Here is a 57,671-nt window from a genome sequence, read left to right as displayed (position 1 = left end):
GGTCAGCAATTGAACATTCACTCCTGATTTGGTAGCAAATTGCGCCAGGAATGTAGCTCCTCCTTGACGAGGGCCATGTACTCGGTTGCGTAAAGCTACTTTTGCTGTTTCAGAAAGTCCAAAAATTTCAGTGGTTTTCTCAATAGCTTGGGACGGACCGGCATCCATAATATAAATAGCTGTGGCGAAATCAATCATTACCGGATCAAAGTCATCTACAGACTGTGACAATAAAGCAATCTGAACTTTCCACTTACGCCCTTCCCGCATGTCGATAATGACCTGTTCGCGAACAGCGGCTGATTTAGAGGTACGATGGAATTCATCATAAACAATACGCTTATGATCTTCTCTAATCTCCAGAACTCGTTGCTTATGATATTCCTTATATTGTTCCGGTATGTTATTCAAGCTTTCTTCAGTCAAGTAATAATGTCTCGCCAATACGTACCGTGCCAGCATGTACATCACTGCAGTCTGCCTGTCTGCTGCGTCACCGCCACTCTTGGCTACTTCATCAAGGTCAAGAGATACAACTCGAGCATCACCGATATCAAAACTGCTGACTCGTGACAAAATGGGGTATTCACGTACGGCAGAAGAAATCATTCTTGAGAATGCGTTGATGAGTGATTCACCAGTAGGCGCGGTCACTTTTTCATACAAGTCCTCAATCGACGAAGAGCGGCAAATCGATGCCGCGTCGGCTAGCAAAGGCATGGCATATCGTTGTGCTAACATGGCTTCATGCACAAATCCGGCTGAATACAACGAGTCTGTAACTTCCCACCAGGTAGATTTGGAATCACGTACGAACCCAATTTCCTCTAAAATACTGTCAATGAATTCCTCAACACCAGGAGCATAAGGAGTGGGATTAAATTCATCGGCCATGCTCTTATAGAGCTCATCGACGACCATACCTGCCAAATCAGGCATTCCGTCATAAGGTTTTACCGCGCCTAAGGGTGTGGTGAGCAAGGTAATAAAATTCACTAAAAAGGATCGTTCCAATGCGGTTGGATAACGGCAACCTAACTGAGTATCAAATGGGTTAATAGAATATTCAGGCGTCATTCGCAAGCGATGATAAGCGACCAGATGACGTTTTGAGGCTGGAAGCGCTTCTTTTAATAATGAAATCAAACCACTACTTGACGGTCCAATATCAATAATGGCTATTCGAGGTAATCGAGTTAATCCCCCTGAGAGGCAAAGAGCCAAATTGATGGCATTGGATAATACTGATTTACCTGATCCAGGGCGAGCATAAACCAAATCAATCCAGGTTGTCTGCTCTGTAGAACCCGGTTGGAATGGCCACGGTTTACCATCCGGGGATCGGAACAGTAAAGCGCCAGTCTTCCAGGGAGATGCCGGGCGCGTTATAGGCAGCATGGAGATCACACTTGATAAGGGTGCAACAGTAGGTACTGCTGGGCTATTCATTGTTGTTGCGAGCATTGTAGAAACAAACCCGGCAAAAGGATCACCACAAATCTCTGAAACATCCGTCGAGCCCCAACCCTGTATTGCTTTGACTAACTCCGAACTTCTTCGTCTAAGCAAGGGCAAGTTTCCTTCATGTGCCCAGGTAGTTGCAACAACTCTCAAGCGCACAATCGCTTCATCAGTATTGAGCTGTAGGTATTTTAACAAGTTGACCGAATCACTGATCAGCCGGTTTTGGGCGGAGCTGAAACTTAATATGGCGGACAAAAGACCTTTGAGTTTAATCGTACTTAAGCCTTCACTTTCAATTAAGAAAGCAATTTTCCAGGGAACATGAGAGGGTAGTATCCGCGAAAATAGGGTAATAAAAGGTCTTACATCTTTTGGAAACAAATCAATATAGGTAGACGCATAAATTTTATCACCAACCCTAACCGTTCTTAAATCAAGAACTTCTGCATCTCTGGGAATAACCTGTTTCGCCAGCGAGGGCCACAACAGATCTGAAGGGTCTCCTTCAAAACTGTTTACTTCACGTACAGGCAACTTATCACCAGGTAAAGTAGCGCGCCAATTGTCTGCTGTATAATCAGGATCTGCAGTCATCCGAATTGCATGTACGGCCTCATGAACATCGAGCAATTTGGCAAATACACGTAATGCATCCAGATCATTCATGATAGCTCGTACATAGGCGTCATGAGTATCTCGTAATTCAGGTACTGCGGCAAAAATCGTCTGGGTATTTTTAAATGGAGGTATTTTATTGTCTTTAATAAATTTCGCTTTGGCTTTGAAAGATAGTTTCAACTGATCATTGGAGAGATTAAATGGACGGGTAATCAATACAAAATAAACTCTCTCTTCAGCACAGTATTGCGCTAAATAATCGACACGTTCGTCAAACAAATCTCCTAAGGTCAGATCAAGCCGCTTTGCTGTAGCTTCCGCTGGCTCGTAAATGTCCTGGATGACCTTTTTTATATTTTGCTTGTCATGACTGAAATAGACTTGCAGGGCATGGCCAGGTCTTCCCATTGCGGCCTGAAATGCGTTATTTAAACCAGAGACTAACCGATCAAACTCTTCAGCTCCAGCCAGTGCGGTCACTCCTTCAATCTTTATAATTGAAATTAAAGAACCATCATGATTGACCAGGACAGTTGGACTGTCTGCAGTTTCCAAATCAACATACGACTCAGTCGTCTGCTTCAGAGAAGTGCTTAACCAGGCAAAGAAGGTATCTATACCCTCAAAAAACGATTCTGACCATTTCGCCATCCCTTATCCCCAATTTTTATTTATTTCACGACCATTATGGTTTTATGTCACCAATCTCAGTCGTCTAATTCTTTAATATCTATTCAGCAATTTCTTCTAATGCACTGGCAGCCCATTTTTCTATCTGTTTTCTAAATTTCGCTCTTGAAGGTAATAAGCACACATTTTTCAAAAGCTGACTGCTAATTTCTTGACTTGTTACGCCAGAATCAATCATTAATTGCCCAAATATTGCAGGATCACTTGTTCCCTCACCAAATTTTTCTTCAACAATTTGGGAGCGAAATTTAAAACTTCTGTAGATATTTTGTGCGCTCGATTTGTAGCCCGTGTCATTTGTAATAGCGCAAAATAAAACATGACATAAGCTGTTTAATTCAGACTGACTCAATTCAGGAAGATATATGAGTGTCCCACCGCCATAACCACCAACACCTACAGACTCAATAAAAAAACATTGAGCGCAGAAACAGCATGCAGTTACCAGATTGGATAACCTGTTGTTTGTATAATCATTATCAAGGTTTACAATTTCTTGAAATAAGCGCGCTTGAAATCCACAAAACTGGCAGGTATAACGATCTCTGTTAAATATTTTTTGCTCATACGATTTAAATCGCTCATCAATTTTTCTGGCTGAATACAAACGCCAGGAACCTGGTGTAGCAATTAATTTTAATTCGCAGCGTTCTTGATTACCCGCCATATTCTCGGCTCACATTAAGCTGAATTTAAGAACCAGGGTGCCCTTAACCATTCATAGCATGAACAGTTTCAGTTTTATAGCCTTTAGACACCTTTATGTAACTCTACTTCAAAATCATAAAAACCTATTTGGAAAAAAAACCAAATTGGGTAAAGAACGATACTCTACCCAATTTGTTTCTATATCCTAAACAGGCTTCATACTTACTTAAATACTGTACCAGTAGGACCTGCAGTTTCTCCAGCACTTCCAAACATGGTTTGTCCTGTCACACCGAGAATAGAAGGCAGGAATAATAATGCGGCCGCAATAAATACCAGCGCGATAGGTGTTCCAATTGGAATTTGAGTAGGATTATCTTTATGTTGCTTGAACTTCATAATGGCACCAATAGAAAATCCTAAACCAGCCAAGTAGGAACCTGCTGTAATCAATTTAGCTAAACTGGTGAACGAACCAGTTATAGTTGAAGCCATATTTCCTATTGTTATTGATCCTGCTGCGGCCTCTTGACTAACTAAAGCAATTAGCCCCATGCACACCGCACTCATCAACCAGTACTTATATCCTGATTTATTGACGATTTTACTTTTCACTATTCTCTCCCAATTTTAATTTAGTCTAACCTTACCCGTATAAAGTATTATTAATCATATTAATAGTACCTACAATATTGATTGCTAAAATCCCACCAAATACATGCATTAAGCCTTTTCCAGTACCTCCTGGGGGTTGCCCTTGAGATGCAGAGCGAGCAATTAATACCCATCCTCTGACAAATGCAATTATGCCAACTACCTGTATTAACATAGCTAATGGTCTTCCAACGACGCTACCACTACCAAAAAGTGTGTCAAGCGCCTGATTACTACTATTTACAGGAGCATATTGAAGTACATTTTGATATCCGAAGGTTGATTGCATAAATGTTTTAAATGCAGTTGGAAAATAAATTAAAATCGCTCCAACCATAAGATACATTATTGGTTCTTTGACGCTGGCACTATTGGACATCATAGTTCTAGCCTCACCGTAAACCTTCAAACTATAGATTGCCTTAAATAAAAAAGCACAACCAATAAGGTAAGCACCACCTGTAAGTAATCGTTCTACAGGAGCTAATGAATTTGCAAGATTCGTTAAAATATCAGCTTGGCTTGAGATCCAGCATGAAACTGTGCCGCCAGTACAAGTTGCCATATTCGCCTCAACTATCGTCTTGACTAAACTTAATTACTTGCCCGGAGCTGGTTAACACTCGACCCTGTAGTGAGTCAATTAATTTCACCACTCCATATCCTGCAATGTTTGTCCCTTCTCTAACTGTAATTGTAGAACCATTTGAGCCAATTAGCCATGCGCGACCTGGAATTACTGCCTGAATATTATATTTAATACTCTGAGGCACATAACGAGCAACTGGTTTCACTTTTTTAGGCTGTGAACGAGCAATCAACACACCAATAACTTCTGATTGTTTGGCTAGTTGATTTGATAAAGTCCCCATCACCTGGTTGAGATTGGCAATTTGCGAATTCAAATTATTAATATTATTGTTAATCGCTCCAATCTGGTCACTAAGAGCACTCACCTCTGATCTAAGACTTTGTTGAGATGCTTCAAGAGCAGAAACTTTATTGGTCAATTCTCTTTCCGCTTGTGAGTCAATTTGCTGAACCTGTTGAATTTGCTGAACAGGGGCAGGAGTAATCGTTGTCGTTGGTGCGGGTTGTGTTGTCGCCACTTGTGTTATCGGCGGTACAGCGGCTTTGTTTGCCACAGGTTCTGATGCACCTGAGAAGAACATATAACCAATGAACTTGTACAACACCATAGCAAAAATAACCAAACCTACAGCAATCAAAGCGTTCCGTTTTATATTCTTTTGCTCAGAACGTTGCCCCTTCCCGGAAGACAGGTCGCTGCTTTGACCCAGTTCAGATCCACCCATTGATTCATTTTCAAATGAATCCAGCTCCGCAAATCGATATTCATCATTATCTTGATCATGTTCTGCCATTATTCTTCTGCCATCAAGTTAAATAGTTGTTACATCTTGTGTAAATAAAATTCCCAAACCAGTTCCCGAAAATACTTCAACGGTAGTTGGGGTATTAAACAATTGTTGCGCTTGCTGTCCCCAGCTTTTACCTACTGTTGCCAAACCGATAACGGCATTTTCAAGAGAGGATCGACCGATACCATTCGATACGGTGATATTATTTCCACCACCAGTACCACCTATGCTTACAGTAGTATTCGCTGATTGGAATGCATTACCGAATCCTTCAATAAATGAAGAAGCAAATAAAGAACCATAACGCATTAAATAATGATGGTCTGTTCTGCTGGATAAAGCAGTTCTGGCTGTATTGGGATCAATCGCAAATGCAGATATTGATGTTGTTTTTGCTGCACCAGGCACGGACATGGTATTAAAGGTAATCACCATTTTATCCGCATTAGAAGGTAAATTAAAACTGCCTATCAATTTAGCGCCCTTCAATTTGCCGGTAACTATAGTTGCTAAAATTGGGCCTGGTTCATCACTGTTGACTGAAGTATCCATGACAGCAAATACAATGTCACCCGTTTTAATGATAGCTTTTTGGGGTGGAGCATTGTTTTGTGCCTGCGCCTGTTGTCCTTGAGCTGTAGGATTTGCTGAGCCAGCAGGAGCAATTTCACTTGCACCAGCAGGTTTTTCCTCAGTTCCTGCCGTGTATACCTGAGTACTAACAGTTTTCCAGCCTTGTATTGATTGATTTGCAGCAGAAAGCATATCCGAAGTTCGTTGCTGGATTTTTTGTTGGTATTTTTGCTCAGCCATCTGTTGATTTTGTTTATTTAAAATCGCCTGCAGTTGATCACTACTGGATGCAGCCTGTGAAGCAGATGTTTTCTGACCAGGAAAACCAGGAATACCCGTTAACGAAGAAGGATTTTGTTGCAGGTTAGGTTCTTGCAAACCTGCCATGCTTGATTCTGCTGCAGAAAATCCCGCTGCTTGTAGTTGACCTGCAGTAAATCCGGCATCTTTCAGTTCGGCAGCTGTATAGCCCGCATTTCGCAGTTCTGCAGCACTGTAACCAGCATTTTTTAGCTCAGCGGCTGAGAATCCAGCATCCTTCAAATCTTTAGCACTGAACCCCGCATTTTTTAAATCAGACGCTGAAAAACCTGCATCTTTAAGTTCTTTTGCGCTGAATCCTGCATTTTTCAAATCCGCAGCAGAGAAGCCGGCATCCTTCAGATCTTTTGCACTAAATCCCGCTGCTTTAAGTTGTGCAGCAGAAAAGCCTGCAGCTTTTAGTTCTGCAGCACTAAAACCGGCATCCTTGAGCTCCTTTGCACTGAAACCAGCGGCTTTCAGATCTTGTGCTGAAAAACCTGCATCACGTAATTCCTTGGCACTAAATCCTGCATCTTTCAGATCTTTTGCACTAAAACCAGCAGCTTTAAGCTCAGCAGCAGTAAATCCCGCATCCTTCAGTTCTTTTGCTGAATACCCTGCAGCCTTTAATGCCGCTGCAGAACATCCCATCGTTTGTTTGATTGTAAGGGCGCTTACACCTGCAGCCCTGGCTTTTTTTAATGACTCAACACTGCAATCAGCTGTTCTACCGCTGGCAATAATAGACGCCGGGCTTAAGCCGGCATCTTGCAATTGTTTCTGAGAAAAACCCGCAGCGAGTAATTCAGCTGGTGTAAATCCCGCATCCATTAAGGATTTGACATCAAATCCAGCTTTTTTTAATGCTTCTGCGCTGCAACCATTTAAATCTCTGATCCGTTTAGCAGAAACACCTGCATTAAGTAATTTTTTCAACTTATCGGGATCGCAACCTGCTGCTTTCACATCTGCATCAGACAGGGCGCCAGCAGAACTAATCTCTTGCGGGGTGAACCCGGCATCTGCCAATTCTGCATCGCTAAAACCAGCAGCCTTCAATGCCTGCGCGCTGCACCCGGCATATTGTTTGATTAAAGCAGCACTAACTCCAGCGGCTCTTTGTTTTTTTAATACTTCAACATCGCAGCCAGCATTTTTTATATCATTTGGTGTTATTCCTGGAGGTAGTTCCGCACCAGCTGCTCTTATTTCCGCGGCAGTAAAACCAGCTTTGGCAAGCTCATCTGGTGTAAACCCTGCATTTAATAAATCGCGTGCAGTAAACCCGGCAGCTCTCAGTTCATCGGGTGAGAAACCTGCCCTCTTTAGATCCGCCGCACTAAAACCGGCATCCTTCAACTCTTTGGCAGAATAACCTGCAGCTTTTAACTGTTCTGCACTACACCCTGTAATTTTTCGAATTGCAGAAGCAGATACACCTGCTTTACGTAACTTGGTTAGAGCAGCAACACCACATCCTGCTTTTCTTACGTCATCAGCAGAGATTCCATCGGGTAAACCACTGGCCTTGGCAATTTCATTATCAGAAAATCCAGCTCCTTTTAATTCGCCATCAGAATATCCACCATCCTTCATTTCCTGAGCGCTAAATCCAGCATTTCGTAACTCACACGCATCAAAACCACAACTTCTTAATCGCGCTGCGGTGTAACCTGCTTCTTTAAGTTGTCTGGCATTATATCCTGCGGCTCTTAATTCTTTGCACTCACAGACCTGTTCCAGATCCTTAAGAACAAAACCGCTATCCTTCAGTTGCACACAACTGCATGCTTGCTTCAGATCGTTTAATAAAGCGCCCTGATTGATTACTTTATTAATAACTGCCTTACTGCAACCACCATTTTGCAGATCCTGTATCCACAAACTTCGTTGGGCCCCTTCATCATCCTCTCTGGCTAAAGCAGTAAAACCAACACCACTTTGCCCACCCTGTGCACCAATAACTCCTACTCCCTCACCCAGTGCCTGGGTACGAATAATGGTTGGTATGGCGCTACCGCCCGTAGTTTCGGCTTGCTTGGCTTGGGTAATATTCTGCTCTTCTTGCAATTTGGCATATTGTGCTGTTGGATCAAGCACACCAGGAATGGATTGAATTCCAGGTGTCACACTCACTGCAGCTTTTGATAAAGGGCCTTGAATGGTACTTCTTAGCTTCATGTAACCAATAACGACAGCGATAATCAACAGGATTAATGTAAAAATGATAATCACTCGAGTTCGAGTATTGGAAAACAGTGACTTGATATTTTCTTTTCTGCTTGCCATGTTTTTATAACCCTTCTACCTTAAGTTGCATGACTTTGCCATGCCAGGACACTAATAACACCGGAGATTTTTGCATTTCATAAGCATGCGTTCCATCAGCACTGGTCATACTTGCTAACCAGCCCGGTGACAATATCGTAAGATTGGTTCTAACATACATTTTATTATTGGATAACCATGCACGTGCATCACCACCACTAACTACTAAACGAGTACTTCCAGCAGGAGGCACACCATCCAAAACATGAAGTAATATATCACTGGCTGAAGGAGGTATTCCCTCTTCCATAGGCATTGTTTTTGCGTTAGGGCCATAGCCTTGTACACGCAAATCAACGCGATAATCAACAGCTTTCTGTCCTGGAATCAAAGTTAACATGACCGGTGTATTCAAGCCTCTTAACCGCACAGCCAGATTACCGTAGTTGTATAATTTCATTGCTTGAATCATTAGGGTATTACTGGTCTTGTCCCATTGGATGTTAAATGCGGAAGGATCGCCTAAATCATATGCTGAAATCGGCCAGGGAGCGCCAGTAGAATCCAGAAAAACCAAAGAAGAAACAAATCCTTGCGATAACCTGATCACCGGAGGGGTAGATCCTGGCGACAAATTAACAAATTGCGATGTGGCAGTTGGCTTTGGTGGAGTGCCAGGAGTAGATGCCTGAGCGTACTCCGTTGTTTGATACATTTGCTTTAAACGAACAATTTGTTCGGGGCTTAAAGGATATAAATTCCGAGTCATGTCTTTGAATGCTTTATTGTCAATGATTTCAGTTTCTGATTGAGTTATTGCCTGAGTATCACTGTTAGAAGAATTCTGTGACTGATTTGTCGATGGCGAAGGAGTCTGTACCGTACTGGGAGGCGATTGATTACTCGCATTAGCTGCAGATGGGGCAGCACTTCCACTTGAATCACTAGAACCTTGACTGTCCTGGCCAGGATTCTGAGATAATTTTTGCTGCAACATCCGTAATTGCTGTAAAGCCTGTTTTGCATCATCGCCCTGGTTTGCTGCAAAACTACCCAATGGCATCAGACTAACCAATGCAGCAAGAATCTTAAGTTTAAATTTTATTTTTGTTTTAATCATCATTAATTCACCCCACCACTGGCAGGTCCGACTACAAATTGTGATATACCAATACCGCGAGGGGAATTTAAAGTGGATACTCGAGTAATCAACATGGTTACCACATTATTTTGCTGTGTAAATTCGCTGGCACTCTGATATGTAACCAATATAGGCATTTGTACCCGCCAGGAGTAACTACCATTTAATACCCCTTTTTGCAAGATAATGGGTGCACGGGTAGCAACAGCTGAAACAATCAACTTCTTAGCTTTTACCGCATCAAGATTGTTTGAAGACTGAAGTGCATTAAGAAATTGATCCCAGCCATCCGCAGTAAAGAAACCGGAAGATGCCTGCAACTCGTCTCTGTAGTTAACAAAGTTGTAGGTAAAAGCAGCAATTGCCGCCTGGTTTGCCCATTGCAATACCGCAGAATCGGATTGATTTGGTTCATTCAAAGGAAACAGTGGGGTAATGCGCCCATTAATTGTTGTTGCAAAATATCGAGGAGCGGGGGGATGAGTTAAAATATAAACCAACATCGAACCCAATATAAAATTAACCACAATAGCAATCAAAAGCGCTAATATTACTTTACGCTGGCTATCTTTATAAAACTGATTTCTTAATGCTACAACTGCTAAGGCATCTTCAGCCATAATAACCTCTAATTATTGCGGTATAATCCTTGGTACATCATCTGTTGGTGGATCCGGCTCCAGTAAAGGTACAGACGATTCATTTGGTGTCGGTATCGACTTTAGCTTGACCGGGGGAGTAACTCCACTGGTCGCGTAATAATCTCTCTCTGGCTGATGCAGATAAAGGTAAAATATCAATACACCAATAACACCACTTATCAAAAGTGAAAAAATTAAGGCAACCAGACCACTTCGGTAAATATTAACATTAAAGTTTTTATTTCTTTGAATTAATAACCAATTTTCCCGGCTCATAACTTCCTCAATTGACTACAGCACGTCGAAACGTAATTTCTACTCGGGCATTTGGTGATTTATCGCCTCCCTGGTTAAAACTAACTATAGGTTTATCACTACCTAACCCTTGTGTAAAGATAAAACGGCTATCAATACCTTGAGACCATAAATATTCTGCCACTACTCGGGATCGTGCCATAGTTAATGCCCGTTCTCTTTGAACGGATACGTATTTACTGCTGTAGCTCGTTACTGTAATTGCTACTTTTCTAAATTGTTTAAGAAACGTTGATATTTCATTTAATAAACCATAGGAAGACCATTTTATATGAGGAGTTTGATCATCAAACAATGCGCTTGCAGGAATACTGATTAAATAATCCTGGCCTATAGTGACTACCTTTATACCGCTTTTGTTCAATTTGGTAAAATACTTCATGATAGTAGAGTCACAGGCTCCTTGAACTTTACAAGGCAGCTTTGGATCATCTTCATCTGGAACATAATGGGAGCGATGACAAGCACTGAGCAAAAGCAAGACCATCAACCCAATGACGCGGATCATTATAATGATGTAGTTAGTACGCACTGATCTCACCCGTTATCCCCAATTTTGAAAAAAGACTTCATGTGTTATCTATGTCTAACTATCTTAAACTACTAGCCGATAATAAAAACATACAAATCATTACGTTACAATGAATTTAATAAAATTGCTATTTTTTTAAAGAAATTATTTATGCTGCGCAAAAGAGAACTGTTGTTTTTAATTGCTCGTGAATAAAATAAACTCTTGGTGAGTTAAATTAATACGTTCAAAACGGAAGAAAATAGAGCGAAATACCTTTCAGATGGTAGTTGTGCCTAAAAGCACCTGGAGTAAAGAAAACCATCATATGCGGAATGATGTTTTTGAGAGATTTCGACCTTACACCAGGGCAGATTCATTGAATAACTGATTCATCAGGAAAACTCTTCCTCACTTTTTTTAATAGCCTTTTCACGTTCCAATGCAATTCGAGAAGACAAACTCCTAACAACGTCAGTAAGTTCCTGAGGATCAATAACATCCCGATCTTCAGGAGGATAGCTTGTTGCTAATTGAAAGTCTTTGATCAGTTCATTCGCAACTGTACCGGCATACTTATCTTTAGCTCCAGTAAGTCGCTCTATCATCATCATTTGATTTCTTGTTTCATTAATAGGCAACAAAGATTCAGAGAACGTCGCTTTATCACTCACTAAAATAGGTGGAGCATTACTGTTAATCCTGAGAGGGCTAAATATGGTCAATGCACCTTCAACCTCTTCCTCAATAATATCCTCAACGGGCTCTGGCTCGTTATGGCCGTGGAATGCTATTAATGCCGCAACTCCTCGTTCAATAGGCTCTTCAATATTGGATTCCCTTAATACCTTGCTGATTAAGCTAATCTCTTCATTTTCGACCTCTTTATTGATACTTAAATCACCACTATCCAATATTTGCTGGAATGAAGACAATTGCTTTTGTAACTTCATTAAATAATCATCAGGTGGAGGTTCAACCTTCAAAAATTGATTGATTTTCAATTGTTTCACTGGTTTTGGGTTCGCATAGAACATTCGCGCCCGTACAATTTTGGATTTAAAGAATATATGTGCTTCACCTTCTGTTTGTTCTTTTAAGTCCAATAAGTCCACTCGAGATCGTTTTTCAAATGAAGAACTTTTAGTATCCATATAACTATTCGCGATACTGGTATCCTTTGTTTGAAATGAGTCTACTTTGGTAACATAAGCTTCGCCTGCAGTTTTGGTGAAGAAATCCCAGGTTTCAGTAGGATCTTCCAGCTTCATACAAATTTTAATGTTGGTGTTCGCGCCAATTGAAGCCGCCTCTTCTTTTGATGCTTTTTGGAATGCGGGTAAATCCTGCCCCGCAAATATAGCAGAGAAACCTAGAGATCGCGCCTGAGCAGGTACCACCGCGAATCCTTGCACCGCATAATAACCGTACTCATCCAGAATGCACATATAGGGTGTGGGTGCATTGGTTGGTTTTCTTAAAATAACATCGCGGTAATCCCCTTCCACCTCTTCACCAAGTCCTGCGGCCATCATGGCTTTTAATGAAGACACAATAATTTTACCGAGGTTTGATAATTCATCTGGAGATTTTTCCAGGGCAGGTAATAACACGACCAAGATTCGTCGATTCAATACAACGTCTTTAAAATCAACTTCGGCCAAATTGGTTCGAATAATATGACCATAAGTATCAGCCAATGATGAAAAGCTTCGTACCAGCTGCATGGTAATAAAACCATGCTGTTCCAATACCTGAGATACCTGCTTTCCTTTTTTTTCTTTATTATAACCCGGCAGGGTGTTCAAATAGTTTCGCAACGGGTCGGTTACCAGTTTGGGAACCTGCTCAATATTAACGCTCTCCTGATCGTCTCGAGGGAATACCTTGTCAATTACTATTGATTCCAGTCGTTGTAGATCGAAGTAGTTTCGTATGGAGTTTGCATCAAGAAGAATAGCGCCATCATCACGCATATAAACCAATAAACGCATTAAGGCTTCAACGAATGCGATAGCACGACCTTTCCACATATCCCCATCAGAGGACTGACCCGATCCGCCCATCAAACTTACCACCAACTGGGTCAACATACTTGAGGAACCCTGACAAAAAGGGTTTAAGGTATTAGAAAGTCTTTTTTCCTGAGGGCCAACAATATCGCGCGCACCGGTCATAAAGTTAATTAGCAGCAAGTCATCTTCACGCCCCATACTTCGAACCATAGAAAAGACTTTTGCATAAAGAGAGTTATCCCCTTTACCATCCACATAGATAAATCCACTACCTTGAACCAATGCATTGTAAGCAAGAGAGACTAAACATTCTGTTTTACCACTACCAGTAGAACCGAAAATTAAAGCATGGGTTCTCATGTCATCATTGGCAAACCACAGCTCTTCACCCGTTTTTCTATCATTACCGAAAAATGCAATTCCTCGTGCAATATTGGGTTTATTAATACCCGGCTTCATGTCGTTATAATCCTTTACACGCGCAATTTGCGGCAAACGGAAGGGTAATTTTTGTTTTCGGGTAAAACTGTAAAGGAAGCATAAGGAGCCGATTAACATCAATAAGGTTGCCACTTCAGAAAAGTAATATGCTGCGGCAGCCAGCGCAAAAAGCAATATCGATATATTGGTGGGATCGGCAAAGAAATCCCCTAATCTTTGAGTTAAAGTTCGAGTATCCCTTAAGAGAAGGGTTGGATCTAACTCATGTCTACTATCAATACCGCGCATCATGGCTCTAACTCTCCCATTTGACGAGGTGTTAATTTAATCTCTTTAATTGCAATTTCCAAAGCTCGAATCGCTTCATCAATCATAGGGACTAATGAGCGGCGCCCCATTTCCTTTTCAGCACGCCAATGAGCAAATGGACCACCAACTTCAGCATAAGGCGTTTGTCTGCCTACACAATTAAGCATATACCATAATCGCCTGTCCACGGGTTTTAACCAAAGAAATTCAGAACTGGGAACGACTCCATCATCTCGAGCGCCTTCAAGCAAGGAAGCGAGTACAGTCAGCATGTATGCATGCTTTGATATAATTTCCTGAACATTATCAGCATTTTGGTATTTTTTAATCACGGGTTTAGCAACCGAAAAATCCGGTTTCCCGGAAACAAAAGTCGCGTCCAACACTTTAAGAATGTTATTGGCTGCATCCCTGTCCCGATTCATTCGGGCAATAAAAACAGCCGCCAAGGCATAAGCTTGTGGAGTGCAACGCTCAAAACCATCCCAATATGGGCCCAATTGCAGGGTAAAAACCCGCTTTGCGTCCCCGCGTCTGATCCCTGCAGTCATTTCCTGCCCGGGTATAGGATTATCCAATATAGCATCATCTTTTCTTAATAACTTATATTTACGGGCAAATTCCATTGGGGTCAAAGCCATTGCCCAAGGTCCTGTATTCACATCCTGACTGACTAAATCTTCTTTAATCACAGGCATAATTGCTGGCCAATTGAATTGCTCCTGAGCCCTCAAACTTTTCATGTCATGAGCTTTGCGGAACTTTAAGGTTATATTGGATTTATAAAGGACAACGGCTAACACTATCAAAACAAGAACAACCGGATAACGCATAAAATTACCTACGTTCTCCGTCATCTGCATCAATTGCTCCCAATGCACCGTAGCAGGATCAATAGTCTGCATCAGGTATATCTGATTCGTTAAGGCTTGATTATTAATGAACAAATTAACCAGTCTAGCCTGCCAGATATTTATTTCAAAAACAGCACTAACGATGTATGCATGCCCAAATTTCCAAACAAGAAAACCAGTAATAAACAACAGTATGATAATCCATACTGGTGCCATTGCATTGTCTGAACCTGATTGTTGTTGCTGCTGAGCCATTGTTAAAACTTTTAATTAGATTGATTAATTCAAGTATATACTGCTCTGAGATAAATTTGCGATATTTTCACCAGGTTCTTTGAACGAATTTTTAATTTGTTACAAATGAGTCGTCGTCGAGAGCGCTGTGAGGCAATCCAGAACAGTATGTTAGCGAATATTCGATTTGGATTGCCTTGCTAAGGCTATTGAGCATTAGCCTTAACATCGCAAACTCGTTTTATACTTGGTTTCAGAACCGTTATACTGAAATTTTGCTCCTATTATTCAATAGGTTAGAATCTTTTGACTATTGCAGTCTTAGCCTACGTTCTACGCTTTATGCGCGGAATCTAAAAAATAGTTTCATTAAAAAAATGAAGATCGTTCAGGAGTAAAGCCCTGGAAATAGGGGTAAATAGATGAAATGTCAACAGGCTCTGGAGATAATCAAAATGATGAAAATAATCAATAAAATCAATCGGGCTACGATATTTTAATCAATCGGTTTCGTTCAAATTTATAGACACCAGTACTATGTACAAAACGACTGATATTATCCAGATTAAGTGTTTTATCTTTCAGGCTTAATAACATTTTACCAAGTTTATCAACAGGAGCCTTATCAGAAGAAAGAGGCAAAATATCCGATTGATTAATGTATATTGCAACGTAGGCTTCATTCTGTTTGTTTTCTTTCGTTTTTAACAGTGCTTTAACATCAGCTTCGTCAGCATATATAGGTCGAGAGATCATTTGTTTAGGAAGATTTGCAATAATCTTCTCCCAAGATTGTATCGAAGTACCATCGGAAGAATATAAAGAAATATAGATTTCCTGCTGTCCGCTCCTGAGGGCTATACGATTTGCCAGATGGGATTCTGCTTTAAGTTGGGCACGGCTGCTTGCACCTAATTGATTGATGAATCCATCACGAATTTCAATTAAATTTTTACCGACAACTTTTAAAAAATTAGACTTATCCCACGGCCCTTTTTCAATGGCATCATTCAAGGCTTTCAATATTACTTCATTTTGCTCATCTGAGAGTCGATCTTTCATAACATCAATACTTTGGTGAGAGGGCAAAACGCCCTAAGTTAATAAGTTTATGAATAAAGTATAACAGTATTTACGAAAATCGATGAGAGGAATTCCAGTAATGTATCTATTTAAAACCCCAAAGATGTTTGAGATGTTGTTACATGTTCATCGTGTTCATGATGCACTGATGCAGATTGATTGACAATTTTGTTGTCTAATCCGTTCTGGACTCCATTGATGCAATTGTTCAGTAATTCAACCACATTTCGGTAATCAGCGTCATCAGGCCTTAAGCTAAGTGCTCTAGCCGTTTTCTGCAGTAATTCTTTAACCGGGCGTAAGACATTCTGATGGACAAATTCAGGGGGTACTCCCGCCGTTTCACCCGATGTACTGAGATGAAAACTGTACCTGTTATCCCTGTATCTTGAATTTCCATCGCTTGCATTTGACATTCGGTAACTCCTACATATATAGCTTTATAAGGTTAGTCTAGCAAACCAGATTATCAAAAATTGTAACTGCTTTAATAACTTTCGAATTCTTTACAATTATTTGCGAAGAGCATTTAATCATACATTAATTCATCCAGAGGAGTGTAATCCCGGCTTGGCCCACCATGTATTAATTCATTCACCACATCCGTCATACACAGCAAACGTAACACATTTGGGGTGACTTCATCAAATACAACACGTATACCCAATAATGCCCCCTCAGCCTCATCAAAAGTTGCTCCTAATCCATACCCCAGACATAAAGAACACAATTGATCAGCCCGCTTGGCGATTGCGGGTAATAAACCAGTATCTGCAAAGACCTCATCGTAACTGACAAAACGATCATTTAAATAAAATTTGGCATTCAACGCTGCGGCAATTATACCCATACATTTACTGATATCTCGTTCCATTATCTCCACCATGGTTGCGATGATTTAACAGACCCCGCCATGATACTTCTTAGCCATCGCAAAAAAACAGGGATGGTAAAACCATAATGTTCAACGATACCAAAGAATACCGCTGAGATTAAGACCAAAATCCCGGTCCACACTCTAATATGCATTAAAAATAAAAATATAGGAAACGCTGCCCGAGCATCCACAATAAAAAAACGAGCACTTCGTGCTGAATCACGCCAGTGACTTGTTGCAGAAAAACCCCCAGCCATACTCTAACCTCAAGAACTATTCTCTTATTAAAAAGTATATACCTAAAAAAAAGCTTTCGCACCAGACTAATTTGAATAATTTAGACTTAAAGCTATTTATAAAAAGTGGAATTTATTCCATTGGAGAGTATTCTTTTGAGAGATTTGCTCTGAGACTGTTCGTAAGAACTTCTTCCATTTTAGAAGAAGGTGTTAGTTGAGGAGCAGCAGTCAATTGATTTGTGTTTGCATCAACAGGCTCGATACTATCCGTTACATCTAACGTGTCAGTATCTGCGGATTTTCTTTGCCCATGCATTTTTGCCAACATTTTAGAAGTACTATTAAAATCCATAATAACTCCTCACGAAAAATCAATTAGACCAGAATACCATAAACAAATTAAGGAATTATTAAGAATGAGCTGTTTAATTAAAAAAACCATTGATTACCCTTCATTTAAAGTTAGCCTATTCTCTTCCCTGCTTCAAGGATGAGATCCTTGAATACCAACACCAGGGCATCTGCTGCCTCGTTATCATAGGGCACAGGACTGTTTGATGATTGCCAAATCCCCTGGGGCCATAAACTATCGTGTTCATTGCGGGCAACGACATGTACATGCAACTGAGAAACTACATTTCCAAGAGCGCCTATATTCAATTTGTCTGGTTTAAAATAATCAACAACCAAGACAGACAACTGATTCATTTCTTCCATCAGAATCAGCCGTTCCTGTTTGTTCAACTGATACATTTCCTGAATGTTTTCAACTCTGGGAACCAAAATAAACCAGGGAAATTGAGCCTCATTCTTTAAAAAGACTCGAGATAATGGCCAGTCGCCTAAAACAAAACCAGTAGATTGAATTCGCTCATCGATAAGAAACAAAAAAGGCTCACATCACGTATTAATAGCCTATTCTAACAAAGCAAGATTCATAATTTAAATAAGTCATCGATAAATTTTAATAAACCTATTGAGTAATGATCCCATTTTAAGTTATGTTGAAATAACCTATTGTAAAATAGGCCGTAAACAATTGTCATTTATGGACGAATGCAATTGATCAACTGACGCCCAAAGGTCAGTCGACGATTGATAAGCTTTAGCAAAAGGAGGATTTATGGCTAGAGGCGAAGTCAAATGGTTTAATAATGCCAAAGGTTGGGGTTTTATTATTCCGGAAGGTGGTGGTGAAGATATTTTTGTTCATTTCTCATCAATTCATGGTACTGGTTACAAAACTCTGGTTCCAGGTCAGACGGTCACCTACGATGTGGAAAACGGCGAAAGAGGCCTCCATGCTTCAAACGTTATTGCACTGAGTGAGACAGCTGAAGAAGAAATGGCTTGATTTGAGTACTCTTTAAAACTTTAGCGCAGCAGCATTTTAATAATTGTGCTGCTGCGACCATCATATTCATGTATTATCACCCGTATTGAATCAATCGGGCAGAATATACCAATGAAGCAAGGTTTATTACTTATTAATTTAGGCACGCCAAACAGTACTGAAGTTTCTGCAGTTAAAACCTATTTAAGCGAATTTCTAACAGACAAGCGGGTTATTGATTTACCTGTATTGTTACGTTATGTACTTGTATATCTCATAATTCTACCGTTCAGAGCCAAAAAATCAGCGCATGCTTACCAGGCAATCTGGACAGAACAGGGATCACCCTTGTTGATTCACAATCAACAAATAGCCAATCAACTGCAATTAAAACTGGGGGCTGATTTCAAAGTCGTCCTGGGTATGCGTTATGGCTCACCCTCAATTTTAAATGCTCTAAATCAATTAAAAGAGTGTGAATCTATTACTATTCTGCCTTTGTATCCACAATATTCATCAGCGGCAACTGGTTCATCCATTGAGGAAGTCATGCGGCTTCTCGCAAAACAGGAAGTCATCCCTTCTATAACCATCATCAGAGATTTCTTCCAGCATCCCTCCTACATTAATGCTCAAGCCAAAGTAATAAGTCATCATATAGATGAAGATGACTTTCTTCTCTTCAGTTATCATGGAATTCCTGAACGGCAAGTGCAAAAAAGTGGCTGTAAGACTGTTTGTCAGGAGGCTTGCCCAACTGTGTCAAGCAGTAACCAAGGATGTTATAAAGCGCAATGCCATGAAACCAGTCGTTTATTAGCCAGTGCATTAAATTTAACTAAAAACCAATACACCACATCATTCCAATCCAGACTAGGCAAAACTCCGTGGATTAAACCCTACACGGATGAGCTTTTATCTGAATTAGTTGCAAAAGGCATCAAAAATCTTGCTGTAGTCTGCCCTTCTTTTGTTACCGACTGCCTGGAAACGCTGGAGGAAATGGGCATCAGGACCAGAGAGCAATGGCTAAAGCTCGGTGGCAAGAAATTTACATTAATACCGTGTATGAACGATGATCCCGATTGGATTAGCGCGATAATCGAACTCATTAAAAAATAATGAGGAAAAGGATTAATTAGCAAATATTAAAAAACAATAAAATAACCAGGGTCTGTTGACAATTCAAGTTTCGACGCCCCGCGACTTGTTCGCGGGACCCAATTCACTCTTTATAGGCGCAATATATTCTTATTTTGCGCACGATCTATCGATTCCGCGAACAAGTCGCGGAAAGTAGGCTTGAATATAATGAAATGTCAACAGCCCCTAAAATTATAATAAATTATTATTGATAAACGATAATTATTTATTATAATACAGACCAAATAATCCCGTTTGAGGTGTCATCATGCATAAAATAAAAAGAACCAGTCACATTCTGTCTCTTTTTTTTCAAACACTCAGTTGGGCACTCCCACTTGGAGTAACTTATCTTATCCTGTTTCATTTGGAAACCATGCTGCAATGGGGAGCATGGCACTCTATATTTTCCGGAGATCTGGTTGAGAACCCCTCTCAAATATCTTTAACTCATCGCTTCATTATTCTCGCTATAGAACTTGTGCCTATAACCATTACAGTGCTTATCTGCCGCCAACTTGCCAGACTCTTTCGATTATATGAACAAGGCGCTTTATTTGAGGAAGAAAATATTAAACTAATCAAAAATATTAGTATCTTCATGATCTTTGGAGAGTTCATTCAATTAATCTATCAACCGCTGATTACTGCGGCATTAACGTTCAATAATCCAGTAGGCAAACGGCTGATAAGTATCACTCTGGGCTCAACCAATGCAACAACCCTGATTACTGCATTTATTATTTTACTGGCCTCCTGGATTGTCAAAGAAGCAAATCGATTAAAAACAGATGCCCAACTGACCATTTAAGGATAATGCCATGACGATAATCGTTAATTTGGATGTGATGATGGCAAAAAGAAAATGTCGGCTAAAAGATCTGGCTGAAGCGATCGATATTACCGAAGCCAATTTATCCATATTAAAAAATGGCAAAGCCAAAGCAATTCGCTTCACGACCCTTGAAGCAATTTGTCATTATTTACAATGTCAGCCGGGTGATCTCATAGAATTTCAAAATGACGAATAAGACAAATTTATAAATACCACATCCCAGAACCGCACGCCCCCCGCCACAGTACCGCAAATAAAGTCTATACTTTAATCAATCGACACAAAATTAATCCATAAACACATTCCGATATCTTCTGGGGATTGTTCCTATGCTTGAAAAAACTGACAACACTTTAGTTCCCAAAAAGCTTCATGCCATTTGGTTAGGAGGGATTTTAAAAGAAGAGGGAAAACAAAATATCGCGAAATGGAAAGCCACAAACCCTGACTACGAAGCTAATGTCTGGATTGACTCATCAACCTATCTTGTTGGTGATTCACCTGAAGCGATGAAACAAAAAGAAGAATATGAACAATTTAAAGAATGGGCTAAAAGTAACCAGATAAGCATCATTGATATTAACCCTGGTGCAACTGATTCCGACCCTGCCGTTATAAAAAAAACTGAGTTATTTACAGGGATGAACAGCGCCAGGTATTATGCAGATGAGCTAAAAGATCCTGGCTCCAATTATGCTGCTGCATCAGATATTTTAAGGGCTGAAATACTCTATCATGAGGGGGGCATATATTTTGATGCGGAAGATGTCTTTCCCCGAAATCCCCTAGGTCAACTGAATGCCGAGAAAGGTATACTGGTCCATAGTTATGGTCGTGATCTTCTAAATAATGATCTCATTGCAAGTGTTCCAAAGGGTGAGTTCATTAGTTCATTGCGCGATCTAATCAAAAAAAATTATGAAGAGCTATATAGTCAGGATAAACGCTATTTAACTGCTCATCGGTTTGCGAATCTATCAAGTTTTCGTACTCAAGATGGCGATAGAAAAACATCCACAATCAGGACGTCAGGCCCTGGTGCATTAAGAAAAATAATCGGTTACATGACCAGAGAAAATTTAATATTTCCCAAAACGTATTGGAAAACACCTGCCCGACAAGCTTTATCCTGGTTAAACAATGACTTTAATTCCTATGAACAGGTTGCTCCGTATTTCAGACTTAATTTAACGGAGTACTTTAACGTATTAATCACACATTATACCTATAACAGCATTTCAGATGCTCAAACCAGACGGTTATTACACCGATTTCAGGATGCAATCAATTCTCAATCGCCATCGAATACTATGATAGAATTACTCAATCATGTAAAACCTTTATTCACCGAGCAAGAAATTGCACTGATCAACAATTCAACCGATAACTTATTTTCTAAATTTGAACATCACGCGAATCAGGCAGAAGAGTTTCTGCTGTACTGCAAATACGCACATGTCAGTCCAAAGGATTTACATGCGTTTATTAAAGCTAGAGGTGATTATTATGATGATACAGATCCCATGTACGACCATTCATTAAATATTATTAAATTTTTCCATGAAGAATTTTCGCAGGGATTTTTTGGAATACTCAATCTACCTCAAAGCCCCCTGAGAAATAATTATTCAACATGGACCGACTCATTTACAGGGGAAGAACAGAAACAATTAAGGAAACAAGTTGAAAAGGATATGATGCAATTGAGAGGGGAGAAATCATCATTTTCTACGCAACAAAATAAGGACAAAGGTAGCGATACAACAAAAGATGCCACAAACACAGCAGCCCAATCAGCATCGTTAAAACATGAAAATCCACTTAAAAATCAACAAATGGAAACTAACGCACCAACGCCCCAAAATTTAGAAAAAGAGAATGCATCAAACCATAATCAGAAAAAGACGGTGCCAAAACACCACATACACCAATCTGAACCTAAAATCAGTCTTATGAATGCATATCCATATGGTAAAAATGGTTCAGGAAGATCGCACCTGGTACCAGCGCAATATAACGGGGAGTTTAGTAAGTATAATGGCGATGTACTCAAAAGAAAAATACTGGACCATTTCAAAGACAAAATAGAACAGTGCAGCACAATCAAAGAGCTTAATGCTTTAATTAAATCAATAATAGTCACTGAGGAATTTGAAGTACTTAAAACCCCTCAGCGTATGACTTCGGCAATTTTAGGATTAAAAACATCCGCAATTGAAGCTCTTGAAGACATGGTAAATGATGCTGTAACTCAAATTAAAGAAAAAAATAATACCCAGCAGCTCAAGGATGAAGATCTCATCAGTCTTGAAGACGATCTTGAAATAACCGATAAAGAAAATAGAGATATAAATATTCCAAGTCCTTGATTTATGCCTCTCGCCTCAACCTGTTAAGGCCATTGTATCCCCGAGCTCCCAAGGAATTCAAGGAGCAGTAAGCAGAAGTAATGTGTTGCTCTATCAATGCAGCAAGGTATCACGATTTACAATGCCAAGGGGATCAGTTCGTGGAATTTCAAAACGATCAATTACACCCATTATGAGACTATAATTGTCCGATCTGAATCGATACGCTTTAGCAACTAAAAACAGTCTATAATTTAATCAATAAACAATAAATTTATCCCCAAATACTTTGCGTTATATTTTGGAGTTATCCCTATGATTGAAAAAACAGACGATACTATAATTCCCAAAAAGCTTCATGCCATTTGGTTAGGAGGGATTTTAAAAGAAGCAGGTAAAAAAAATATTGTGGAGTGGAAAACCAAAAACCCTGACTACGAAGCCAACGTCTGGATTGACTCATCAACCTATCTCGTTGGTGATTCACCTGAAGCGATGAAACAAAAAGAAGAATATGAACAATTTAAAGAATGGGCTAACGCCAATCAGATAAACATCATTGATATTAACCCAAATGCCACCGATGCCGACCCTGCCGTTATAAAAAGACCTGAGTTATTTACAGGGATGAACAGCGCCAAATATTATTTAGATGAACTAAAAGACCCGGGCTCCAATTATGCTGCTGCATCAGATATCTTAAGAACTGAAATACTCTATCATGAGGGTGGTGTGTATTTTGACGCGGAAGATGTCTTTCCCCGAAAACCCCTTGGTCAACTGAATGCGCAACAGGGCATGCTGTGCCGTATCTGGGGAGGCAACTATACTGTGAATAATGATGCTATGGCAAGTATCCCCCAAGGCAAACTGATTAATCAATTACGTGACGTCATCCAAAAAAATTATGATGAACTTTACAGTAAAGACAAACGTTATTTAACTGCTCATCGGTTCGCTAATCTTTTTAGTTTTCGCACGAATAATGGGGACCGAAAAAACTCTACGATCATGACTTCAGGCCCTGGCGCTCTAAGACAAGTAATAGGTTATGAACCCACATCGCAATTAAAACTTCACTTTTCACTTATTGACGCGGATGAACAGGCTTTATCCTGGCTCGATAACAATTTCAACACGATTGAAAAGCTTACCCCGTATTTTAGGCTTAATCTAATTGAGTACTTTAACCTATTAACTGAACATTACGCCAACAACAGCAATTTAGCTGTTGAAACCAAGCAATTATTAACTCAATTTAAAAATGCAATCAATTCGCAATCACCACCACCGAATATGATTGAATTGCTTCATCATGTAAAATCTTTATTCAATGAAGACCAAATTGCACAGATCAACAGTTCAACCGATAATTTATTTTCCGAATTTGAAAATCACGCAAACCAGGCTGAAGAGTTCCTACTGTACTGTAAACATGGGAATGTCGATCCAAAAGATTTATATCGATTTATAAAAGGAAGAAGCTCCTATTATACTCCCCTAGAAACCCTGCAGGAGGCGTTTGCACACCCATACAATATTCTTCATTTTTTTCATGAAGAATTTTCAAAAGGATTTTTTGAAATTATCAAACTACCCCCAGTAGGTAAGATAGAGTACCGTAGACCATGGAGCTGCTCGTTCTCGGCTGAACAACAAAAGCAATTAACGGAGCTCGTTGAAACGGAAATGAAACAATTGAGAGGTGACACACCAACAGTTTCTACGTTAAGCGAGCCCCACAGCATAAAGAAAACAGATAATGCAGCCGTTTCAACTGTCCAATCAGCAACCTTGGAACAAGAAAATCCACTCAAAAAACAACAAAAAGCCCCCCCTCATGAGCCCCACGGACAGCACAGCTTAACTGCATCACCAAAACCAATAAGCATGGAAAAAGAAAATCAATCAAATAATCAACAGAAAAAAACCACATCAGAATCCAGCATAAAAGACTCTGAATCCAAAATAAGGATTACAAATACTTATCCTTATGGCAAAAATGGCACAGGAAGATCGCACTTGGTGCCCGCGAAATATAAAGGGAAATTTAGTAATTATACTGGCGATGCACTCAAAAGAATAATACTGGACGATTTCAAAAAAAAGATAGAGCACTGCAGCACCATTAAAGAACTTAATGTATTCATCAAATCAATATTAGCCACTGAGGAGTTGGAAGTACTTAAAACCCCGCAGCGTATGGCTTCGGCAATTTTAGGATTAAAAACATCCGCAATTGAGTCTCTTGAAGACATGTTAAGTGATGCAGCAACGCAGATTAAGGAAAAAAATAATACCCAGAAGCTCCAGGATGAAGATCTTATCAGTCTTGAAAGCGATCGTGGAGAAAATGATAAAGAAAATAGTGACACAAATACTCTAAGTCTTTGAGTTTTCCTTGTCGCCTGAACCTGTTGCTGCCTTTGTACTCTCGAAATATAAGGGAATTCAAGGAGTAGTAATAGGTTTCCGGGTTATCCCCACGGCTGTCCCATTAAAAATATGACGTCTTTCCGAGCGTAGCGAGGAATCTCCTGCAAATTGGCACAATCTGAATTAATGCATTAATTATCATTACCTTTTAAACTCTTTTTTTTTTTTACAAGGAATTTAATGATGTCATCAGAAGATCTACCTGGATTTTTATATCATTTCGACACGCTCGAAGATCCAAGAATTGATAGAAAGAAATTGTATCCTTTAACGGAACTATTATTTGTTGTTATCTGCGCTAACCTATGTGGAGCTCAGAGTTGGGGTGATTTAAAAACCGTTATTATGCTTGAATCACGTGTTTCTTCCGGTGGACATACAGCCATAGAACAGCGCTACTTTATCAGCAGCATGGCTGCAAATGCGAAACAAATTGCTCAGACTATTCGTAGTCACTGGGCTGTCGAGAACATTCTACATTGGGTCTTGGACGTTACATTACGTGAAGATGATTCTCGCGAACGCAAAGATCATGCTCCTGAAAATAGGGCGATGGTTCGGCATATTATTTTGAACAGGTTACAAAATACCAAAAAGAAATTTAAGGATATGAGCATTAGGCGCCTGCAGAAAAAGGCTGGCTGGGGAGACTCAACTCTTGATATGATTTTAATGGCCGCATTTTAATGGGATCGTGCAACCTTGCAGGAGATTCCTCGCTACGCTCGGAAAGACGTCATATTTTTAATGGGACAACCGTGGGGTTATCCCCGAAAGAAGATTCATAGTAACCTCCTGAATTATTCATGAGTTAGATTCAATCCTATAGTCGGACGATTTCATTTCCTGTACTATGTCGACCTTGTTTTTTAACATGTCCTTCAGGAGATTATATTGAAACGGATCTTTTTTTTAATGATTTTTGTAGCATCCCAAGCCCTAGGCTCTGTATTCAATCATGAAGAGGTTCAGCATTTAAAGAACCATTTTTTTGCCAATATTCACCCCAATGGCGCTATAGTCGCCTCCCCCTCACAACATGAACCTAATTATTATTATGACTGGGTAAGAGACTCTGCCATCGCAATGAGCCTAATTGAATCCTGGTATGAATCAACGAATGCGGCTGAATATAAAAACAGGATTTTCAATTATGTTTCCTGGACGCAAACCATTCAACATCAGCACAATCCCCACCCTGGATACGATATTTTAGGTGAACCCAAATTTTATATTGATGGTTATCCCTTTGATGGGCCATGGGGTAGGCCACAAAATGATGGTCCCGCATTACGCGCCTCCGTTCTGATTCGTTTTGCTCAAAAATTGCTGGATCAAAATGAAACGGATTACGTACAAACCAATTTGTATAACAAAAGCCTGGATCCCCACACTATGGGCGTAATCAAAATGGATTTGGAATACACTGCTCACCATTGGCAAGATGCCAATTTTGACTTATGGGAAGAAGTACTCGGAGATCACTTTTTTACGGCCATGGCTCAAAAGAAAGCCATGATGGATGGAGCGGAACTGGCTCACAGACTCAATGATGAAGAGGCCGCAGTTTTTTATGAAATTCAAGCCAATTTGATTGATAATCGCTTGAAAAAACATCTGGATCATAAAAATAAATTAATTCAGGCAACACTCGCACCTCATGCTGGCCCGCAAAAAACATTGGAACTCGATACGTCAGTTATTTTAGGGATTCTGATTAATCCCCAAAGCACCGGTGTGTTTTCACCCGATCATCATTTTGTTAAAAATACCGTCAAGGCATTACATCAACAATTTAATTTAATGTTTCCAATTAATAAAAATCAATCTGGAGCAATTTTGTTTGGGCGATATCCAGGGGATACTTACGATGGATACCATACCGACAGCTTGGGAAATCCATGGTTTATTCTTACTGCGACTATGGCAGAGTATTACTTTACATTAGCTGATAACTTAGCCATCACCCCCACAAATAAACCATTAATAATTAAATATGTAAAAACAGGGGACGATTATTTAAAACTCATTAAAAAATATGCTCCAGAAATGAAATTAAGTGAACAAATTAATTTGAATACGGGAAAACAACAAGGGGCTGCTTCGCTTACCTGGAGTTATGTTTCAGTGCTTCGGGCGCTTCACTTAAGAGAACGATTGGATCAGAAAATTGATGCGTCAATCTTAATTTAATGATCGTTCCTATTGTTTAATCAGAGCGTCATCCTCAACAGGATGATGCTCAATTCAATAATTAATGCCTTACTCTTAAACTAAATTGCCTACATCAAAGCATCAACAACACATGCTCTGTTTTATTATAAAAATCAAATACTCATAAAGAACCAAAGCTGTATTCAAAATTGAACTATAATTTGGTAATAGGATTATAAATTTTAAACGCGTTGCGTTTAAGAACCCCATAAGAACATGGAGAATGATACATGAGCGTTTTCCAACCCATAAAAACCGGTCATTCATTCGCGAAAGATCCTCGAATCGCTGCACAAGAATTCCATGCTGCGGTTTTTCAGCCCAATATGGAGCTCATTATATTTTTTTGTTCCAGCCATTATGACCTTGATGAGCTAGCGAATGCTTTAAACTCACTTTTTCCAAACGAGCACATTATAGGCTGTACCACAGCAGGTGAAATAGGCCCTGGTGGTTATTCAGAATATACTCTTTCCGGAGTAAGCTTCTCCAGCAATGGCTTTAAAGCAGCGACTGGATGTACCAATAACTTACAAAATATGAATACAGAGAAAAGCCTGGAGTTTGTTAATACATTACTTCAACAACTTGAGGTTAAAGCACCTCATACGACGCCTCAAAATAGTTTTGCGTTTTTGATGATTGATGGCATGTCTCTTCGAGAAGAGCCCGTTGCACGCATGTTTCAAAATGCACTGGGTGAAGTCACTCTTTTTGGAGGATCCGCAGGAGATGATCTTAAGTTTAAACAGACTTGGGTATTTTCCGATCATGCCTTTCATACTGACAGTGCAATTCTTACCTTAATCCACACAACCTATCCTTTTAAAGTATTCAAAGCACAGCATTTTGTGGGTTGTAATGAAAAATTAGTAGTAACTCAAGCAGACCCTTTGCAGCGCGTTGTTTATGAAATTAATGGCTACCCAGCTGCTGAAGAATACGCCCGAAATGTTGGTGCTAAAGTGGATAATCTTGATCCCATGCAATTTTCAACTACACCCGTAGTAATTCGCATTAACGGAGTTGATTATGTTCGTTCTATTCAAAAAGTTAACCCCGATGGTAGCTTAACTTTTTATTGCGCAATTGATAATGGCCTGGTGTTTATGGCTGCTCATGGAGTTGATCTTGTAAACAACATCAAACAAACACTCAACGAAATTCAGTGCGATATTGGTAAGCCGCAATTAATTTTGGCTTGTGATTGCGTGTTGCGCAATTTGGAAATGCAACAAAAGGGCTTGAAAAAAGAAATAGAACAGCTCTTCAAAAACAATAACGTCGTAGGTTTTAGCACCTATGGAGAACAATTCAGAGGTGTTCATATCAATCAGACACTCACAGGACTCGCTATCGGTGAATTCAGGACCAATAAAAATGACTGATAAGCCCCTTACGACTAAGAATGAACAAGAGCTTCGCGATGAAATTGAACGTCTCAATAAAATTATTAAGGCCTTAATGGATAAAGCGGAGCAAGATATGAATACTCCTAAAACAGAATTTGGTGTATTCCAGGATACAATTATATTAGAAGAAAAAATACGAACACGCACCAAAGAGTTAGAGATGGCACTGCAAACGAATGCCAAGATGACGCGCGCTTTACAAGAGGCCAAAAAACAGGTCGAATCAAGTGAACATTATTTACATGACATTACCTCAGCGCTAGGGGAAGGAATAATCGTCATGAATAACGATGCCTTAATTGAGTTTGTCAATGAAGCAGCGTGTACTATGTTAGGTTATACTGAAGCTGAAATGCTAGGTAAAAATTCCCACGATTTATTTCATCACTCTTATCATAATAAAACACCTCATCCAATAGAACTGTGCAGTAACCTGAAGGTCATAAGAACCCAACAACCTTATTTGAGCGATGATGATTATTATTGGCGTAAAGACGGAACCTGTTTTCCCGTTTCAATTATAACAACCCCTATTCGATTAAAAGGAAACACCACGGGAGCAGTTGTTGCTTTTCATGATATCAGTCAATCGATACAAGAACGCAATCGATTACGTGAAATGCAATCCGCAATTGAACAAAGCCCCGCATCAGTACTGATTTTTGATAAAAACAGAACCATTGTTTATGTTAATCCCCAGGTCACACAAGCCACTGGTTATACCAAAGAAGAACTATATGGTAAAAAAACAAGTATTTTTCATGGCGATCTGACTCCTGAAAACGTCTATACAGAATTGTGGCAAACCATCCAATCTGGAACCCCCTGGAATGGAGAACTTCTTTATTATCGGAAAGATGGCAGTCGTTTCTGGCAATCCTGGAATATTGCCCCCGTATTTGATGAGCATGGAGCCATTCAACATTTTGTGAGTGTAGGGGAAGATATTACTGAGAAAAAGAAATTACACTCATTGCTTCAGGAAATGTCGTATATGGATGGATTAACAGGTATTGCGAATCGCCGTCGACTCGATGACTTCCTTCAAGATGAATGGAATCGCGCATGCCGTTATAAAAAACACTTAACCATTATTATGACCGATATCGATTTCTTTAAACGCTATAATGATAGCCTTGGTCACTTGGCAGGCGACGATGCTCTAAAGCGCGTTGCTCAGGCATTAAAAAACACCATACGCCGTTCTACTGACTTGATAGCACGATATGGTGGTGAAGAATTTGCATGTATTTTACCCGATACAGACATGGAAGGCGCAAAATTAATGGCTGAAGCACTTCAAAACGCTGTTTGTGAATTAAGACTACCGCACCCTGATTCAGACATTTCCGAATATGTCACCATTAGCCTGGGCCTTGTATCCAGCATCCCGGAACAAGGTGCTCCGATGAATCTGTTAGATTTGGCAGATAAAGCCCTTTATCGTGCAAAAATTTTAGGGCGTAATCGAGTTGAAGTGATTGCTCCAACGGAACTCAAGTAATACCTTTGATATGCAATTTTCTGAGCAAAACCAACTAATTCCAAAACAATTCAACCGATCCTGCTCTTTATATTAATTGGTTAAAGGAACAAATGAATTATCCGTTTCAGTAGTGAGATCGACTGATTGCTCGTTCTCTCGTCCTAAAAATCGTAGAGGCTTACCAGCCATCACATGGTTTTCAATGTGTTCCAAGCTGATATTTTTGGTTTCAGGCATATAGAAATAAGTATATATCAGTCCGATGAAACAAATGACCGCATATAAAGCAAAAGTATAATCAATACCCAGCATCTTTTGCAGGATAGGAAAACTGAAAATAACTACCGTATTAAACGTCCAATTGCTCATGGCAGACAATCCCATCCCTGCGCCACGTACATGCAGTGGAAAAATTTCAGCCATTGCAATATGCGGAATGGGGCCTACGCTAATGGCAAACGAAAAGATATACACCGTCAAGCACATAACGGATAAGTAGGGAAGCCAAGCCACCTGGTTGACTGAGCACAGACATAAGGCAATTAAACTGATACACGTACCCGCAAAACCCACTAACAAAAGTTTACGGCGACCTACTTTATCGACACAAAGAATGGCGAGAACAGTCACTAACAGATTCACCAATCCAATACCCATAGTCGCTAATATTTGACCAGTTGTGCTGTCCATGCCTAAATTTTTAAAAATTTCAGGAGCAAAGTAAATCACTACGTTGATGCCGCTAAGTTGCTGCAAACAAAATAAAATCGTTCCTAGCATTAATACCGGTAACAGGGGTTTTTTAAATAACAACAGCCAGTTTCCTTGTTTTGGTTCATTCGCTAAAGTAACTTCAATGTCCATCAGTTCGTGTTCAATATCTCGACTCTGGCGCAATTTTTTTAGTGATTTCGCTGCCGCATTGCGTCGTCCTATACTGTACAACCATCTTGGTGATTCAGGCATAAATAAGATGCCTATACTTAACAACAATGCTGGCAGGGCACTTGAAGCAAACATGGCTCGCCAGGCTTGATGTTCAATTAGCAGATAATTCACAGAATAGGAACATACGATGCCCAGGGTCATCGCTAACTGATAAATCGCTACCACCGCCCCTCGCGCTTCAATCGCGGCGGTTTCAGCCAAATATAAAGGAGTCAGGACTGAAGCCATGCCAATTGCAAGTCCGAGAACTAATCGTGACAAGATCAGAATGGTTATAGAATCGGCAAAGCCGGCTCCTAAGGCACCAAAGAAAAAGAGAAACCCTGCAAAAGACAGTAATGAACGTCGACCATAGCGTTTAATGCCCTTTGATGCCATAAACATACCGATTAACATGGAGCCAAACAAAGCGCCAAAAGGTAGGGCCGAAGCCATTACACCAATGTGTGTGGCGGTCAGATCAAAATGATTTTTTACCAGATCCACTGAACCTGCAATAATGCCTTCGTCATAACCAAACAAAAATCCAGCTAAAGACCCAATAATTGCAACAATCCAAGCCATATCCTACTCCTTTAATATACACAGCTAAAACCCGGTTCTTCTCATTAACGTCCATATACACATGAAACTACTCAGCCAAATTACTAAAAAAGATAATTCAGTCTCATTGAACTTGATGTAAATCATTGCTCATCGAATGACACAGCTCCGTAATTAATGACCATTCATTATTTTTTATTGCCTGCTCAGGAACGATCCACGAACCGCCAACACAAGAAACATTAGGCAAGGCAAGATAATCACGATAATTTTCTTCAGTAATACCCCCGGTGGGACAAAATCGAACATCCGGGAATGGGCCAAATAAGGAACGCAACAACTGAATCCCCCCTACTGCTGCCGCAGGAAACAATTTGAAATGACTGTAACCAAACTCTAAACCGGTCATTAACTCGGAAACACTGGCTATTCCGGGTATCAGAGGAATTCTGGATTTCTGTCCGGCCAATAATAATGAATCGGTTTGTCCAGGGCTTATTGCAAATTGTGCGCCTGCTTGAGCCACCCTATCCAAGTGTTCTGGGTTTATAACTGTCCCTGCACCAATTAAGGCATCTGGAAACGTTTGCGTCAGTAAATGAATAGCATCTAAAGCGACCGGTGTTCTTAAAGTCACCTCCAACACCTTTACCCCTCCGGCAAATAATGCAGAAGCCAAAGGAATAGCCTTATTCAAATCCCTAATTACAATCACCGGAATCACTGGTGACGCAGAAAATACGTGTTCCGCGGTAAGACCATCAGGAAACGACATCACATGCTCCTTTTATTGAGTGCCTCAAAGACGTTGCAGCCCCTAATATTCCCGGCTGTTCTGCCTTAATCATATAAGTAGGTATTAGCGCATTAAAATCAGAGAAACGTCCTTTATCTTCAAAACAGGCTCTAAATTGACTTTGTTTTATCAGAGAGGCCAGTCGAGGTACAATTCCACCAGCAATATAAACACCACCAAACGCACCATAAGTTAACGCCATATCTCCAGAGTAAGCTCCCAAACAGATAAAAAATTGCTCTACTGTCGCCTGAGCGATAGGACACTCCTGAGTCAACGCTAACGAAATAATATCCGCGGCTTTTAAAGACGCTTTATCCAGCCCACGATATGCGGCTATCGCTTTATACAAATTCTCCAAACCATGCCCGGACAAGATTCGTTCAAGCGATACATGCGGATAGTGATTTTTTAAATAAGTGTATATAAACCATTCCTGTTCCGATTTAGCTCCCCAATCCGCATGGCCGCCTTCACCGGCATAAGCGGTATAAGACTGTTCATTGGGAACCAAATAAGCGACACCCAAGCCAGTTCCAGCCCCCAGAACCACTCGTACTTTATTAGGATCCGAGTAACCAGTTCCAATCTGGAGCAAATCATGATCCGACAATACGGGTAAACTCATCGCTATGGCGGTAAAATCATTCATCACCCTTAGCTCGGTTAAATTCAATCGGCTTTTTAACTCCTTGATCGAGAATTGCCAATGACAATTAGTCATACAAATCAAATCATCTATTACAGGGCAGGCAATAGCGATTGCTACTCGCTTAAGCTCCTGCAAGGAATGATGGGTCTGATAAGCAATAAATGCGGAGTCAATACTGCTGAATGTGGCACAAGGATAAACTTCAATTTTATCCATCTGCAAATTCACTAAATTCACGCGGCTGAATCGAGCAAAAGTTCCGCCAATGTCAGCAACTATGGCGTAATTCATTAAATCATAAGCTGTCATAACAATTTTGTTGTCCTTTAAACAAACTGCAGGCACCCTGTTCTGCCCCAGTAAACTGAGCTCTTAAACTTCCGAAAAGCTCACGGCCCATTCCTTGCGTCGGCTCATCAGATGATGCTGCATTCATTCGTGTTGCCAAAACCTCGTCATCGACCAAAAGCTGCAAAATCCCACGTTCACCATCAATTAAAATCATATCTCCTGTTTCTATTTTGGCGATTAATCCTCCATCCATAGCTTCAGGAGTTACATGGATGGCGGCAGGTACTTTACCCGATGCACCGGACATTCGGCCGTCCGTAATCAATGCCACTTGATATCCCCTATCCATAAGAACGCCCATCTTCGGAGTCAATTGATGCAGTTCAGGCATACCGCAGGCTTGGGGACCTTGAAATCGGACCACAACCACACAATCTTTGCTTAATAATCCCTGATTAAAAAGATGTTCAAATTCAGCCTGGCTGGAACATACAACCGCAGGTGCTTTAATGATGCTCTTCCCTTCAGCAAGCCCTGAAGTTTTGAACACGGCTCGTCCTATATTCCCGCTTAAAACCTGTAATCCCCCCTGAGGTTTAAATGGTCTGGAAACTGAAGTCAATACATCCATATTGGTTGAACTCGATGGCCCGTCAACCCACACCAATCGGTCATTATCCAAAACAGGTTGTCTCGTATAGTGTTCCAGACCAAAGCCAACAACTGTATTCACGTCCTGGTGAATCAAGCCAGAATCCAGCAAGGTTCGAATAAAATAGGCCATTCCCCCTGCTCTTTGGAAGTGATTGATGTCCGCCTGACCATTAGGATAAATACGGGTGATTAACGGAGTAACTTGTGATAACTGTGCAAAATCATCCCAATTAACCGTGTAGCCGGCCATAGAGGCAATAGCAATGAGATGCATGGTGTGATTTGTTGATCCCCCGGAGGCCAATAACCCGACAATCCCATTAACGATACTTTTGGCATCAATCATCTGTCCGATTGGCATGTATTGGTTCGTTAAATCAGTTAAACCCAAAACCTGCACTGCCGCAGCCCTGGTTAACTCATTTCTTAATGGAGTATTGGGATTTACAAAAGAAGAACCAGGGAGTTGCAACCCCATCAACTCAATAATGAGTTGATTTGAATTAGCCGTTCCATAAAAGGTACACGTGCCTGGAGAATGATACGATTCAGCTTCAACTTCCAATAATGCGTTCTTGTCCACTTTGCCTTCAGCATATAACTGGCGAACTCTGGCTTTCTCCTGATTTGAAATTCCAGATGGCATGGGACCTGCGGGTACAAATACAAAAGGTAAATGCCCAAAGCTCAAAGCGGCCATAAGTAATCCAGGGACTATTTTATCGCATATTCCCAATAACAACCCACCATCAAACATATTGTGAGATAAGGCAATCGCGGTCGACAGAGCAATGACGTCGCGACTTAATAGACTTAACTCCATACCAGGTTGTCCCTGAGTAATACCATCGCACATCGCAGGAACACCGCCAGCAAATTGAGCAACGCCACCTGACGCGGCAATCGCTTCCTTAATCACTTCAGGATAAGAGGCGTAGGGTTGATGCGCAGATAACATGTCATTGTATGCGGAGATAATAGCAATATTCGCTTTGGCTTCACCTTTTAAGTGAACTTTATCCTGTCTGGAACACGCTGCAAACCCATGTGCCAGATTACCACAATGAAGAACACTTCTTTGTGGACCTTTAACCCGAGCCTTGTAAATCTGCTCCAGATACATGCTTCTGCTTTTTGCGCTGCGCTTACTGATATGTTCAGTTACCTGATCTACAACGGGGTGCATATTCATTCCTTATTGGGGTGCATACATGACCTGAATGTTGGCTTTCTGATTGTTTATAAAAGCACTGATCGGCATCACTTTCGGATTGTCTATCTCTAGTGCCTGACTCAATACAGTACGTTTTTTTTGACCAACCAAATGGATAAAAATCTTTCGACTATTCAGTAATCGTCTTTTAGATAAAGAAATTCGTGGATAAGGGGCACTTCTGGGATACACCAAAAGCAGTGCTTGTGCCTCATCATCCAATCCAGATTCCAGCTCATCACTGCATGGAAATAAGGATGCAGTATGCCCATCCTCACCCATACCGAGAATAACCACATCAAAAGCAGGTAAAGAATCAAGACGTGGTTCAACCGATTCCAGATTCTCTTTAATTGAAATGTGTTCATTATACAAACTGATAAACTGTGCTTGATGCGCTTTATGTTGCAATAAAAAATCATTGACCAAGCGTTCATTTCGGTCGGGGTCATGAATACTGACACAGCGCTCATCAGCCAAAGTAATAGTCACTTTATCCCAGGACACCTCTTTTTGTGCCAACAATTTAAAAAGATCTATAGGAGTTTTTCCACCTGAAACAACAAGATAAGCCCGCCCTCTTAAGGTGATGGCTTCATCCAAAAGAGTGCTAATCTGTTCGGCCAAGTCGCTATTTAACCGATTCGCATCGCTAAAATTATAAAGTTGCATTTCGATCATCCCAAATATGCGCCTGGCCATTAAATAACGTTCTTACTTCGTCAGGTCCCCAGGTTCCTGATGCATAGGTATGAAGTGGTACTCCCCCTGCATCCCAGGAGTTCTTTATCGCATCGATCCATTTCCAGGATTGTTCAATTTCCTCACGGCTTACAAATAAATATTGGTTACCTAACATCACTTCCAGAAGCAATCGCTCATAAGCATCAGCAATTCGTGGTGTAGTGATCAATTGATTAAAATTCAGATCCAGTTTACTTTCAGCGAGCACCAAATGCTCACCAAGACCAGGAACCTTGTTCATAATTCGCAACTCAAGACCTTCATCCGGTTGTAACCGTATAATCAATTGATTGGGAGGTAGTTCCTTATTGAATTTATTGAAAATATTGTGCGGTTGCTGTTTAAAATAAATAACAACTTCACTTTGTTTTTTGGCCAGGCGTTTGCCAGTAAGTAAATAAAAAGGCACTCCAGACCAACGCCAACTGTCAATATACGCTTTAATTGCGACAAAAGTTTCAGTAACTGAATGTTGATCCGCCCCATGCTCCTCTAAATATCCGGGAATGACTTTATTATCAATTTTATTGCCCGCATATTGAGCTCGAACCGTGTGGTCTCGAACATTACTCTCATTTATGAGACGCAGAGATTTTAATACTTTTAATTTTTCACTGCGAATATCTTCTGAGGAAAGACTCAAGGGGGGTTCCATAGCAACCAGGGATAAAATCTGCACGACATGATTTTGCAGCATATCGCGCACTTGCCCTGATTTATCGTAATAGTCCCAGCGCCCTTCAACGCCTATTTCTTCAGCTACCGTGATTTCAACCTTATCGATCACCCGATGATCCCAATTAGACGAAAACATGGAGTTGGCAAAACGAAGCACCAGAAGGTTTAATACGGTTTCCTTACCCAGATAATGATCAATACGATAAATTTGATTTTCTGCGAAAAACTGGGCAACTTCATCGTTAATTTCTTTGGATGATTGAAGATTATGACCGATTGGTTTTTCCAATACGACTCGAGAAGGCTGCTCGGTTAAACCAATGCGAGCCAGTCCATGACAAACCTGAGCATACAGAAAGGGAGGAATGGCAAAATAGGAAATTACCGTTCGTAATGATGGATTGATGTAATCCGTCAATCGCCGATAATCGTCCATTACCGTCAAATCCAGGGAACAATAGCTGAGTTTGGAAATAAAGCGAGTCCACACGGTCTCGTCTATGGTTTCAGTTAACAGCCGTTGTACTCGGGCTCGAATCAACTCCAAAAATTCTACTGAAGTTAGATTGTCACGCCCACATCCAATTATTCGAGAATCAACATGAAGCAAACCAGCACCTTCCAGGTGATATAAAGCCGGCACTAATTTACGACAGGAAAGATCACCCAAAACACCAAATAAGATTAAGTCACAAGGGTAATTTGAAACCGCATTTTCGAGCATGTGTTATCCTAAACATAATAATGGTTCATTGTACGAGCTGTTTGGAATCTGGGCTTCATCTATAAAGCACCTGCTAATTCCTCCACAACAATAAACTCCTCCCTACTGACACAAAAATTCATATGCCACCAGTATCAAATCAAAAACATGATACCAAGAGTCCTTTATAAGCCTGGTGGAATGGTTTTGATTGTACATCACTGTATACACGCGTCAATCAAATTTCAAACATTCCATCTCAAGAACAAGCATTTCACTTTATCCATTAATTAATTGGATACAGATTGACTTATTCGCTCCATTTGGTTAAAATTTAATCATTTAACAAGTGCAGCCAGGCTGTATGGTGAGGTAAGTCACAGAGGATGGAAAGAGGCATTACAAAATATTGCGATCATTATTCTCTCTTGTGGAATACTTGCATTACCCATTATTAGTACACGACTATGCACAGGGAACTGGTTTTTCAAAAGTAAAACCGACAGTATTGAAAAAGTCGATGAACTTCAGGAAACTCTAAACAAGATACCATGATGTGTTTGTTAACCTAGGAAAACATCATCATTAACACCTTGAACTTTCTACAAAATCAGTGAGGTCAAGTTTTCGACTATCGTGTCGCACTGTGAGCAGGAGCCTGCATCTTCTGGCTCACGGACCAAACCATAGATTCGTCTGGCCAACCTCAAAAAATCAGTCTAACTACCTTCACTGAGGCTCGATAAATTCTCCACATAGCTTAGGCAAAGAAGCATTCAGGAGACAAGGCCAAACCAAAGGCTGAATTGCCCAAAAAAGCGCTCACATTGCAAAACGCCAATTTTATGCTATATCAAATAAAGATACTTTATTTATTGAGATCCCGACTAGTTTAAGCCACCACCTATATAAGGTCATAATCAGGAGCAAATAATGCTTAATAAACGATTTTCAGAACGACTTAATAAGGAGCTTGACAGTATAGGAGTCCCCGAATCAACACCTGAACGTATAGAGGTTCTTTCCAAACTGATTAAAATACCCAAATTTAAAGCCGAGGCATTACTCAATGGCATCACAAGCCCTGATGAACCGGTATTACAGACTCTTGCACAAGAGCTTGAAGTCAACTCGGATTGGTTGCTTGGTAAAAGCGATTCAAAATCAGGAGCTCACTAAAATCCTATCCATGGAAACGATGGCTTAAACTAATGGGTTTTGCGTGTTTCTCAATGTATTCAATAATTTTTCCCGCAATGTTGACGGCTGTCGTTTTTTCGATCCCTTCAAGGCCAGGAGATGAATTAATCTCCAACACTAATGGTCCATGATTGGATCGAATCAAATCAACGCCCGCTACTTTCAAACCCATAGTTTTTGCAGCGCTTACTGCAATTGCCCGCTCTTGTGGCGACAATTTCACTTTAACTCCTTTTCCACCCTGGTGTACATTAGCGCGAAATTCGCCTTCCTTTGCCTGACGCTTCATGGCAGCAACTACTTTTTCTCCAATCACAAAGCAGCGTATATCAGTACCTCGAGATTCTTCAATAAATTCCTGAACCAGAATATTGGCATGCATTTCTTTAAACGCATTAATAATGCTTACTGCAGATTGGTGGCTGTCAGCCAGAATTACCCCTTTGCCTTGAGTGCCTTCTAACAATTTGATTACGAGAGGAGCACCACCAACCATATGAATTAAATCTTCCGTATCATCAGGCGATTGAGCAAAACTGGTCAAAGGCATAGGAATACCTTTTCGAGCCAGAAGTTGTAAAGACCGAAATTTATCTCTGGAACGCGAAATAGCTATTGATTCATTAAGGGTGTACATGCCCATAGTTTCCATATGACGTAGCACGGCAGTTCCATAATAAGTCGTTGAAGCACCAATTCGTGGGATCACTGCATCGAATTGAGGCAGAGAAGAACCGCCTCTATAGTGAACTTTGGGATTTGAAGCGGCAACGTTCATATAACAATACAGGGGATTAATGATTTTAACTTCATGACCAGCCGCTTCCCCTTCCGCTTTCAAGCGCTTGTGCGAATACAAATGTGGGTTAGTGGCTAAAATTGCAATTTTCATGAATCAATAGTTCCTCAATTTTTTTTATAATGTGTCTAATAAAGCCTAGTTTAAAATTTATGAATTCTCATCCCGATGTACCGAAATGAGAAGATTAAATTTTATAGGCGATGAATTTAAAATTGGAACTTATCCTGTTCCTGATAGCATCAAGCGATTTTGGTGAATTCAGCTATGAGACTAATAACATATAATCCTTGGCCAACAAGTCTGCATGATGCGGAGTGGTAAAAAATGCGTTTAACTCTCCTTGGGGATTAAATAGCATTACTGCTCCACTGTGCTGAACGTCATAGTTTTTAGGATCGTCACTCTCTTTGTTGATTACTTTTGCATAAGCAATGCCCATTTCTCGAGTCATGAGTTTGATAATGGCCTCATCCCCTCGTGCACCATAAAATGAACTATTAAAGGATTTAACATATCCGTTCAATTTTTCCAGGCTATCACGCTCAGGATCTATAGAGATCATCACGACCCTGGGTAGATTTTTCACCTTTTTTTCCTCAAGAATACGATACATTTTAGCAAGTTCTGCCATAGTAGTCGGGCAGAGGTAACCACAATTAGTAAACCCAAAAAAGACTAATGTCCATTGCCCCTGCAAGCTGCTGTTTTCAAAGGGCAGTTGATCAGTCCCTGTCAGACTGAATTGATTGACCGTTCTTGGATTTTCAAGATAGGTGCCATGAAATTGAGCCGCATCAATTTTTTTCTTAAAATGAATATGTTGTGATACAAAAATTCCAGCGAATAAACTGGCCAGGGCCAATAAAATGGTAACAGTTAAAGTAACACCTTTTATTTTTATACTCATTTTAACCCCTTACAGATAGTGATCTATCAATAAAAAAACAAATAATACCATCAAATACACAATAGAGAATCTAAAGGTTTGCATTGCCACGACAGGTTTTTCAGTACTGTATAATTTGTGAGCCCAGAATAAAAACCGCACGCCCAGAAGCATTGCACCTGTCAAATAGACAATGCCACTCATTCCTACAACAAAAGGCAATAGACTGACCACCAACAATAAAATTGTATACAAATAAATATTCAGTTTGGTGAATTGTATACCATGAGTAACCGGTAGCATAGGAATTTGAGCATGTTGATATTCTTCATATCGATAAATTGCCAAAGCCCAAAAATGAGGAGGGGTCCAGGTAAAAATGATTAATACCAATAATAAAGCGTGAGGGTCCAACTGATTCGTTACAGCCGTCCAACCTAGTAATGGAGGTGCTGCGCCAGCCAATCCACCGATGACGATATTCTGTGAAGTCGCTCTTTTCAAATATCCAGTATAAACGCCAGCATAACCAATCAAAGTAACAAAAGTAAGCAAAGCTGTTAATTGATTTACAAAAGCACAAAGAACAGATAAACCCAGTACACCGATAACAACAGCAAATCCCAGCGCTTGATATACTGAAACCCGACCATGAGCCACAGGCCTTTTTTTTGTCCTGGCCATGATGGAATCAATATGCCTGTCCACCAAATGATTAATCGCGGCCGCACTACCGGCACACAAACCAACGCCAATTAAGGTAAAACCAATTAATGACAAATCTATCCAGCCTGGAGCGGCCAGATACATGCCAACAACAACCGTTAACAGCATAAGCAAAACCACTCGAGGCTTACACAGCTCAATGTAATCACGCCAATCTGCCGTTGGCTGTGTCGCTAGCTCAGCAGTCATAATCCAACCCCTTTCGTGTAAAATGCAACATACTAAACACTGTTGCCAATAATAATGCTGCAACCCCATTATGAGCAACGGCCACAGATATGGGCAGCAAATAAACTACGTTCAAAATACCCAGGCAAAATTGAAGCACCACAAATAACAGAAGTAATAAAGCACCTGTTTTTAAATATCGGGAACTTGACTTACCCAGAATCAACAATGAGAGCAGGACAATGTAACACGCAGTCAAAACAGCCCCAATCCGGTGAATCAATTGAATACTCACCCGAACCTCATTATCGAGTACTCCGCCCTGGTAATTAGCACCGACGGGAGAAAATAAATTAAATCCCTTGGTAAAGTGCAGTTCTGGTAACCACAATCCATTACACTGTGGAAATCCAATGCAGGAAATCCCTGCATAATTTGAACTAACCCAACCGCCAAGAGCAATTTGGCAAAAAACAATAAGCACCCCCAATCGGATCCAAAAACGCCACTGCGGCAAATCCTGCCCGTTTAAAGAACTAATTTGCAGGCGAAACCGACATAAGCAGGAAAAAATGAGCATCCCACCCAAAAGATGTCCCATGACGACTACTGGGAGAAGTTTCAGAGTTACCGTCCACATGCCCAGCGCTGCTTGAAAAACCACCAAAATCATTAAAGCCAAAGGGATATGCCACGGTATCACTTTACTTTGTATTCGCTTACGCAGCACACTGATTCCTATAAAAAGGATCAACAGAGCAAGAGTTCCTGCAGCATAACGATGAGCCATTTCGGTCCAGGCTTTTCTGGTTTCAATAGGAATGTGAGGAAACTGGGTTTGCGCTTCCTGCAAGCCTGTCTGGGCAGAAGGCAACACCATCCGCCCATAACAACCAGGCCAGTCAGGACACCCAAGTCCAGCATCTGTTAACCGTGTATAGGCTCCCAGCATCACTACAAATAAAGCGAAGATAATACTGAAAGTAGCCGCGATTCGTATAGAATTATTCTGCATCAATTTAGGTACTCTTCTGTTCTGTTGTACTAAGGAGAAGTTTCAGATCTTTATAGATATCATCAGGATTAGCCCCTGTGCGGTAACTTAGAATCAAGAAATTATCCGGATTGGCGATAAATACCTTGGCATCAGCAGGCAAAGCGGAGAGTTTAGCCATATCTGCAGATGTTAAGGTAGTCACATGAATATCCTGCTCTTTTAAGAGAGGTTTTATTTCATCGGCCAATGCTGATGATTTATCATCCAGAACCAACCACTCATCCACCTGATATAATTTTCGCCCTAAAGCCAAACGGACTCGAGCGAGCATATTGAGTTGTTCGAGGCATTCCTTTTTACATCCATCAGGACTAATAAGAAGGAGCCGCCATTTTGATTTACTTCCAAAATGACTAAAAGAAATCGGGGGGGTCAATAATGTACCTTTATTTACTGTCGATGAACCTAGCCAGTCTGGGTGTTGAAAAAATAGATAAGCAGTTACCCCTGGTGCAGCAAACATAATGGCTAATAAGAACAAAACATAATATTTAGTGACTTGTTTCTTCATTTCTCTTCTTCAGATTCAATGCTACGAATATAATAAAGATAACCAATGCCATGGCAAACCATTGCAGAGCATACGCTAAATGCCGCTGCGGAGGCATGGATACTATCGCCCATTCACGCACAAATCCATATGCGTCTTGCTTGTCGAGGCGAATAATAAACGGATAGACCTTTTTTTGCAAAAGGTGACTCACTAATTTTGCATCCAAAAGCTCAAGAATAATAATTCCTCGCTCTTTTTTCTCGATTCCAGGCCCTAAAACCCATTGGTTTTTGCCTGGAAAATAAGTACTGCCCTGCAGCTTAACCCTACCCTGTGGAATCAAGGTTTCAGGAAAAGTACGCCTGGTACTGTCCCCCATAACCCATCCCCGGTCCACCAGAACAATCGTTCCGTCCGAAAGCTCTAAAGGAGAAATAACATCATATCCAAACTGGTGTTGGTGATGCTGATTATCCAATAAAAAAATATTGGGTAAATAAGTGCCACTCACCCTGATACGTTGATATTGTTTGGGTAGCGGTTGCTCTCCACTCCAAACTATTGGTTCTTGTTTTGCCAATGATTCTTCTGCCGCAATCATCGTTGCTTTCTCATCCGCCCGTTGTATTTGCCAAAAGCCAAGACGAATAAAAATAAAGATAAAAAACAGAGTCAGAACAATCATTAGCCAATTTGGGGTGAAACGAAAGCGAAAACAGGTTAAACTAGGCATACTTTATTAATTGCTCAAAAAGTTGGCTAACTTCCGACTGAAGATAGCAATTTCGGGAGTATAACAAATGTTCACCAAAATCTTCATCATCTTTGTCATGATTATTATTGCCGGCTCTCTGGCAAGCGGCTTGTTTTTTCTGATAAGAGATACTGGAAACTCAAAACGAACAGTGAAAGCACTAACAATTAGAATAGGTATCTCATTGACCTTATTTATTTTTTTATTTGTTGCATTCAAATTAGGTCTCATTACACCGCATGGGATTTAAGTAATTGAATTAATCCGCCCATTCGAAAAAATTTATAGAACCGACTATACTTTTATCTGAGTTGATCATAAGGGACGATAGCAATCATGATGATACTGCTGTTTGTGTTCTTTTTTCTTATTGGGCTGCAATTACTATTCAAACCCACAAAAACAATACCCCTGCAATTTATTTTATGTCTGTTATTAATCTCCATTTGTTTCAATTTTCACAGCCATCTGGTGCCCTTATGAACATACAAAAAAAATTACACCTTTGGGGTAACAGCTTTGGGCTAATGATGATCTGCGTCATTTTACTCTTCGCTTTTACGGATCAACTGTTCAATCATTCGTTACCCTGCCCCTTATGTTTATTACAAAGAATTTGTTTTGCGGGAATAGGATTGTGCTTGATGATGAATTTGCGTCTGGGCATCAGGATATCTCATTATGGTTTTATGTTATTGCAAGCGTTATTAGGCCTTGCAATAGCGACGCGACAAATCTATCTCCATCTGGCTCCTGGCACACCCGGTTATGGAGAACCGTTTCTTGGTTTATATTTTTACACCTGGTCTGCAATTATTTTTCTGTTGATCATTGGCTTTATTGCGATCGCACTTCTCTTTGAACAAGGGTTTGACGCTCAATTCAAAACATCCAACAAAGGGATGATTGCTTTAATGTATTTATTTCTTATCTTGATTCTTGCGAATGGAATCAGTACATTCATAGAATGTGGTCCGTATGTTTGCCCGGATAACCCAACTGTCTACTATTTTTTCAAGTAATCGTGCACGAGTTAAGGAAGTATTATGCGTTTTTTATTAATCAGTTTCATTATGTGTTGCAGCAATGTCTATGCCGACACCATCAACAATTACATGAATATTGCGAATAACATACCACAAATGGAAATAAAGGCCGATCCACAAGCACAAGCTTGGGCCAGATCAGCGCGTCATGTTCTTAATATTACGTGTGAGAGCATTGCGGAAACCTTAATTCAGGCAAATGAAACAGCAAAAACTCAGGGTAAACCCATTTTTTGTTTACCACCAGGAAAACAACTCAATTCGATCACCATGAATGAGTTAATCCAACAAACCTATAAAGAAATATCAAGCCAGCGCAGTGATAAAGACACGATGACGGTATCTCAAATTGCCTTATTAGGCGTCAGCAAACAATTCCCATGCCAACAAAACCCGGCAGAAAAACAAATGGCTCATGTAGCCACATTATTATCGCACTAAATATAGGACGTATGTTGGGTCTTCACCCAACATGACCCGAAACGATTATTACCCGTTACTGACTAAACTCTTCAAAGGCTTCTAAAGCTTCAGCAGCATACATCAAAGAGGGGCCACCGCCCATATAAACAGCCATACCTAATGTTTCTAATAACTCGGCTCTGGTGGTTTGCAATTTTATTAACGTTTGCGCATGAAAACCAATACACCCTGGGCATTGTTTGGCAACAGCAAGAGCCATGGCAATCAACTCTTTTGTTTTTTTATCCAGTACACCTTCTTGATTAGCCGCTTGCGACAAAGCAGCAAATCCAGCCATAACTTCAGGCATTTCTTTGCGCATTTTTGCTAATTGAGTACCAATATCCTTGGTGATATGAGAAAATTTATCTGACATTTAAGGCGCTCCTTCTTTGTTTGTAATAGTTGTGCGCCAATAATGTACCGCAATACCGCACCAAGCAAAAGACTATTTAAGCAAAGCCCCTCAAATTCACTACAGAACCATCAATCGTTCACGGCAACAAAGTGATGTCGACCTAAGGAATAAAGACAAGATAGGCTAGAGTTTATAAGAGGGCCTGATTTAATGTTTCTTTGGCTAAAGTCAAACGCCGCTCAACTTCACCCAACTCTGCCTGCAAGGTCAGAATTGCATCAGGCTTTCCGCTGTGTGACAGATGTTGAAGCGATTTTGTCATTGCCTTCTGCTGTTGAGTCAGTGTATTAATATCCTGCTCCAGACTTTCTATCCATTGTTGTCGGGTACTTAACATTTTTACACCAAAAGAGACCCGATCATCAGGTTTCTTTTTACGACTGCTTATATGGCATAAAGCAACCAGAACATTAATTTTCTGTTTGATTCGTTCGGCCAAAAACATAGCACTGCGATCATTTTTTTGCTGAGATAAGGCTTGAATATCTGCTTTAATTTCTTTAACACATGCTGAGCCTGAAAACTCTAAACCGGTACGAAACAATCCTTTGGGTAGATTATGACTGGAAATAACCGAACTTAATTCACTGACTTTCCACTCCAACTCAGGAAGACGAGAACTTAATTCGGTTAATAATTCATCAAGAGGATTCATGGCATTATTGTTTGTTACGCTGTAGCTTCCACATCCAAAGTCCTGCTTTGCAACCAGGAACTGACAAATGGTGGCGCACACATCAATATCAAGCCGATGATTAAAGTTAATTCATAACGAGCAGTGCTGCCGACGTCAATACCCTCTGGTGGAATAAAACTCACGCCCAGAGTTGTGAGAACGCCAATAATGCCAATTCCCGAGACAAGCAACATCCCCATCATCCCGCCAGGAATTTTAAACGGACGATGGTGATTAGGCTCACTGATACGCAACTTGATTGCAGCGAGGAACATAATGAAATACATTAACATATACAACTGTGCGGCTAACGCAGTTAATAGCCAATAGGAACCATTGACACTGGGCATGAACAAAAACAAAGCAGACAATACTGTAACAATCACTGCTTGAGTAATTAACATGACCACTGGTGCTCCTTTGGTATTTGTACGCTGAAACAATTCAGGTAAATTACCGTCTTCAGCAGCAACCAATAATCCTTTGGTCGGTGCTATGATCCAGTTACTTACCCCGCCAAGACCACCAAGAACGAGCATGACAGCAACAACGGGCATCATCCAATTCATATTATATCTTGAGAAAAATGCTTCAAATGCCTGCATTATTCCTGCAACAAGATTGATGTCTTTGCCAGGCAACACCACGGCTATCGCAAGCGAGCCAAGGATCAGAGTACTTAAAATGATACCTACTGAATAGATTAACGCTTTAGGAAAAGCATGCTGAGGATTATTTACATCATTGGCATGAACCGTAGCGATCTCGATTCCGCAGAACGACATCATAATCGCTGTTAAAGACACCCACATAGATTTATCTGCAAGATGAGGGACAATACTGGGGACATCAAAGTTAATCTGTAAGGGGTTACCCTGAGTTATCCACGCTACGCCAAGGCCAATGATTAGAGACATGGGCAACAACAATCCGGCAAGAGAGCAAAAGCTGCTGAACATGGCAGAAGACTTCATGCCTCGTAAATTAAGCAAAGTAGCGCCCCAAAAACAACTGACTATAACGGCCCAGAGGAAATAAGGGTTACTGGTTAAAGCGGGATTAATCAAATAGCCTATGGTTCCTGCAACAAAAGATAATATGGTCGGATACCAGATCACATTTTCTATCCATTGCAACCAGATGGCTAAAAAGCCGGATTTTTTACCAAAGGCTTCCTTGACCCATACATAAATTCCACCTTGTTTTGCCCAACCAGAAGCCAGTTCAGCAGAGACCAGCGCTGTGGGAATGAGGAAAAATACAGCACCCAATATAAAGTAAAATATTAACTGGCTTCCAAATAAAGCGGTAGCGGGCAAATTTCGTATACTGTCTACCGAGCCAACGGTAATCATAGTCAAACTAAAAATAGTAAGTGAGTGCTTTTTATTACTCATCGCATTCCTTCATTGCAGCCTATTCAGAATCAAAAAACTTATTATATTAAATTAAGCTTAAGGAAACCTTAATAATCGCGTAAAAAATAAACAAAAATCAATCTAGTATTGAGTGGACTGATGCATTGTTGTGCAATATGAATCAGATATACAGCTCCTGAATAAATCTGTTTCGAATGTTCAGCCATTAAGGAACATTAAACGAATCCATGATCTGACATTTGATTTGAAAATCATCATAGCAGTTTTTCTGGTGAAACAGAATGTACCCAGCTCGCAAATAATGTCTTTTAACCAAGAGATTGAGCGTTTTTCGTAAGTCCTGTAGTAGGCTAAGAGCACATTAGACTACCTCCTTTCCGAGCCATATACACTTCAGATACTTCATCATCAGACGTCTTGTAAAAAAAATTCAAGCCAGATTGAACACCTACTCGTTGTTTCTTATGAGCTGACGGCTTTCTAGACTCATTCCGTTGCATTTTATTGTGAATTAGTTCAATAGCCAATTCATGCTTATTTTTAACTGCATGATCCAAAGCAGTTAATCCATTTTTATCTTTAATAGTCAGGGAGGCCCCTCTATTCAACAATAATTGAAATAGTTTTCTATCCTGAGTAGTCACAGTCAGCTTGCAGGCGTACATCAAAGGTGTCTTACCCTCGATATCCAATGGATTAATTTTAATCCCTTTAATGCACAACAAATCCTCAACGATCCCCGAACCTCCATATTTACACGCAATATGAAGCAAGGTTGCCAAATCTTTTTTTCGCTGGTTAGTAACAAGATGAGGAACTCCTGAAAGCATGGCTCTTACTACGTCTCGCCTGCCAAAATACAGTGCTTTTAAAATAGGGGAATCATCACTCAAATTTTGACGAGAAAAAACAGACCATCTCGCTCTAAGACATTGTTTTACAGTTGGTAAATCACCTTGCAGAGCGGCCATGGAAAAAAAATAGAGTCGTTCAGGATAAGGAGTTTTCCTAGGCACTGGAAATACTGGATAGCGGTTTTTCAATTTAGAAATTATGCCCGCTGAAAGGTTCACTGCGATGAAGTCTGTATTGACTGTTAGCCTGCGGATTAATGGCCCCGAAGTGCTTACTCGATACAGCTCATCAACAAGCCCATGAGAATTAAATTCAAAATAGGGTTTATTCGTATCTTGTATATACAAATCATTGATGTTGATGAATCGCCAAAGATTCCCCGCTCGCTTAAACCCCATGGCATGATCTGCAGTACTGATAATAACCGCTACATTTTCAGCTAAACCTGATTTAGCCAACAAGGTAAAATATTCGAGTGCTTCTTGCCTGGAGCCAAAAGTATGTGTCTTATAAAAAATCTGTTGTACTCCCGAATGGCGATGTTGAATGCGCTTCAGGATGGCAGTAACATCGGATTGCCAAACCAGTTTTCCATAGAGATTTTTGTAAGCAAGCGGTTCCTGAGCTATACACAACTTTTCACACAATTGCGGTAAAGAAAGAGTCTGTAACTCGCTTTCAGAAAGAGGAATTAATCGGTCCTTTTTTTGGTTAATATGCTCAAGAACATCAGGTAAATCAGACTTATGAGCACGAAGAAGATGGAGTTGACGGTAAAATACGTCCTCTTTGCCCTCAGCAACTGCCAACGCCCAGTTGAGACTAAAACCATAGCAAACACCCTCAAATTCCGGATGATAGAGACTGGTTAAAAGAGCGATGATATCATCATGGGTTAACGAGTCAGGATTATATAAACTTCTTAAACGATGTGCCGCATAATCGATGGATTTAACAGCCAGGAGATAGAATACCCATCCCCAAATAAACAAAAGCATACAGAAAAGGACATACATGTCTTATATCTCATACTATCCCGGGTAAAAAAAAGTATACGGTTAATTAATCCGCTACGTCGATAGGTTCGATGTTCTATTACAATTCAAACGCACCCTTGTGACTTGTTGATAAGCCACATGTGCTTGATGACGCGTCAGAACTGCTCTCTTCCGTGTCAATCATGTCAGGTGAAAATAATGAGCATCCGGATGCAGCTAATGAAGTAGCTGATTTTTTCTTTAACTTATTATACAGATACAACATTAATAATGTTTCAGTCTTTCCAAAGCTCCCCACAGAACTGCTGAAGCGAACAGCATTAAGATTGAGCTTATCGGCAACGGTTTGGGGGGTATGATCCGCGGTAATGTATACGTGTTCCGGTCTATCCATCACCAGATCGGTGTGGATGGCCAACGCGGGATTCAATGATTGAATGTTATCCAAAACCTGGTTTGAATTCGATCGTTGTCCCTCAGAGCGTAAATAGGCGACAACATTAGAGGGGTAGGCGTAAACGACATCAATTCCAATAAATTTCAAAATGTTTTTTACTTTAATCATTACGTCTCGATCAACCCAGGACTGAGCCAAAACGGAGGTTTTGCCAATAATGCTCTGCAGTTTTTCAAAACCATACTGATTAAATAGCTGCCCCAGATAAGCGAATTCCCTTGATTGTAAACCTGATTTGCTGCATTGGCTTGACTCTAAAAAACGCGCCAATTGGACAAGAAAATCGTCTGTTGAATCAGATTTATTAATCAAGAATCGAGCCATTCGCCAAAAATCAACTACATATTGGCTGTTATCGATAATAATCAATTTGGGAGTGCCGCTGCTGAGTTGGCATGCAATTTCAACTGAACGCATACCCGATATGGCGACCAATGCAATATGCTCTTCCCTGGAATGATGAGGCAATCCTGTGATCTCAGGATCATTCCCCTTGATTAGGACCTTGAATGGCTTCAAACAATTGGGAGGTAATTGGCTAATAGCAAAAGATTTTCTGGAAAAGAATCCTCTATAGGCCGACTGTATTGTGACTGCAGCCTCGTTTTTAAGTTGAGTCCCATCAGTTTTTGACACGCCCATATTGATCCCGAATAAGTTAAAATGGATAAAATTTAACGAACAATAATTAAGGATTTATTAGATTCTTAATCAAAAAACTAATAGCAACTATATGAAATACTAATAACACTATAATCCAGCATCTTGTCAATACATACTTTAATAATTATTGTCCAATCACTCACTAAAGAATAAGTACCCTCGGAGTCCCTCTGCTGATAAGTAGCATTGCTTCACGTCTCTATGCTATAGTTCCTATTTTTTTCCGAGTACTCAATTATTATGTTTGATAACTTAACCGAACGGTTGACCCGCACCTTTAAAAACCTGCGTGGACAGGGTCGATTAACTGAAGACAATATTCAACAAGCCTTGCGCGAAGTCAGACTCTCCCTGATCGAGGCAGATGTGGCTCTGCCGGTTATTAAAGACTTTATTGAACAGGTAAAAGAGAAAGCCCTTGGGCAGGAAGTATTAACCAGTTTAAATCCTGACCAGGCATTTATTAAAACCGTGCATGATGAATTAATCCATGTCATGGGCGATGAACGCGTTGAGCTGGACTTTAAAACGCAACCCCCTGCAATATTCCTGATGGCCGGTTTACAAGGCTCTGGTAAAACAACAAGCACCGCAAAACTCGCCCGCTATTTAAAAGACACCGAAAATAAAAAAGTCATGCTGGTCAGTGTGGACGTTTACAGGCCTGCCGCCATCCAACAGCTTAAGGTTTTGGCAGAACAAATTGGTGTCGCATTTTTTCCTGCAGAAACCAACGAACAACCCATTTCTATAGCTCAAAAAGCTCTTGAAAGTGCTAAAAAGCAATACATGGATGTTTTGATTATCGATACTGCGGGTCGCATGCATATCGATGCAGAAATGATGGATGAGATTAAGGCATTACACCAATCTGTAAAACCCATAGAAACCTTGTTTGTTGTCGACAGTATGACGGGCCAGGATGCAGCCAATACCGCCAAGGCATTCCATGAAGCCCTGCCCTTAACCGGGGTCATCCTTACCAAAACAGATGGTGATGCCCGAGGTGGTGCTGCTTTGTCGGTGAGACAAATAACCGGCCAACCCATTAAATTTATCGGTAGCGGTGAAAAAGTAGAGGCTCTGGAGCCATTTCACCCCGAGCGTATCGCGTCACGAATATTAGGAATGGGCGATATTCTGACTTTGATCGAAGAAGTAGAGCGCAAAGCAGACAAACAGGCCAGCGAAAAACTGGCTAAAAAATTAAAGAAAGGCAAGGGTTTTGATTTAGAAGACTTCAAGCAACAACTCTTGCAAATGAACAACATGGGCGGTATCGCAGGAATGATGAGCAAGCTTCCTGGTATGGGGCAAATGCCTCAACAGGCGATGAAACAGGTCAATGACAAAGCTATGGCCCAGACAGTTGCCATTATTAATTCAATGACCCCCAAAGAACGTCGACTCCCCAAAATCATTGTAGGGTCACGGAAAAAGCGCATTGCAATGGGCTCTGGAACCCAGATTCAGGATGTCAATCGACTGTTGAAACAATTTGAACAAATGCAAAAGATGATGAAAAAATTTTCCAAACCTGGCGGAATGCAGAAAATGATGCGAGGTTTAGGGGGAATGGCTGGAATGAAAGACATGTTTCCAGATGATTTAAAGTAATTGTTTTTATTACACTATCTACACATAGAGACCGATATTCGCTATGAATAACCGTAGTTGACTAAGTGGCGATAGTGCGTTAGAAAATAAATTAAAAGAATTACTTCACATGTTGAGTTAATTTTCGTACAATACTCGGCATTTTTATGTAACCACTCTAAAGTAGAGGAAAACAATGGTCGTTATACGTTTATCACGAGGCGGCGCCAAAAAGCGTCCTTTTTATCACATGGTAGTAACTGACAGCCGCAAACGTCGCGATGGTAATTACATTGAGCGTATTGGTTATTTTAACCCCGTTGCGCGAGGACAAGAAGTTCGTCTGCACGTTGAAATGGAAAAATTAGCTCATTGGCAAAGTGTTGGTGCACAATTATCTGACCGAGTCAGTTCATTGGTAAAAGAATTTAACAAAAAATCTGAAACAGCTGCTTAATAACGTGAATAATCAGGCAAACTGGGTAGTATTAGGCCGTTTTGGCCGACCTCATGGTATTAAAGGCTTTGTTACGGTTCACTCCTTCACAGATCCTCGAGATAATATTCTGAGATATACAGACTGGCATGCCTGTTTAAACAATCAGTGGCAACCTGTTAAGCTATTATGTATCGAAGTACATAACAAGGCCATAATAGCACAAATAGAGGGCTATCCTGATCGTGAGCTTGTTTCTCGACTTACCAATGTAGAAATTGCTGTTCAAAAAGAACAGCTCGCTGAATTAGAACCAGGTGAATATTACTGGCACCAGCTGATAGGCATGAAAGTGATTAACCAACAAGGCGTGTCCTTTGGATTAGTTACTGAAGTGATGCCAACAGGCTCTAATGATGTATTGGTAGTTCAAGGTGAAAAAAGGCATTTAATACCTTATTTGCCGGGGCAATTTATAATGGATATCAATGACACCGAACAGGTCATTACTGTCGACTGGGATGCGGATTTTTAAGTGGTTTTGCATCTGGGCGTAATCAGTTTGATTCCAGAAATAATGGATGGATTAAAGTACGGAGTTACCGGTAGGGCAATTGAACAGAACCTGGTACAAATTGCACACTGGAATCCACGTGATTGGTCATCCAGACCCTATAGGCAGATAGATGATAAGCCTTATGGTGGTGGACCAGGAATGGTCATGATGTATGAACCACTCCATGCGGCAATTGTACATGCACGCAGTCAAATGCCAGAAAACTGCAAAACGGTCTACTTAAGCCCACAAGGTAAAGTAATCCGTCAAGCCGACTTAAACCAGGTGGCAAATGACAGGCAACCCCTGCTGTTTATAGCAGGACGCTATGAAGGAATTGATGAGCGCATCATTAGTCATCATGTAGATGAAGAGTGGTCGCTTGGGGATTTTGTATTAAGTGGCGGTGAATTAGCTGCCATGGTGTTTATTGACGCCATAATTCGTTTGATACCCGGTAGTCTTGGGCATCTTGGTTCAGCAGAGCAAGATTCATTTATGAATGGGTTACTCGACTGTCCTCATTATACCCGGCCTGCATCCATTAATGGTATGGATGTACCTCCTGTTTTATTAGGAGGGAACCATAGGGACATAGAGCGATGGCGTAGAAAACAATCCCTGGGTAAAACCTGGCTTAAACGTCCGGATTTACTAAAACAGATGCAATTGAACGAAACTGACAGGCAGTTGCTTGCAGAGTTTCAGGAAGAGCACGGTTTATTACCGAATTCAAGGTAGCAAACCAGCAGGTTTCAAAGCATCCATGAATCGGTGCTGAATAGTTATAAATGCGAACACGGTGATTCCTGTTGAGGATAAACCAATTTTAGGAGTAGTCCATGACTAATATTATTGACCAATTGAATGCTGAGCAAATGCAAGGCAAGGAAATTCCTGAGTTTAATCCAGGTGACACTGTTCTTGTTCAAGTTAAAGTAATTGAAGGTACTCGTGAACGTTTACAGGCTTTTGAAGGGATTGTTATTGCTAAAAGAAATCGTGGTTTAAATTCCGCGTTTACTGTTCGCAAAATTTCTCATAACGTAGGTGTTGAGCGAGTGTTCCAGACTTACAGCCCAATCGTGGACAGTATCACTGTCAAGCGTCGTGGTGATGTACGTCGAGCAAAACTGTATTACTTACGCAACCTGGCTGGCCGCGCTGCTCGTATTAAAGAAAAATTGACAGGTAAAAAAGGCGATTAATTCTTGAACTCAATGCTCGTCATGTCGATTTTTCCTACCCCTTGGGGTAGGCTTGAAGTACATCATGATGAGCATTTTGTTTATAGTGCCTCGTTTACTCAAAAATCTGGGGTACCTGCCAATAACAGCCTGGCTCAAACAATAGGCAAAGAACTTGAAGCCTATAATGCTGATCCTCATCATCGGTTTCAATTACAATTAAAACCTAAAGGCAGTCTATACCAACTAAACGTATGGAACGCGCTCCTGGTCATTCCCGTTGGTCGAACGTTGACTTATGGAGAATTGGCACTCAAACTGCAAAGTAGTCCCCGAGCTATTGGACAGGCGTGTAAACGCAACCCTCTGGCGTTGTTTATCCCTTGTCATCGTGTCGTTGGAAAAAATAGTCTTGGCGGATATATGGGGAATCCCGAATCCATTTCATATAAAGAAAGCCTGCTCGCTCATGAGGCTCGTCTATAAAATATTCTTGAACTAACTCTGTTTGGGAGTATTCGATGTCTCATCCGTAATAGCCAGTGAAGCGCTCGGTTGCAGAATACTAAAAAATCTTAATCCATAACTTACGGCCATCTTCCATAAATTAGCGACAAAAGAGTAAGTGGAAATATTGTTGAGATACAGTTCCTCAAATTCGGCAGGATTCATTTCCCACAATCGAGTGACATACAATCCAAGCTCTTCTTTAACCTCCTCGGTATATTCCATTTGTTCATTTAAATATTGTGCCAGGTTTTTCAGCACACTGACTCGAGTCGTTTGTAGCTGATCTCCCTCAATTTGGGTATTCTCCAAGGTAGTAATGTATTCATCAGCTAAATATCTGAATTGAGTGATTGAACTAATTTGTTCAAAGGCACGATTCACAGCCTTGATGTCAGCGGTCTCTTTGTAATGGAGAAATCGGGCATTTTCTCTCTGTTCCTGCTCAGAAAAGCGTAATCCATCCAAAAGTGCACTTTGATTTTTCATCAATTGGCACACTTGCTTGCCGCTCAATTGTTCTTGTTTTATAAAATTGTTTTGAAGATTCATACTCTGATAAACCATACAGCTAATTAACCCAACCGATAAGGAAATAAAAGCATAAGATAATTCCGCTCTGATTGGTCTCGAATCCAAATCATGAACTACAGCCAAAATAGCCATGTGTCTGACATCTTCCTCACAAAAACCATGATTCAACCATTCAAAAACAATTAAATTCACGGTTTCATCGGCACCAATAGCATCTTTTGAGTCTGAATAATGCTGTGCGATGAATTGAGGCCATTCCAAAAACCGTAGATAATTTCCTTTACGAAGAGCCTGGAGATATTCAATACTGGATGAGAGCATAGCTATCGACCTTAGATCATATCTCCATCAATCCGGAAAGTTCATCCACTTGAATCCGGTAAAGAAACTCCAGATGCAGGACCCTTTCTGGCTTCAGGAGCTCTCAATTCGTTCAAAATGACGTATCCCGGTTTTATTGAGAAGTTACGATTTTTGAGTTAAATGTATTGAATATATATCATTAAATTCAATAAAAATCTTGTGAAACATAATTTCACTTCCTCAAGCTCTTGTCTTCGAGAATTAACCTATACTTAAAATAAAATACGATGCCAGTGGAGATAAAAAATGAATAATAAATGGTTTATCCTCATCATGTTGCTGGTAGTACCAACCAGTGTAGCACTAGCCAACTGTGACTTAACGAAATTTCGCTGGGATTGTGATCTGCCTGTACAGGTTAAGCCAAAACCAGGAGCAAGCTCGTTAGTGTATTGCGGTAATTCCTACGGTTACATTACAAAGCAACAATACGATATCCTGGCCCGGTATCAACGCGCCAGTGTCAACATGGTTTTAGACATCAATGGAGAATACATTGATAGCCCTTGTGAAGGAGCTGAGCGCTAATCCTCAGTTTAGGGGAATATCAATAGGTTACTTGTTCCTCTTTGCGAACTCAGTTGCTCTAAAGATCTTCGCTTGGGTGTTTCAAGAATAATCCACTAAAATCGAGCCAAAGTTATTTGGGTATAATTCCTTTTCTTCGATATAATGGCAGTACCTCATACTATCCAAGCCATTGATGATCATTGAAATTGACGGCATTTCTATCGAAATATTAAAAAAGCCGATTAAAAACTTGAATCTTAGAATTTATCCTCCAGATGGCTTGGTTAAAGTAAGCGCCCCATTAAGGTTCAGTGATCGGTTAATCAGACAACATCTTCAAGAAAAAAGTGAATGGATTCGCATTCAGCGTGATCGAATTCGTCAACGCTCTTCGTATACGGAAGAAAATCTGCAGACAGGGTCAACCATTCCATTTCAAGGAAAAAATTATTTATTAATCATTGAAGAACATCATGGCCCTAAGACTATCCAAGTTAATGGAGAGCTGATTCATCTATATACCCAACCGCAACCAACGCTAACTCAAATTAAGATAATGCTTGATAGTTGGTACAGAAAAGAAATGGAGGCCATCGTACCTGGGTTAATAAAACATTGGGAAGCGATTATTCAAGTACAATCAAACGAATGGGGTATAAAAAAAATGAAAACTCGCTGGGGATCATGCAATACCCGGGCACGTAGAATTTGGTTGAATCTCAATTTAATGAAAAAGCCTTTGGTGTGCCTTGAGTATGTGCTGGTGCACGAACTGGTTCATCTTCTCGAAGCCAGCCATAACAAACGATTTTATGCTCTGATGACTCAATTTATGCCCCAGTGGCGTGAATATCAATACCTTCTGGAAGGTAAGGCATCTAGAAAATAAACCTGTTCGTACGATCAGCCTTTGTACGTGACAAAAACTTGTCCTGCCCGCGCACTGATATATCCCCTCAAATTTGCTAAAAATAATTGCAGTAAAGTTGAAGTCGTGATCTAATTTTCCCCAACAAATTTGTTTGGGGAAAATGATGGAACCTATCGATTTACTACATGACCATCTCATGGAGGAATGTCCTTTTATCCATGGCAAACGTTTACAAGCATTAATGGATGTAGCATGTTCACTACAAAAGAAGCAAAACCTATCGCTGACAGCAATAGGCAAAGGATTAACTGGAAACAGTTCATTAAAACACAAGATTAAAAAGGTAGATCGTCTTGAGGGCAACAAGCACCTATATGAAGAG

Annotated in this window: 58 protein-coding genes and 1 pseudogene (1 of these 59 running past the window's edge); 23 read left to right on the top strand and 36 right to left on the bottom strand. The window is 40.4% G+C overall.

Annotated features, from left to right (window positions below):
- The 18 genes from G543_RS0105570 to G543_RS0105485 form a co-directional block, all read right to left on the bottom strand.
- Nucleotides 1-2,733, bottom strand: the 5' portion of a protein-coding gene (locus G543_RS0105570) for a type IV secretion protein IcmB (RefSeq protein WP_028383660.1). It extends 297 nt beyond the left edge of the window; the window shows 2,733 of its 3,030 coding nt (coding positions 1-2,733); its start codon is at nt 2,731-2,733; the stop codon falls past the left edge of the window.
- A 79-nt stretch (nt 2,734-2,812) separates the two neighbouring features.
- The gene (icmJ, locus tag G543_RS0105565; protein ID WP_028383659.1) at nt 2,813-3,439 is read right to left on the bottom strand and encodes a type IVB secretion system protein IcmJDotN; all 627 of its coding nucleotides are present in this window, start codon (nt 3,437-3,439) and stop codon (nt 2,813-2,815) included.
- A gap of 203 nt (nt 3,440-3,642) precedes the next feature.
- Entirely contained in the window at nt 3,643-3,990 is a 348-nt protein-coding gene (locus G543_RS0105560; protein ID WP_051190594.1) for a hypothetical protein, read from the bottom strand.
- Between the two features lie 76 nt (nt 3,991-4,066).
- Complete coding sequence (locus G543_RS0105555) at nt 4,067-4,639, bottom strand: hypothetical protein (protein ID WP_028383657.1); 573 nt, start codon at nt 4,637-4,639, stop codon at nt 4,067-4,069.
- Between the two features lie 7 nt (nt 4,640-4,646).
- Nucleotides 4,647-5,462, bottom strand: a complete 816-nt coding sequence (gene icmG / locus G543_RS0105550) for a type IVB secretion system protein IcmG/DotF (protein WP_028383656.1) — start codon at nt 5,460-5,462, stop codon at nt 4,647-4,649.
- A gap of 15 nt (nt 5,463-5,477) precedes the next feature.
- Nucleotides 5,478-8,621 carry a type IVB secretion system protein DotG/IcmE gene (dotG, locus tag G543_RS0105545; protein WP_028383655.1) on the bottom strand — a complete coding sequence of 1,048 codons (3,144 nt, stop codon included), beginning with the start codon at nt 8,619-8,621 and terminating at the stop codon, nt 5,478-5,480.
- Nucleotides 8,622-8,625: 4 nt separating this feature from the next.
- Complete coding sequence (gene icmK / locus G543_RS0105540; protein WP_238584756.1) at nt 8,626-9,663, bottom strand: DotH/IcmK family type IV secretion protein; 1,038 nt, start codon at nt 9,661-9,663, stop codon at nt 8,626-8,628.
- Between the two features lie 59 nt (nt 9,664-9,722).
- Nucleotides 9,723-10,361 (bottom strand): type IVB secretion system apparatus protein IcmL/DotI, encoded by a 639-nt coding sequence (locus G543_RS0105535; protein ID WP_028383653.1) that lies wholly within the window; start codon nt 10,359-10,361, stop codon nt 9,723-9,725.
- Between the two features lie 12 nt (nt 10,362-10,373).
- Nucleotides 10,374-10,658: a type IVB secretion system protein IcmM/DotJ gene (gene icmM / locus G543_RS0105530; protein ID WP_028383652.1), complete on the bottom strand. Its 285-nt coding sequence runs from the start codon at nt 10,656-10,658 to the stop codon at nt 10,374-10,376.
- Between the two features lie 7 nt (nt 10,659-10,665).
- A complete protein-coding gene (gene icmN, locus G543_RS0105525) occupies nt 10,666-11,238 on the bottom strand; it encodes a type IVB secretion system protein IcmN/DotK (protein WP_028383651.1) in 573 nt (190 codons plus the stop codon).
- Nucleotides 11,239-11,603: 365 nt separating this feature from the next.
- On the bottom strand, nt 11,604-13,955 hold the full coding sequence (locus tag G543_RS0105520) for a TraM recognition domain-containing protein (protein WP_028383650.1): 2,352 nt from the start codon (nt 13,953-13,955) through the stop codon (nt 11,604-11,606).
- Nucleotides 13,952-15,082, bottom strand: a complete 1,131-nt coding sequence (gene icmP, locus G543_RS0105515; protein WP_028383649.1) for a type IVB secretion system coupling complex protein DotM/IcmP — start codon at nt 15,080-15,082, stop codon at nt 13,952-13,954. Before icmP ends, G543_RS0105520 begins: the two co-directional genes overlap by 4 nt.
- 465 nt (nt 15,083-15,547) lie before the next feature.
- A complete protein-coding gene (gene icmQ, locus G543_RS0105510; protein ID WP_028383648.1) occupies nt 15,548-16,123 on the bottom strand; it encodes a Dot/Icm secretion system protein IcmQ in 576 nt (191 codons plus the stop codon).
- Nucleotides 16,124-16,233: 110 nt separating this feature from the next.
- Nucleotides 16,234-16,560 carry a hypothetical protein gene (locus tag G543_RS0105505; RefSeq protein WP_028383647.1) on the bottom strand — a complete coding sequence of 109 codons (327 nt, stop codon included), beginning with the start codon at nt 16,558-16,560 and terminating at the stop codon, nt 16,234-16,236.
- A gap of 113 nt (nt 16,561-16,673) precedes the next feature.
- Nucleotides 16,674-17,018 carry a type IV secretion IcmS family protein gene (locus G543_RS0105500; RefSeq protein ID WP_028383646.1) on the bottom strand — a complete coding sequence of 115 codons (345 nt, stop codon included), beginning with the start codon at nt 17,016-17,018 and terminating at the stop codon, nt 16,674-16,676.
- Entirely contained in the window at nt 17,018-17,278 is a 261-nt protein-coding gene (gene icmT / locus G543_RS0105495) for an IcmT/TraK family protein (protein WP_028383645.1), read from the bottom strand. Before icmT ends, G543_RS0105500 begins: the two co-directional genes overlap by 1 nt.
- A gap of 112 nt (nt 17,279-17,390) precedes the next feature.
- Nucleotides 17,391-17,612, bottom strand: coding sequence for a hypothetical protein (locus tag G543_RS0105490; protein ID WP_028383644.1), 222 nt, complete (start codon nt 17,610-17,612; stop codon nt 17,391-17,393).
- 110 nt (nt 17,613-17,722) lie between these two features.
- The gene (locus G543_RS0105485; RefSeq protein WP_028383643.1) at nt 17,723-18,148 is read right to left on the bottom strand and encodes an HIT domain-containing protein; all 426 of its coding nucleotides are present in this window, start codon (nt 18,146-18,148) and stop codon (nt 17,723-17,725) included.
- A 235-nt stretch (nt 18,149-18,383) separates the two neighbouring features.
- Between G543_RS0105485 and G543_RS0105480 the strand changes: the two genes are divergently transcribed.
- The 10 genes from G543_RS0105480 to G543_RS18345 all read left to right on the top strand — a co-directional run bounded on the left by G543_RS0105480 (nt 18,384) and on the right by G543_RS18345 (nt 30,485).
- Complete coding sequence (locus tag G543_RS0105480) at nt 18,384-18,614, top strand: cold-shock protein (protein WP_028383642.1); 231 nt, start codon at nt 18,384-18,386, stop codon at nt 18,612-18,614.
- A gap of 111 nt (nt 18,615-18,725) precedes the next feature.
- Nucleotides 18,726-19,715 (top strand): ferrochelatase, encoded by a 990-nt coding sequence (gene hemH / locus G543_RS0105475; RefSeq protein ID WP_028383641.1) that lies wholly within the window; start codon nt 18,726-18,728, stop codon nt 19,713-19,715.
- 289 nt (nt 19,716-20,004) lie between these two features.
- Nucleotides 20,005-20,547, top strand: a complete 543-nt coding sequence (locus G543_RS0105470) for a DUF2975 domain-containing protein (protein WP_028383640.1) — start codon at nt 20,005-20,007, stop codon at nt 20,545-20,547.
- Nucleotides 20,548-20,557: 10 nt separating this feature from the next.
- Complete coding sequence (locus tag G543_RS0105465) at nt 20,558-20,767, top strand: helix-turn-helix domain-containing protein (protein WP_028383639.1); 210 nt, start codon at nt 20,558-20,560, stop codon at nt 20,765-20,767.
- A gap of 133 nt (nt 20,768-20,900) precedes the next feature.
- Nucleotides 20,901-22,940, top strand: coding sequence for a TcdA/TcdB catalytic glycosyltransferase domain-containing protein (locus G543_RS0105460; RefSeq protein ID WP_028383638.1), 2,040 nt, complete (start codon nt 20,901-20,903; stop codon nt 22,938-22,940).
- 294 nt (nt 22,941-23,234) lie between these two features.
- Entirely contained in the window at nt 23,235-25,313 is a 2,079-nt protein-coding gene (locus G543_RS0105455; RefSeq protein WP_028383637.1) for a TcdA/TcdB catalytic glycosyltransferase domain-containing protein, read from the top strand.
- 222 nt (nt 25,314-25,535) lie between these two features.
- Complete coding sequence (locus G543_RS0105450; RefSeq protein WP_081675624.1) at nt 25,536-26,042, top strand: ISAs1 family transposase; 507 nt, start codon at nt 25,536-25,538, stop codon at nt 26,040-26,042.
- A gap of 228 nt (nt 26,043-26,270) precedes the next feature.
- Nucleotides 26,271-27,548, top strand: a complete 1,278-nt coding sequence (locus tag G543_RS0105445; RefSeq protein WP_028383635.1) for a glycoside hydrolase family 15 protein — start codon at nt 26,271-26,273, stop codon at nt 27,546-27,548.
- A gap of 251 nt (nt 27,549-27,799) precedes the next feature.
- On the top strand, nt 27,800-28,957 hold the full coding sequence (gene nosP, locus G543_RS0105440; protein WP_028383634.1) for a nitric oxide-sensing protein NosP: 1,158 nt from the start codon (nt 27,800-27,802) through the stop codon (nt 28,955-28,957).
- Complete coding sequence (locus G543_RS18345; RefSeq protein ID WP_051190592.1) at nt 28,950-30,485, top strand: sensor domain-containing diguanylate cyclase; 1,536 nt, start codon at nt 28,950-28,952, stop codon at nt 30,483-30,485. Before nosP ends, G543_RS18345 begins: the two co-directional genes overlap by 8 nt.
- 72 nt (nt 30,486-30,557) lie before the next feature.
- Here G543_RS18345 and G543_RS0105430 read toward each other — a convergent pair whose 3' ends face one another.
- The 6 genes from G543_RS0105430 to zwf form a co-directional block, all read right to left on the bottom strand.
- The gene (locus G543_RS0105430; RefSeq protein ID WP_028383633.1) at nt 30,558-31,979 is read right to left on the bottom strand and encodes a sugar porter family MFS transporter; all 1,422 of its coding nucleotides are present in this window, start codon (nt 31,977-31,979) and stop codon (nt 30,558-30,560) included.
- Between the two features lie 103 nt (nt 31,980-32,082).
- On the bottom strand, nt 32,083-32,733 hold the full coding sequence (locus G543_RS0105425) for a bifunctional 4-hydroxy-2-oxoglutarate aldolase/2-dehydro-3-deoxy-phosphogluconate aldolase (protein WP_028383632.1): 651 nt from the start codon (nt 32,731-32,733) through the stop codon (nt 32,083-32,085).
- Nucleotides 32,720-33,715, bottom strand: coding sequence for a glucokinase (glk, locus tag G543_RS0105420; RefSeq protein ID WP_028383631.1), 996 nt, complete (start codon nt 33,713-33,715; stop codon nt 32,720-32,722). The genes G543_RS0105425 and glk overlap by 14 nt, the downstream gene beginning before the upstream one ends.
- Complete coding sequence (gene edd, locus G543_RS0105415) at nt 33,702-35,537, bottom strand: phosphogluconate dehydratase (RefSeq protein WP_028383630.1); 1,836 nt, start codon at nt 35,535-35,537, stop codon at nt 33,702-33,704. The genes glk and edd overlap by 14 nt, the downstream gene beginning before the upstream one ends.
- Before the next feature lie 9 nt (nt 35,538-35,546).
- Nucleotides 35,547-36,236 carry a 6-phosphogluconolactonase gene (gene pgl, locus G543_RS0105410; protein WP_028383629.1) on the bottom strand — a complete coding sequence of 230 codons (690 nt, stop codon included), beginning with the start codon at nt 36,234-36,236 and terminating at the stop codon, nt 35,547-35,549.
- Nucleotides 36,223-37,710: a glucose-6-phosphate dehydrogenase gene (zwf, locus tag G543_RS0105405; RefSeq protein ID WP_028383628.1), complete on the bottom strand. Its 1,488-nt coding sequence runs from the start codon at nt 37,708-37,710 to the stop codon at nt 36,223-36,225. Before zwf ends, pgl begins: the two co-directional genes overlap by 14 nt.
- 912 nt (nt 37,711-38,622) lie before the next feature.
- Here zwf and G543_RS0105400 point away from each other — a divergent pair.
- Complete coding sequence (locus G543_RS0105400) at nt 38,623-38,868, top strand: hypothetical protein (RefSeq protein ID WP_028383627.1); 246 nt, start codon at nt 38,623-38,625, stop codon at nt 38,866-38,868.
- A gap of 4 nt (nt 38,869-38,872) precedes the next feature.
- Here G543_RS0105400 and rimK read toward each other — a convergent pair whose 3' ends face one another.
- The 6 genes from rimK to G543_RS0105370 form a co-directional block, all read right to left on the bottom strand.
- Entirely contained in the window at nt 38,873-39,781 is a 909-nt protein-coding gene (rimK, locus tag G543_RS0105395) for a 30S ribosomal protein S6--L-glutamate ligase (RefSeq protein WP_028383626.1), read from the bottom strand.
- Nucleotides 39,782-39,953: 172 nt separating this feature from the next.
- On the bottom strand, nt 39,954-40,598 hold the full coding sequence (locus G543_RS0105390; protein ID WP_028383625.1) for an SCO family protein: 645 nt from the start codon (nt 40,596-40,598) through the stop codon (nt 39,954-39,956).
- Between the two features lie 9 nt (nt 40,599-40,607).
- Complete coding sequence (cyoE, locus tag G543_RS0105385; protein ID WP_028383624.1) at nt 40,608-41,492, bottom strand: heme o synthase; 885 nt, start codon at nt 41,490-41,492, stop codon at nt 40,608-40,610.
- Entirely contained in the window at nt 41,482-42,486 is a 1,005-nt protein-coding gene (locus G543_RS0105380; RefSeq protein ID WP_028383623.1) for a COX15/CtaA family protein, read from the bottom strand. Before G543_RS0105380 ends, cyoE begins: the two co-directional genes overlap by 11 nt.
- A gap of 4 nt (nt 42,487-42,490) precedes the next feature.
- Nucleotides 42,491-43,039: a hypothetical protein gene (locus G543_RS0105375; protein ID WP_028383622.1), complete on the bottom strand. Its 549-nt coding sequence runs from the start codon at nt 43,037-43,039 to the stop codon at nt 42,491-42,493.
- Nucleotides 43,020-43,754 (bottom strand): SURF1 family protein, encoded by a 735-nt coding sequence (locus G543_RS0105370; RefSeq protein WP_028383621.1) that lies wholly within the window; start codon nt 43,752-43,754, stop codon nt 43,020-43,022. The genes G543_RS0105375 and G543_RS0105370 overlap by 20 nt, the downstream gene beginning before the upstream one ends.
- A gap of 67 nt (nt 43,755-43,821) precedes the next feature.
- Here G543_RS0105370 and G543_RS0105365 point away from each other — a divergent pair, with 67 nt between their 5' ends.
- The 3 genes from G543_RS0105365 to G543_RS0105355 all read left to right on the top strand — a co-directional run bounded on the left by G543_RS0105365 (nt 43,822) and on the right by G543_RS0105355 (nt 45,262).
- On the top strand, nt 43,822-44,025 hold the full coding sequence (locus G543_RS0105365; protein WP_028383620.1) for a twin transmembrane helix small protein: 204 nt from the start codon (nt 43,822-43,824) through the stop codon (nt 44,023-44,025).
- Between the two features lie 229 nt (nt 44,026-44,254).
- On the top strand, nt 44,255-44,797 hold the full coding sequence (locus G543_RS0105360) for a disulfide bond formation protein B (protein WP_028383619.1): 543 nt from the start codon (nt 44,255-44,257) through the stop codon (nt 44,795-44,797).
- Nucleotides 44,798-44,821: 24 nt separating this feature from the next.
- Entirely contained in the window at nt 44,822-45,262 is a 441-nt protein-coding gene (locus G543_RS0105355) for a hypothetical protein (protein WP_028383618.1), read from the top strand.
- A gap of 55 nt (nt 45,263-45,317) precedes the next feature.
- Here the strand turns inward: G543_RS0105355 and G543_RS0105350 are convergent, their stop codons facing one another.
- The 5 genes from G543_RS0105350 to G543_RS0105325 all read right to left on the bottom strand — a co-directional run bounded on the left by G543_RS0105350 (nt 45,318) and on the right by G543_RS0105325 (nt 50,708).
- Nucleotides 45,318-45,659, bottom strand: a complete 342-nt coding sequence (locus G543_RS0105350; protein WP_028383617.1) for a carboxymuconolactone decarboxylase family protein — start codon at nt 45,657-45,659, stop codon at nt 45,318-45,320.
- A 172-nt stretch (nt 45,660-45,831) separates the two neighbouring features.
- Entirely contained in the window at nt 45,832-46,356 is a 525-nt protein-coding gene (locus tag G543_RS0105345) for a primosomal replication protein PriC (protein WP_028383616.1), read from the bottom strand.
- A 14-nt stretch (nt 46,357-46,370) separates the two neighbouring features.
- On the bottom strand, nt 46,371-47,774 hold the full coding sequence (locus tag G543_RS0105340) for an APC family permease (protein WP_028383615.1): 1,404 nt from the start codon (nt 47,772-47,774) through the stop codon (nt 46,371-46,373).
- A gap of 332 nt (nt 47,775-48,106) precedes the next feature.
- Nucleotides 48,107-49,627 (bottom strand): Dot/Icm T4SS effector AnkG/AnkZ/LegA7, encoded by a 1,521-nt coding sequence (gene ankG, locus G543_RS17160; RefSeq protein WP_238584755.1) that lies wholly within the window; start codon nt 49,625-49,627, stop codon nt 48,107-48,109.
- A 79-nt stretch (nt 49,628-49,706) separates the two neighbouring features.
- Nucleotides 49,707-50,708, bottom strand: a complete 1,002-nt coding sequence (locus tag G543_RS0105325; protein ID WP_028383614.1) for an IQ calmodulin-binding motif-containing protein — start codon at nt 50,706-50,708, stop codon at nt 49,707-49,709.
- 261 nt (nt 50,709-50,969) lie between these two features.
- Here G543_RS0105325 and ffh point away from each other — a divergent pair, with 261 nt between their 5' ends.
- From ffh to G543_RS0105295, 6 genes are all read left to right on the top strand, one after another.
- On the top strand, nt 50,970-52,346 hold the full coding sequence (ffh, locus tag G543_RS0105320) for a signal recognition particle protein (protein ID WP_028383613.1): 1,377 nt from the start codon (nt 50,970-50,972) through the stop codon (nt 52,344-52,346).
- A gap of 175 nt (nt 52,347-52,521) precedes the next feature.
- Nucleotides 52,522-52,782 (top strand): 30S ribosomal protein S16, encoded by a 261-nt coding sequence (gene rpsP, locus G543_RS0105315; protein ID WP_028383612.1) that lies wholly within the window; start codon nt 52,522-52,524, stop codon nt 52,780-52,782.
- A gap of 4 nt (nt 52,783-52,786) precedes the next feature.
- The gene (gene rimM / locus G543_RS0105310) at nt 52,787-53,296 is read left to right on the top strand and encodes a ribosome maturation factor RimM (protein WP_028383611.1); all 510 of its coding nucleotides are present in this window, start codon (nt 52,787-52,789) and stop codon (nt 53,294-53,296) included.
- Entirely contained in the window at nt 53,297-54,058 is a 762-nt protein-coding gene (trmD, locus tag G543_RS0105305; protein ID WP_028383610.1) for a tRNA (guanosine(37)-N1)-methyltransferase TrmD, read from the top strand.
- Nucleotides 54,059-54,159: 101 nt separating this feature from the next.
- Nucleotides 54,160-54,525 carry a 50S ribosomal protein L19 gene (gene rplS, locus G543_RS0105300; protein WP_028383609.1) on the top strand — a complete coding sequence of 122 codons (366 nt, stop codon included), beginning with the start codon at nt 54,160-54,162 and terminating at the stop codon, nt 54,523-54,525.
- A 12-nt stretch (nt 54,526-54,537) separates the two neighbouring features.
- Nucleotides 54,538-54,990, top strand: coding sequence for a methylated-DNA--[protein]-cysteine S-methyltransferase (locus G543_RS0105295; protein ID WP_028383608.1), 453 nt, complete (start codon nt 54,538-54,540; stop codon nt 54,988-54,990).
- 12 nt (nt 54,991-55,002) lie between these two features.
- Here the strand turns inward: G543_RS0105295 and G543_RS0105290 are convergent, their stop codons facing one another.
- A complete protein-coding gene (locus tag G543_RS0105290) occupies nt 55,003-55,866 on the bottom strand; it encodes a helical bundle domain-containing protein (protein ID WP_028383607.1) in 864 nt (287 codons plus the stop codon).
- Between the two features lie 288 nt (nt 55,867-56,154).
- Here G543_RS0105290 and G543_RS0105285 point away from each other — a divergent pair, with 288 nt between their 5' ends.
- The 3 genes and pseudogenes from G543_RS0105285 to G543_RS17155 form a co-directional block, all read left to right on the top strand.
- Nucleotides 56,155-56,436 carry a hypothetical protein gene (locus G543_RS0105285; protein ID WP_028383606.1) on the top strand — a complete coding sequence of 94 codons (282 nt, stop codon included), beginning with the start codon at nt 56,155-56,157 and terminating at the stop codon, nt 56,434-56,436.
- Nucleotides 56,437-56,611: 175 nt separating this feature from the next.
- Nucleotides 56,612-57,307, top strand: a complete 696-nt coding sequence (locus G543_RS0105280) for a M48 family metallopeptidase (protein ID WP_028383605.1) — start codon at nt 56,612-56,614, stop codon at nt 57,305-57,307.
- A gap of 142 nt (nt 57,308-57,449) precedes the next feature.
- Nucleotides 57,450-57,671, top strand: a pseudogene (locus G543_RS17155) (IS4 family transposase); the annotation flags it as partial.

It is taken from the genome of Legionella moravica DSM 19234, from assembly GCF_000423305.1.
In the GTDB taxonomy this organism is placed as follows: Bacteria; Pseudomonadota; Gammaproteobacteria; order Legionellales; family Legionellaceae; genus Legionella; species Legionella moravica.
The sequence above is the reverse complement of the archived record's forward strand: the minus strand, read 5'-3'. Positions and strand labels throughout refer to the sequence as shown.

Bases quoted from the DNA above. Each gene is read 5' to 3' on its own strand.
- G543_RS0105345 (WP_028383616.1), bottom strand. From the start codon at position 46,356: ATGAATCCTCTTGATGAATTATTAACCGAATTAAGTTCTCGTCTTCCT.
- G543_RS0105360 (WP_028383619.1), top strand. From the start codon at position 44,255: ATGAACATACAAAAAAAATTACACCTTTGGGGTAACAGCTTTGGGCTA.
- G543_RS0105470 (WP_028383640.1), top strand. From the start codon at position 20,005: ATGCATAAAATAAAAAGAACCAGTCACATTCTGTCTCTTTTTTTTCAA.
- edd (WP_028383630.1), bottom strand. From the start codon at position 35,537: ATGCACCCCGTTGTAGATCAGGTAACTGAACATATCAGTAAGCGCAGC.
- G543_RS0105425 (WP_028383632.1), bottom strand. From the start codon at position 32,733: ATGTCGTTTCCTGATGGTCTTACCGCGGAACACGTATTTTCTGCGTCA.
- icmM (WP_028383652.1), bottom strand. From the start codon at position 10,658: ATGAGCCGGGAAAATTGGTTATTAATTCAAAGAAATAAAAACTTTAAT.
- G543_RS0105295 (WP_028383608.1), top strand. From the start codon at position 54,538: ATGCTCGTCATGTCGATTTTTCCTACCCCTTGGGGTAGGCTTGAAGTA.
- G543_RS18345 (WP_051190592.1), top strand. From the start codon at position 28,950: ATGACTGATAAGCCCCTTACGACTAAGAATGAACAAGAGCTTCGCGAT.
- G543_RS0105430 (WP_028383633.1), bottom strand. From the start codon at position 31,979: ATGGCTTGGATTGTTGCAATTATTGGGTCTTTAGCTGGATTTTTGTTT.
- ankG (WP_238584755.1), bottom strand. From the start codon at position 49,627: ATGTATGTCCTTTTCTGTATGCTTTTGTTTATTTGGGGATGGGTATTC.
- G543_RS0105370 (WP_028383621.1), bottom strand. From the start codon at position 43,754: ATGCCTAGTTTAACCTGTTTTCGCTTTCGTTTCACCCCAAATTGGCTA.
- G543_RS0105350 (WP_028383617.1), bottom strand. From the start codon at position 45,659: ATGTCAGATAAATTTTCTCATATCACCAAGGATATTGGTACTCAATTA.
- G543_RS0105355 (WP_028383618.1), top strand. From the start codon at position 44,822: ATGCGTTTTTTATTAATCAGTTTCATTATGTGTTGCAGCAATGTCTAT.
- icmT (WP_028383645.1), bottom strand. From the start codon at position 17,278: ATGGCTGGGGGTTTTTCTGCAACAAGTCACTGGCGTGATTCAGCACGA.
- G543_RS0105400 (WP_028383627.1), top strand. From the start codon at position 38,623: ATGCTTAATAAACGATTTTCAGAACGACTTAATAAGGAGCTTGACAGT.
- G543_RS0105285 (WP_028383606.1), top strand. From the start codon at position 56,155: ATGAATAATAAATGGTTTATCCTCATCATGTTGCTGGTAGTACCAACC.
- G543_RS0105505 (WP_028383647.1), bottom strand. From the start codon at position 16,560: ATGTCAAATGCAAGCGATGGAAATTCAAGATACAGGGATAACAGGTAC.
- G543_RS0105500 (WP_028383646.1), bottom strand. From the start codon at position 17,018: ATGGAACGAGATATCAGTAAATGTATGGGTATAATTGCCGCAGCGTTG.
- icmQ (WP_028383648.1), bottom strand. From the start codon at position 16,123: ATGAAAGATCGACTCTCAGATGAGCAAAATGAAGTAATATTGAAAGCC.
- G543_RS0105450 (WP_081675624.1), top strand. From the start codon at position 25,536: ATGATGTCATCAGAAGATCTACCTGGATTTTTATATCATTTCGACACG.
- G543_RS0105460 (WP_028383638.1), top strand. From the start codon at position 20,901: ATGCTTGAAAAAACTGACAACACTTTAGTTCCCAAAAAGCTTCATGCC.
- G543_RS0105520 (WP_028383650.1), bottom strand. From the start codon at position 13,955: ATGATGCGCGGTATTGATAGTAGACATGAGTTAGATCCAACCCTTCTC.
- G543_RS0105560 (WP_051190594.1), bottom strand. From the start codon at position 3,990: ATGAGTGCGGTGTGCATGGGGCTAATTGCTTTAGTTAGTCAAGAGGCC.
- cyoE (WP_028383624.1), bottom strand. From the start codon at position 41,492: ATGACTGCTGAGCTAGCGACACAGCCAACGGCAGATTGGCGTGATTAC.
- dotG (WP_028383655.1), bottom strand. From the start codon at position 8,621: ATGGCAAGCAGAAAAGAAAATATCAAGTCACTGTTTTCCAATACTCGA.
- G543_RS0105535 (WP_028383653.1), bottom strand. From the start codon at position 10,361: ATGGCTGAAGATGCCTTAGCAGTTGTAGCATTAAGAAATCAGTTTTAT.
- rplS (WP_028383609.1), top strand. From the start codon at position 54,160: ATGACTAATATTATTGACCAATTGAATGCTGAGCAAATGCAAGGCAAG.
- zwf (WP_028383628.1), bottom strand. From the start codon at position 37,710: ATGCTCGAAAATGCGGTTTCAAATTACCCTTGTGACTTAATCTTATTT.
- nosP (WP_028383634.1), top strand. From the start codon at position 27,800: ATGAGCGTTTTCCAACCCATAAAAACCGGTCATTCATTCGCGAAAGAT.
- G543_RS0105375 (WP_028383622.1), bottom strand. From the start codon at position 43,039: ATGAAGAAACAAGTCACTAAATATTATGTTTTGTTCTTATTAGCCATT.
- rpsP (WP_028383612.1), top strand. From the start codon at position 52,522: ATGGTCGTTATACGTTTATCACGAGGCGGCGCCAAAAAGCGTCCTTTT.
- G543_RS0105290 (WP_028383607.1), bottom strand. From the start codon at position 55,866: ATGCTCTCATCCAGTATTGAATATCTCCAGGCTCTTCGTAAAGGAAAT.
- rimK (WP_028383626.1), bottom strand. From the start codon at position 39,781: ATGAAAATTGCAATTTTAGCCACTAACCCACATTTGTATTCGCACAAG.
- G543_RS0105465 (WP_028383639.1), top strand. From the start codon at position 20,558: ATGACGATAATCGTTAATTTGGATGTGATGATGGCAAAAAGAAAATGT.
- ffh (WP_028383613.1), top strand. From the start codon at position 50,970: ATGTTTGATAACTTAACCGAACGGTTGACCCGCACCTTTAAAAACCTG.
- G543_RS0105380 (WP_028383623.1), bottom strand. From the start codon at position 42,486: ATGCAGAATAATTCTATACGAATCGCGGCTACTTTCAGTATTATCTTC.
- G543_RS0105365 (WP_028383620.1), top strand. From the start codon at position 43,822: ATGTTCACCAAAATCTTCATCATCTTTGTCATGATTATTATTGCCGGC.
- G543_RS0105445 (WP_028383635.1), top strand. From the start codon at position 26,271: ATGATTTTTGTAGCATCCCAAGCCCTAGGCTCTGTATTCAATCATGAA.
- glk (WP_028383631.1), bottom strand. From the start codon at position 33,715: ATGACAGCTTATGATTTAATGAATTACGCCATAGTTGCTGACATTGGC.
- G543_RS0105280 (WP_028383605.1), top strand. From the start codon at position 56,612: ATGATCATTGAAATTGACGGCATTTCTATCGAAATATTAAAAAAGCCG.
- hemH (WP_028383641.1), top strand. From the start codon at position 18,726: ATGAAGCAAGGTTTATTACTTATTAATTTAGGCACGCCAAACAGTACT.
- pgl (WP_028383629.1), bottom strand. From the start codon at position 36,236: ATGCAACTTTATAATTTTAGCGATGCGAATCGGTTAAATAGCGACTTG.
- icmJ (WP_028383659.1), bottom strand. From the start codon at position 3,439: ATGGCGGGTAATCAAGAACGCTGCGAATTAAAATTAATTGCTACACCA.
- G543_RS0105455 (WP_028383637.1), top strand. From the start codon at position 23,235: ATGATTGAAAAAACAGACGATACTATAATTCCCAAAAAGCTTCATGCC.
- G543_RS0105340 (WP_028383615.1), bottom strand. From the start codon at position 47,774: ATGAGTAATAAAAAGCACTCACTTACTATTTTTAGTTTGACTATGATT.
- G543_RS0105490 (WP_028383644.1), bottom strand. From the start codon at position 17,612: ATGGATTTTAATAGTACTTCTAAAATGTTGGCAAAAATGCATGGGCAA.
- G543_RS0105325 (WP_028383614.1), bottom strand. From the start codon at position 50,708: ATGGGCGTGTCAAAAACTGATGGGACTCAACTTAAAAACGAGGCTGCA.
- icmP (WP_028383649.1), bottom strand. From the start codon at position 15,082: ATGGCTCAGCAGCAACAACAATCAGGTTCAGACAATGCAATGGCACCA.
- G543_RS0105555 (WP_028383657.1), bottom strand. From the start codon at position 4,639: ATGGCAACTTGTACTGGCGGCACAGTTTCATGCTGGATCTCAAGCCAA.
- icmK (WP_238584756.1), bottom strand. From the start codon at position 9,663: ATGCCATTGGGTAGTTTTGCAGCAAACCAGGGCGATGATGCAAAACAG.
- G543_RS0105390 (WP_028383625.1), bottom strand. From the start codon at position 40,598: ATGAGTATAAAAATAAAAGGTGTTACTTTAACTGTTACCATTTTATTG.
- G543_RS0105480 (WP_028383642.1), top strand. From the start codon at position 18,384: ATGGCTAGAGGCGAAGTCAAATGGTTTAATAATGCCAAAGGTTGGGGT.